Source organism: Kitasatospora sp. A2-31, assembly GCF_022288725.1.
Taxonomy (GTDB): Bacteria; Actinomycetota; Actinomycetes; order Streptomycetales; family Streptomycetaceae; genus Kitasatospora.
The window spans coordinates 1-45,454 of sequence record NZ_JAKNTA010000019.1 but is presented as its reverse complement, the minus strand read 5'-3'; the positions used below and the strand labels follow the sequence as shown (position 1 = coordinate 45,454).

The following is a 45,454-nucleotide window of genomic DNA, read 5'->3' as shown; positions in this document are numbered from 1 at the left end:
CCTGGAGCACGGGACGACGACGACGATGGCCTCCACGGTGACCGGGGAGATCGACGAGGTGGCGCGGCAGGCGGCGGTGCTGTCGGAGCTGGTGGAGGACGGCGTGCTGGCCGGGATCCACTTCGAGGGGCCGTTCATCTCGCACAACCGGTGCGGTGCGCACCGTCCGGATCTGCTGCGGGATCCGGATCCGGCTCTGGTGCGCAAGCTGGTAGACGCGGCGCGGGGGCGGGCGCGGATGGTGACGCTGGCGCCGGAGCTGCCGGGTGGGCTGGAGTCGGTGCGGATGCTGGCGGAGCTGGGGGTGGTGGCGGCGGTGGGGCACACCGATGCGGACTACGGGCGGACGCTGGAGGCGGTGGAGGCGGGGGCGACGGTGGCGACGCACCTGTTCAACGCGATGCCGGGGATCGCGCACCGGGCGCCGGGTCCGATCGTGGCGTTGCTGGAGGACGAGCGGGTCACGGTGGAGCTGATCAACGACGGGGTGCACCTGCATCCGTCGGTGCTCGACCTGGCGTACGGGACGGCGGGGGCGGCGCGGGTCGCGCTGATCACGGACGCGATGGGGGCGGCGGGGATGGGCGACGGGCTCTACCCGCTCGGCCCGCTCCAGGTCGAGGTCAAGGACGGCGTCGCGATGCTCGCCGACGGCAGCTCCATCGCGGGCTCGACGCTCACGCTCGACACCGTCCTGCGCCGCGCCCTGACCGTCAACGGGCTCACCCTCCCGCAGGCGGTCGCCGCCCTCTCGGCCACCCCGGCGCGGCTGCTCGGCCTCGCCGACCGGGTCGGCTCGCTGGAGCCCGGGAAGCAGGCCGACCTGGTCGTGCTCGACTCCGCGGGCTACGACCTGGTGGCCGTGATGCGCCGCGGCGAGTGGGTCGTCGGCGGCGACGCGTTTCCCCGGGTGCGTACCGCCTGACGCACCGACGGCGGACTCGCAGCCCCGCCCGGCCCGGTCCCCCAATCCACCGCCCGTCACACGGACCCCGCTGGTCAGCGCACCCGCACCTCCGGCATAGGGTCGGGTGCATGAAGTTCTTCCGGTCCAAGCCCTCGGCTCCGTACGACCCCCATCTGACCGCGCTGACGGTCGACCAGGCCGACTACCTGCGCGGCCTGGTGCGCCAGTACCACGCCGGCCTCCCGCAGGTCGTCGTCGAGGGCGACGCCCTCCGCGCCCCGCAGGGCAGCAGGCCGCTGCACAACCTCGCCGAGCTCTGCCGCCGCGCCGACCCGCGCGCGTGGCCCGGCCTGGTGGAGCACCACTTCCGGGCCCTGGACGGCGCCGTGGACGCCACGCCGCAGGGCTCCGACGAGATTCTCCGCTCGGTCTACCTCCGCCTGGTGGCCGACGACGCCTTCCCGCCCGCTGCGGCGGCGTCGTTCAGCTATGTCCGCCCGGTGGCCGCCGGGCTGCTGGAGGCCCTGGCACTGGACCTCCCCGAGGCCGTCCGGATGCTCGACGACCCGATGGTCGCCGAGGTGGGGCTGGAGCGGCTGCGTGCCGCCGGCCGCGCCAACCTGCTCCGCGAGCCGGTCGAGTACGACACCGCCCAGGGCCGGAGCGGCGCGGCGATGCACATCGTGACCGGCGAGTCCATGTTCGTGGCCAGCAAGGCGCTCGTCCTCGACGAGCTCGCCCGCACCCTGACCGGGCGCGAACTCCCGCCCGAGGGCGCTCTGTTCACCGTCCCGAGCCGTCACCACCTGGTCTTCCACCCGCTGCTGGACGCCCGCGCCGTGGACGCGGTCAACGACCTCGCCGCCTTCGGCCTCGGCGCGTACCAGGACAACCCCGGCCCGCTCTCGCCCCGCCTCTACTGGTGGCACCAGGGCGTGGTGACCTCGCTGACCGTGATCGACGACGCCACCCGCTCGTTCTCGGTCGCCCCGCCCGAGGAGCTGATGGCGATCCTGCGGCGCCTGCACGCCGCCGGCGCCTGACGCGTCCGCACACCGCGGCCACACCCGAGCACACCCCACCGGCCGGTCGGCGCCCCGGCGCGGGCGCGCCGACCGGTGCCCCCGCGCGGCGGCCGTGAGAGGGTCACCCCATGGAACAGCGTGTACTCGGCCGTACCGGCCGGCCCGTCTCGGTCGTGGGACTCGGCACCTGGCAGCTCGGCGCCGACTGGGGTGATGTTCGGGAGGAGGACGCCCTCGCCGTCCTGGACGCCTCGGTCGAGGCCGGCGTCACCCTCTTCGACACCGCCGACGTCTACGGCGACGGGCGGAGCGAGCAGCTGATCGGCCGCTACCTGAAAGGCAGGCCGGACGCGGAGGTCTTCGTCGCCACCAAGTTCGGCCGCCGCGTCGAGCAGCGCCCGGAGCACTACCACCTGGCCAACTTCCGCGCCTGGGCCGACCGTTCCCGGGCCAACCTGGGCGTGGAGCGGCTGGACCTGGTGCAGCTGCACTGCCCGCCGACGCCCGTCTACTCCTCGGACGAGGTGTTCGACGCGCTGGACACGCTGGTCGCCGAGGAGCGGATCGCCGCGTACGGCGTCAGCGTCGAGACCTGCGCGGAGGCGCTCACCGCGATCGCCCGGCCCGGCGTGGCGAGTGTCCAGATCATCCTGAACGCGTTCCGGCTCAAGCCGCTGGAGCAGGTGCTGCCCGCGGCCGCGGCGGCCGGGGTGGGGATCCTGGCCCGGGTCCCGCTCGCCTCCGGGCTGCTGTCCGGCCGGTACACCGCGCGGACGACGTTCGCCGCCGACGACCACCGCACCTACAACCGGCAGGGCGAGGCCTTCGACCAGGGCGAGACCTTCTCCGGTGTGGACTTCGCCACCGGTGTCGAGGCCGCGGCCGAGTTCGCCGGCTTCGCCCCCGAGGGCGCGACCCCGGCGCAGACCGCGCTGCGCTGGATCATCCAGCAGCCCGGTGTGACCACGGTCATCCCCGGCGCGCGCAACCCCGAGCAGGCCCGTGCCAATGCGGCCGCCGCCGGGTTGCCGCCCCTGTCCGAGGAGACCCTGGCCGCCGTCCGTGACCTCTATGACCGCAGGATCCGCCCCCAGGTGCACGACCGCTGGTGACCCGGCGCCGGCGGAGACGCCGTCGGCGGACCGCTGCACCGCGGAGGTCCGCCGACCGGGCGGACGCCGTGCCCGGCACGGGTTCCGGGCGAACCACCGACCGCGTGCCTGCCCGGGTCCGGGAGCAGCCGGCCCCGGGCTCCGCACCGAGGTGACGGGTGGTCCGGCCGGCGGACCGGGGCCGTGGGCGGAGGGATGACCGTCCGGCCCCGGACGACCGCCCGCCTCCGCCCGCCTCCGCCCGCCTCCGCCGTCAGCGCCGGAACGGGGCGGTCAGCCGGCTCCACCAGCTGCGCCGCTGGCGCGGGAGCGCCACCCGGCCCGCCGGTTCCGTCGCCGAAGCGGCGCCGGGCGACGAGGCGGCAGGCGCCGAGGCGGGGAAGGCGGCCGAGGCGGCCGACGAGGCCGGCACGGCGGCCGGTGCACCGGCCTCGCCGCCGGGAGCGGCCCCCGCGGCCTGCTGCGGCAGGGTGTCGTCCCCGCTGGGGAACCGCGGGCTGAAGCTCACCGGCAGCTCCACCAGGTGCTTCGAGATCCAGGCCGACGTCCACGTCAACTCCGACTCCGGGACGGCCAGTTGGAGGTCCGGGAGGCGGGTGAGCAGGATGTCGATGCCGGCCTCGGCGATGGCCCGGCCGATGTCCTGCCCGGGGCACTCGTGCGGCCCGCTGCCGAAGGCCAGGTGGGAGCGGTTCCCGTAGAGCGGTTTGGAGAGGTCCGGCCGGACGACCGGGTCGACGTTGCCGGCCGCGATGCCGATGAGCAGCATGTCGCCGGCCTTGATCTGCTTGCCGCCGAGCTCGGTGTCGCCGGTGGCCCAGCGGCCCGCGACCAGCGACATCGGCGCGGAGTCCCAGAGGACCTGGTCCAGGGCGTCCGGTACGGTCATGTGGCCGCCGGACAGGTGGGCGCGGAACCGCTCGTCGGTGAGGATCATCTTGAGGGTGTCCGCGATCAGGTTCACGGTGGTCTCGTTCGCGGCCAGCAGCACCACCCGCAGGTGCTCCAGGACCTCGTCGTCGCTGAGCCCGGCCGGGTGCTCCATCAGCCAGGAGACGAGGTCGGCGCCGGGCGAGGTCCGCTTGCGCTCCATCATCCGGCGCAGTGAGGCGACGACGTAGTCGTTGCTGGCGATCGCCGTCTCGGTGCCCTTCATGAGGTCCCGGGCGGCGTCCACCAGCCGTGGCCCGTACTCCTCCGGCATGCCGACCAGCTGGGTCATCACCAGCATCGGCAGGTGCTCGGCGAACTGGCTGACCAGGTCCGCCCGGCCGCTCGGCCCGAAGTCCCGGACCAGCTGGTCGGTGAAGCGGGTGACGTAGCGGCGGATTCCGCGCCGGTCGAAGCGGTTGAGGCTCTCCGTGACGGCGCCGCGCAGCCGTCGGTGCTCCTCGCCGTCGGCGAAGACGCAGAGCGGCTGCCAGGCGATCACGGGCATGAGCGGGGAGTCGGGGGTGACGCGGCCCTCCTGGAAGGCCGTCCAGCGGCGCGAGTCCCGGGAGAAGCGGGAGGGGGTGCGCAGGGCGGTGAGGTTGGCGGAGTGGCCGAGGACGAGCCAGGCCGGCAGGTCGCCGTGCAGCAGCACCGGGGCCACCTCGCCGTGCTCGGCGCGCAGCTTCTCGTACAGGCCCGCCGGGTCGGCCTCGGCTTCCGGTCCGTAGATCCGCCGCAGGCCCGGGGCGTCGAGCCCGAGGCCGGCCGACCCGGTCGGTTCCGGGCCGGCCGCGCCCGGTCCCGCGGTGTCCGGTCCCGCGGTGTCCAGCCCGTGGGCGGGGCAGCCGGGCGGCGGTGAGGCGGGCGTGGCGTCGTCGTCTGCGAAGGGGGTGGTCACTGTCTCTCCGGGGTGAGGGCGATAGCGGGGGTGGAGCGGGCCGGGTCGGGGCGCGCCCGAGGGGAGTGCGCCCCGACGGGCGCCCGGTCACCCCGCCGGGGCCGCGAGGTCGTACAGGTAGCGCATCAGGGTGAGCAGGACGTCCCGGCTGGATTCGCGCCTCCGGGCGTCGCAGGTGACGATCGGCACCTCCGGCGTCAGGTCCAGGGCGGCCCGCAGCTCGTCCACCGGGTGGGCCGGCGACTCGGGGAAGGCGTTGACCGCGACGACGAACGGCACGCCGCGGTCCTCCAGCCGCCCGATCACCTCGAAGCTGACCTCCAGCCGCCGGGTGTCGACCAGCACGACCGCGCCGAGCGCGCCCTCGAACAGCCCGTTCCAGAGGAACCAGAAGCGCTCCTGCCCGGGCGTGCCGAACACGTACAGGACCAGTTCCTCGCTGATGCTGATCCGGCCGAAGTCCATCGCGACCGTGGTGGAGGTCTTGCGCTCGACGCCGGCGAGGTCGTCGACCCCGGCGCCCTCCTGGGTCATCGTCTCCTCGGTGGTCAGCGGGCGGATCTCGCTCACCGAGCCGACCAGGGTCGTCTTGCCGACGCCGAATCCGCCGACGACCACGATCTTGACCGCCATCGTGGCCGTGTCCGGGAGGAGGTCCTCGCTCGCCGGGCCGACCAGCGTGTCAGAGTCTCTGAAGTCCATGCATCACCGCCTCCAACAGGGCACGGTCGGGGAGGATCGCCGCGGGGACGGAGGTGCGGGCCTCGATCCGTTCCTCGGCGAGGAGATCGGTCAGCAGCACGGTGACCGCGCTCACCGGCAGCCGCAGGTACGCGGAGATCTCGGCGACCGAGAGCGGTGCACCGCAGATCCGCAGGATCGCGGCCTGCTCGGGCTGCATCGCGGGCGTCGGTTCGGCGCGCGCGACGATCAGGGTGACCAGGTCGAACGAGGTCTGTTCGGCCGGGCCGCTGCGCCCGCGGGTGATGACGTAGAGACGTTCGGGAGCGCCGTCGTCCCAGTCCCGGTCGGCCTCGCTCATGCGACCTGCCCGCTGCTGCGGGGAGGCGTGCTGAGGTGCTCGCCGATCCGGGCGACCAGGTCGCGCATCCGCTGGCCCATCAGGCCGGCGTCGACGCCCTCGTCGGCGAGCACCGCGAGGAACGCCCGGGCGCCGGCGGCCATCAGGTAGAAGAAGCCGCCGCCCATCTCGATCACGACCAGCCGCATCCGGCCGTCGCCGTGCGGGAACTCGTGCCCGACCGCGGCCGCCAGGCTCTGCAGGCCGGCGCAGGCGGCGGCGAGGCGGTCCGCCGTGTCGGGCTCGGTGCCGTACTGGGCCATCCGCAGGCCGTCGGCGGACAGGACGATGACGTTCCGGACGTTCGGGACGCCCTCCGCCAGGTCCTTGAGCATCCAGTCCATGTTGGTCCGCTGCTGAATCACTGCTCGCCCTTCCCTGCCGACTCTTCGCTGCTGTGGGCGCCAGTGCCGTGGCCGCCGGCGTCGTGCCCCTGGGCGCCGGTGCCCTGAGTGGTGGTGCCCTGCGCACCGGTGGCCCGGGAGCCGTGACCGTTCACGGTCGGGCCGTCCGCCGCCGACGGTGCGGTGCCGTTCACCCCCTCGTGGAACGCCGCCAGCCACAGTCCGGGCTGGACGGGTTCCGGGGCCGGCTCGGGTACCGCCCGGGCCCCGGGGCGGCCCGTCCCGGGAACGGGTCTGCGGACGGGGGCGCCGTGCCGTCGGCGCTGCGGCAGGCCGTTCGCGGTGCGCTCGGTCACCACCGGGAGGTCGTCACCGGCCGTGGACGGCGCCGCGGCGGAGGACCGGAACGGGCCGGGCGTGGATCGCCCCGCCGACGAGCCGGTTCGGGACGGCGAGACCTTGCGGGCGCCCCACGGGGACCGGTCGAAGCCGGCCGCGGACGGGGCGGTGGACGGGTCCGGCCGCGAGGTCGAGGTGACGCCGATGCCGTGGGCCCGCCCGGTCGCCGGGGCGGTGGTGATCAGCTCCTGCGGCACGATCAGCACCGCGCGGACCCCGCCGTAGGCGGAGTGCCGCAGCGACACCTGGAACCCGTACGCCTGGGCGAGCCGGCCCACCACGGCCAGGCCGAGCCGGGGCGTCTCGCCGAGGTCGTTGAGGTCGATGCCGGCCTGCGCCTCGCGGAGCATCCGCTCCGCCCGCGCCCGGCCCTCCTCGCTCAGGCTGAGGCCGCCGTCCTCGATCTCGATCGCGATCCCGGTCTGCACCTCGGCCGCCGTCAGGTGCACGCTGGTGTGCGGCGGCGAGTACCGGGTGGCGTTGTCCAGCAGCTCGGCGACGGCGTGGATCAGCGGCTCGACGGCCGGGCCGACCACGGCGACGTCGGAGACCGGGTGCAGCTCGACCCGCTGGTAGTCCAGGATCCGGGACATGCCGCCGCGCAGCACGCTGTAGAGCGGCACCGACCGGCTCCACTGGCGGCCGGGGCGGGCGCCGCCGAGGACGGCGATGCTGTCCGCGAGGCGGCCGATCAGCGCGTTGCCGTGGTCCAGCCGCAGCAGGTCGCCGAAGACGGCCGGGTCGTTGCCGTGCAGGTGCTCCATCTCGCGCAGCTCGTGGGCCTGGCGGTGGACGATCGCCTGCACCCGGCGGGCGATGTTGACGAACGCCCGCTGGGCGGCCTCGCGCATGCCCTCCTCGTTGTCGACCGCTTCCAGGACGGTGCGCAGCACGGCGTGCCGCGCGGCCTGGAAGTCGGCGCCGACGACGGGGTTGTGGGACTCGTACGCCTTCAGCACGTCCGTGCTGAACTCGCCGCGCTGGAGCCGGGCCACCGCCTCGGGCAGGGCGCTCGTGGCGAGCCGCACCGTCTCGGCCTCCTGCTCGGCCAGCCGGCGGCGCAGCTCTATCTCCTGCCGGGAGCTCTGTTCGCGCAGCGCCTCCAGGGCGCGCCCCCGGCGGACCGTCTCGGCGGCGACCACGGCCACCGCCGTGGTCCCGACCGCTCCGCACCAGGCGACTCCGGCGCGGGCGCCGGCGGAGGCCGCCGATGCGGCGGCGACGGCGACCGCCGCCGTCACGACCGTGGGCAGGAGCCACACCAGGACGGGAGTGGCGCGCCGGCCTCTGGGTGACGATCCAGCACCAAGCATCAGCATCCTCAAGCGACTCGTAGGAATGGGAGGTGGAAGGACAAGGGTCGGATGGTCCGGGCTCCGGGTCGGCGTCCCCCAGTGGGTCGGCGGATGGCTTTCGGCCATGTCCCGGGACTCCGTTCGGGGCGCCTGCCCGGTCTGCCGGGGTGGTGCCGGCACCAGTCCTACCGCGCCCCGGGCTCGCCGTGCCCGTGCCTGCGCCCAGTTCGCCCATGCGAGGGGTATGTACCGGAAGACTCTTCCGGGAAGCGGCAGTTGATGGTATGGAGCACCCCCGGCGCGTGCCCCGCGCGCGCCGGGTCGACGGGGCGGTCGAACGCCGCGGCGGGCCGTGTCCCGGGCTCGCCGAGGCGGGTCGGACACCGCCGAGTCGGACGGGTGGACGGGGCCTCGAATCCCCGTTCGCCGCGGGACGTGGCGTGATTCGCCCCACCGAGGGTCACCCGATCGGCGGGCGCGCGCAGAGTGGGCGCGCCCCGCACGCGCATCAATGCGCCGGGTGATGGTCTGTCAGAACCCTGGGCGGCGGGCGCCGGCTCTGGGACGGTGGCCGCCGACGGATTCGATACGGAGCGGGGGACACCGGATGGCACGGCGTTGGCTGGTGACGGGCTGCTCGTCCGGGCTCGGGAGGGCCCTGGCCGCCGCGGCCGCCGCCGCGGGGGACGTCGTGGTGGCCACGGCGCGCCGGAGCGAGACCCTGGACGGCCTCACCCGCGCCCACCCCGACCGCGTCCTGCCGCTCGCCCTGGACGTCCGCGATCCCGCGCAGTGCGAGGCCGCCGTGGCCGCGGCGGCGGACCGGGTCGGCGGGCTCGACGTCCTGGTCAACAACGCGGGCAACGGCGTGTTCGGCACGGTGGAGGAGGTGGCCGACGACGAACTGCGGGACCAGCTGGAGACCCTGGTGGTCGGCCCGTGGCGGCTGGCCCGGCTGGCCCTGCCGCTGATGCGCGCGCAGGGCGCCGGCGACATCCTCAACGTCTCCTCCCTGGCCGGCCGGATGGCCTTCCCGGGCCTCGCCGCCTACGTCACCGGCAAGTACGCCCTGGAGGGCATGACCCAGGCGCTGGCCGCCGAGGCGGCCCCGTTCGGGATCCGGGTCGCGGCCCTCGAGCCCGGCGGGTACGCCACCCGCTACGGCACCTCGCTCACCGACGCCGCCGGCCGGTCGCCGCTCTACGCCGCGTTCACCGGCCCGATGCGCGGCCTCCTCGGTGCCATGGCGGAAGGGCCGACGGTCGGCAGCGCCGAGGACTTCGCCCGGGCGGTGCTGCGGATCGTCGCGACCCCGGGCCCGCTGCCGGTGCGCATCCCGGTCGGGCCCGGCAGCCACGCGTACGTCGAGGCGGCGGCGGAGGCGGCGGCCGCGGAGCTCACCGCCGCCCGCGCACTGCTGGACGGCACGCCGTCCTGATGCCGGCCGCGCGGCGGCCGCCCCCGGTGTCCACCTCGCCGCCGGAGACGCCCTCGACCCGGTCGCCCGGCCCGTGACCAGGGCGCCGGCGGCCCCGGGGCTGCTCGCGGCGACGACCGGCGCCTCCCTCCGGTGGCACCGGGCCCACCCGACCGGTGGCAGGTGCGCCGGTCAGGTGACGGCCGGGCTGCGGCGCTCGACGAGGACGACGTCGCGCCACCGCCCCCGGTGGCGGCCGAGCCGTTCACGGGTACCCACGGTGCGGAAGCCGGCCCTGGCGTGCAGCGCGAGGCTGGCGGTGTTCTCCGGGAAGATCCCGGACTGCACGGTCCAGATCCCGGCCGCGTCGGTGGAGGCCAGTAGCGCTTCCAGCAGTGCGAGGCCGACGCCCAGTCCGCGGGCGTCGGGGTGGACGTAGACGGAGTGCTCGACGACCCCGGCGTACGCGCACCGGTCGGAGACCGGCACCACGGCCGCCCAGCCCAGCACCCGCCCGCCGCCGTCGAGGGCGACCAGGCGGTGCGCGGCGAGCCGCGAGGCGTCGAACGACTCCCAGGTCGGGGCGGCCTCCTCGAAGGTGGCGTCGCCGCCGTCGATCCCGGCCTGGTGGATCGCCCGGACCTGCTCGGCGTGTTCGGGGAGCATCCCGGTGACGGTCACTCCGGCGGCCGTCATGCGACGGCCTCGACACCGAGGTCGGCGAGCAGAGCGCGGACGCGCTGCTCGATCTCGTCGCGGATCGGGCGGACGGCGTCGACGCCCTGGCCGGCCGGGTCCTCCAGCTTCCAGTCCAGGTACCGCTTGCCGGGGAAGTACGGGCAGGCGTCGCCACAGCCCATCGTGATCACCACGTCGGACGCCTGCACCGTCTCGGCCGTGAGCACCTTGGGCACCTCGGCGGAGATGTCGATCCCGACCTCGGCCAGCGCCTCGACCACGGCCGGGTTCACGGTGTCGGCCGGGGCGGAGCCGGCCGAGCGGACCTCGACCCGGCCGGCGCCGAGTCGGGCGAGGAAGGCGGCGGCCATCTGGGAGCGGCCGGCGTTGTGCACGCAGACGAACAGGACGGACGGGACGGCGGGAGTGCTCACGGGGTTCTCCTCCGAGGCGGGGGCGGGCGGGGTTCAGCGGCCGGTGACGGCGCGGGGGTGCTCGACCGGCGGGACCACGACGTCCTCGTCGGCGACCGCGGCGGGGCGGCCGAACAGCACGGCGACCAGGGCGACGCCGGCGACCAGGCCGGCGAGCTGGGCGGCGACGAACGGCAGCACCGAGGCGGGCGCGATGCCGGCGAAGGTGTCCGTGAAGGTGCGCCCGATCGTCACGGCCGGGTTGGCGAACGACGTGCTGGAGGTGAACCAGTACGCGGCGCCGATGTAGGAGGCGACGGCGACGGGCGCGAAGTGCGCACGGCCGGCGCGGCCCAGGCCGAAGACCAGCAGGACCAGGCCGGCGGTGGCGACGACCTCGCCGAGCCACAGGTGCGGGGCCGAGCGGTCGTGGGTGGACCAGCGCACCAGCGGCTCCGCGAACATCGCGTCCGCGAGCACCGCGCCGCCGATCGCCCCGGCGGTCTGGGCCGGGAGGTAGGCGGCGACCTCACGCCCCGTCGGGCCGTCGCCGCCGCGGCGGCCGGTCCACCAGGCGGCCAGGGTGACCGCGGGGTTGAAGTGCGCGCCGGAGACCGGGCCGAGCAGGGCGATCAGCACGCCGAGGCCGAAGACGGTGGCCAGCGAGTTGGCGAGCAACCGCACGCCGACGTCCTGGGTGAGCCCGGTGGCCTGGATGCCGGAGCCGACCACGACGGCGACCAGGGCGCCGGTGCCGACGAACTCGACCGCCGCGCGGCGTACGAGCGGGGTCGTCCCGGTCATCTCGCGGCCCCCGTCGGGGCGGCGTCGGTGCGGGCAGGGGTCTGGAGCAGGGAGGACAGCTTGGCCAGGGCGGCGGGCAGGACCCAGTAGTAGACCCAGGTACCGCGCCGCTCGGAGCCGACCAGCCCGGCCTCGCGCAGCACCTTCAGGTGGTGGGAGATGGTCGGCTGGGAGACGTCGAAGGGGCCGGTCAGGTCGCAGACGCAGGCTTCGCCGCCCTCGTGGGAGGCGATGAGCGACAGCAGCCGCAGCCGGACCGGGTCCGACAGGGCCTTGAACATCTTCGCCAGGTCGGCGGCGGCCTCTTCACCCAGCGGCTCGCGGACCATCGGCGAGCAGCACGCCACCGCGTCGTCCTGGCCGAGGACCGGCAGTTCGAGATTCGACATGCGTCTATGTTGACAGCCATCTAAGCCACGAGGCAAGCTCGCTGTATCGACAGATGTCGAAACAAGACCCCGGACCCTGGGAGATCACCATGTCCCGCGTTCAGCTCGCCCTGCGCGTCGCCGACCTCGAAGGCTCCATCGCCTTCTACTCCGAGCTCTTCGCCACCGAGCCGGCCAAGCGCCGCCCCGGCTACGCCAACTTCGCCATCACCGAGCCCCCGCTCAAGCTGGTCCTGATCGAGGGCGAGGCCGGTGAGGACACCCGCCTGGACCACCTCGGCGTCGAGGTCGGGTCCACCGAGCAGGTCACCGCGGCCGCCGCTCGGCTGAAGGACGCGGGTCTGGCCACCAGGGAGGAGAACGACACCTCCTGCTGCTACGCCGTCCAGGACAAGGTGTGGGTGACCGGCCCGGGCAAGGAACCGTGGGAGGTGTACGTCGTCAAGGCGGACGCCGAGACCCTCGGCAGCCGCGACGCCGCGCCGGAGGCCTGCTGCGGCACCGCCGCCTGCTGAACCCCGGCGCCGAGCACCCCCTGACCCGCCGGATCTCGGGCGCTACGCGGAAACGCGCCTGATCCGGCGGATGTCTCACCTCCGGATCATCACGGACCGCCGGAGCGGCGAAATGCGCTGGTGGGCAGACGATTCCCACCCGTACGATCCGAGCCCCGGTCCCGTCCGTCACCCCGAAGGGAGCAGCCCCATGTCCGTGGACGCCGGCCTGTACCTGCGCTGGCCCCAGGGCCGGGCGCCGTCTGCCGAGGAGCTGGCCGAGCAGTTCGGCCTCGGCTCCCGCAACGGGTCAGGCATCTGGGGCAGGATCGTCTCGGTCGACGGCCACAGCAGGATGTGGGTCACCGTCTCCACCGATCCGACCGACCTCGTCGACCCCTCCCGCACCTTCGAGCACGGCGCCTACGACCACTGGCTCCACCTCTCCCCCTCCAAGACCGCTCCGTACCCCGAGGACACGTTCGCGGTGCTCCGCGCCCAGTGCCGGGAGATCATCGCCCGGCTGCGCCGCAGCGGGCTGGTGGAGAGCGCCTTCTACGTCGACGCCGACTGTCTGACCAGCTACTGGGCCGACATCCGGTCGGCCCTCGGCCCCGGACCCCTCCCGGCCGTCGAGCTGGATCTCTGGTGGGCAGCCGAGGCCCCCACCGCATCCACGCTCCCAGCCGCCCTCACCCCGAACCTGCACCCGGCCCCGGCCGACCCCGCTCGGACCGCCGGCCTCATCCCCGCTCTCGCCGAGGCCTCCGGGATCCTGTGGGACATCGCCCACCGCGCCGACGAACTGCCCGTCCGGCACACGGCCCGGTTCACCGGCCACCACGTCGGCCCCGAGGAGCTCGACGCCTTCTCCGACCGGCTCGCCGCCGAGCTGGCCAGACCCGGCGAGCAGATCGACGTCGCCCTGTGGGTCAACGACCGCCTGTGCCGCTACGAGGTGGCCAACCAGCCCGTGACCGACCTCCGGGTGTGCTGAGCCCGGTCCGGCGTGGCCGGCGCAGGCGGGCGATGCCGGCACCGTCTGTTCAGGGCGGCCCGGACCCGCCCCCCGCCGCTCCTGCGGACGCTGTTGGTTAATTGCTCCGCCCCGCTGGTCATCCAGCGGGGCGGAGTGCTGCGAACGACGTGATGCGGGTGGGGGCCAGGGGCTGGCCAGTGAGCCAGGCGTCGATGCGGATGAGGTTGATCGCCGCCCCGGTGAACAGGTTCTGCAGGTGGGTCTTGGCGAGTCCGCGATAGCGGGATCGGCGCATGTCGAGGGCGTTGACGGCCTGGGCGATGGTGCCCTCGACGCCGGCGCGAACGTTGTAGCGCTTACGCCACTGCGGGGTGTCCTGCTGCGGCCTCAGCCGCTGGAGGATCTCGTGCTCCGCGCGTGGCCGCAGGGTGATGTAGCGGCCGTTGGGTGAGCTGGTGCAGTCCTGACGGGCCGGGCAGGCGGTGCAGTCGCGGGCCGCGAACTTCGCCCGGACCACGGGCGTGCCCCGGTGGCTGGTGGTCTCCCGCCAGGTCGTGCTGGTCCGGCCGTTCGGGCAGGCGACGTGCCTGTTGTCCCAGTCAACGGTGAAGCGGCTGTTGTCGAAGCCCGCCGACTGCGTCGTCTGCCGGTTGGTGTCCCGGGCGAGCGGGCCCACGAGCTCGACGCGGTGGTCGCGCCAGGCCAGGTGGACCTGTTCGGCATCGACGTAGCCGGCGTCCGCCAGGTGCACATCCGGCAGCAGGCCGCGGTCGGCCAGCAAGGTGTGGATTCGCTCGGTGACCGAGAGATCGGGCACCGGCGCTGGCGTCGTGACGACGTTGGTGACCAGGTGCGGCGTGCCGGGCTCGCAGGTCTCGGTCAGGTGGGCCTTGTAGCCGCTCCAGGCGGTGTCGTTCTTGGCCCCGGTGCGGGCATCCGTCTCGTGCGGGGTCCGCAGCCGGAGCAGACCCGGCGGGACGTTCTTCATCTCCCGCCACCGCACCTGCCCGTCCACGACCTGGAACTGCTGGACCCAGACCTGCCGCATGACCTCCAGCGCGGGCAGACCCCGAAGCCCGGGCGGCGCGTGTGGGCCGCTCACCGCCTCCCACAGGGCGAAGCCGTCCTCGCCGACCTGATCCCCGTGAGCGGCGCGGGCCGCCCACCGGCTGGGGAAGCGGGTCTCCTCCGGCCGGGCCGAGTAGCGGTCGAACCACTCAGGCCGGGCAACCTCCGCCAGCCACTGCCCGCAGGTGTCCGCGACGGCGTTCAACGCCGTCCGCAGCGTCTCGACCACGAACTCCAGCCGGCTCAGGTCCCGGGTGACCGCGAGGACATGCGTGGAGTCGGTGCGCTGACGCCCTCCGCTCTTGAGCAGCCCAGCCCGCTGGGCCGCGTCCAGCAGCGCGTCGAACACCCGCTGACCCGTGTCCGACGCGGCCAGCCGGGCACGGAACTCGCTCAGGACCGAGAAGTCGAACCCGGTGTCCGCCAGTTCCAGCCCCAGCGCGTACTTCCAGTCCAGGCGCGAGCGCACCGCATGGGCGGCCTGCCGGTCCGTCAGCCCCTCGGTGAACTGCAACACGGACACCACCGCCAGCCGGGCCGGCGATACCGCAGGGCGGCCCCGGACCGCGTACAGCCCCGCGAAGTCCGCGTCCGCGATCACCACCTGGAGGTCGTCCCGCAGCCGCATCGCCAGGCACCCCTTCGGGAACACCGCCCGCGCCAGCCGAGCGGTCTCCTCCGGCACCTCGCCCAGCCCCACCCCTCGCAGCGACACCCCAGTCCCTCCCAAAACGCAACGTCGGCCTGCCCAACCCCAACGGGGTCGGACAGGCCGACGTCACGCAGCCCCCGGATTAACCAACAGCGTCCGCTCCTGCGGTCGGGGGCGGTGTCAGTGGAAGACGACGGCGTGGCCCTCGGCGATGCTCGCGACGCAGGCCTGGTGGAGCTGGCGCCAGGCGAAGCGCTCGCTCTCGAACGGTGTGCCGGCGGGGTCCTCGCAGGGTTCGGCGGCCGCTTCGGGATCGATGCCGATCGACGGTGCGATGGACGCGAGCTCGGCGAGCAGCCGTTGGCTGGAGCCCACCATCCCGGCGCCCGCGACCTGCGCCTGCGCGGGCAGGAAGAGCGGGTCCACGAAGTCGACGGGTACGTAGTAGCCGGCGTTGTCGGCGTGGCAGAGCAGGTGGGAGGAGAGCATCGAGGTCTCGTCGTCGATCTTCTCGCAGTCGCGTAGGAACTCGTCGCCGCCGACCGCCGCCGCGGGCCTCACGGCCTCGCCGAGGATGGTGAGCACCAGGATCCGGCGCAGCTGGGTGAGGTAGCCGTAGGGGAAGCCTCCGGAGAAGGCGGCGGCGGGCGGCGGGTCGGTGACCTCGGGCTCGCGCCAGGCGATGCCCTCTGCCTCGAGCGCCCGGCCGAGGCGGGCGAAGGCGTCGCGGTGGTACTCGTACCCCTCGGGGTCGTTGCGGATCTGGTCGTGGAGGAAGCCGACGGAAACGGAGAGTCCCATGGCCGCACAGCGTAGGGGCGTGCACCGACATCGCTCCCCGCCTCTCCTCGGGTTCGGAGGGGCCGGAGGCCGTGGGCCTCGACGGCGGGGGGCGAACGAGGTGCGATCCGCTTCCGGCAGGGAGCCTGGACAGGGGCTCCCTGGCCGGGGGTGGCGGGTGGGTCGGCCACGGGCCGAATGCGTCGAAGGCGTGCTGCGGTCGCCGGCCGGGGATCGGAGGTCGCGGGTTCAATCACGCTGCTGACACCGGGGGCACAGCTCGTGGCGGCCCTCGGGCGTGATCACGGTGCCCCAGCTGCGACATTCTTCGCAGCCGCGGGCCCGGTCGATGTCCGCGCGGACGGGAGGAGCGTGGGGGTGGGCTCCATGTGGCATGGGTGATCTTCCTCTGTAGAGCACTATCACTTATGCCCAGTTTGCCATGTTTCGTATAGATATGCGGCATGGATTGCAGGTGCAGGCGCAGGTGCAGGTGCAGGTACAGGTGAACCGGAACCGGGTCACCGCTCTACTGCTGCTCCCAGGACCGGTCCTCGGCGACGACCTGTTCCACCCACACCGTCTTTCCCGTGGCGGCGAACCGGACGCCCCATCGGTCCGCGAGTTGCGACACGATGTACAGCCCGCGGCCGCCCTCGTCCGTGGTCCGGGCGTGGCGGAGGTGGGGACTGGAGGCCTCGCCGTCGCTGACCTCGACACTCAGGCGGTCGGCGTTGATCAGGCGCAGGCGGCACGGCGGATCGCCGTAGCGGACCACGTTGGTCACCAGCTCGCTCACCACCAGCTCGGTGGCGTACACGGCCTCTTCGCGCACTCCCCAGTGCCCCAGCTGGGCCCGTACGAGCGACCGGGCCCGGGCGGGGGCCCGCTCGTCGGCGTCCAGGACCCAGTCCGCCGTGGCGTCGCGGTCCAGTCCGGCGGCCCGGCCCAGGAGCAGGATCACCGCTCCCGCCCGGCCGGCGTGGCCCGACGAGAGCAGGAGCCGGTCGCACTGCTCGCGCAGTGCGCGCCCCGGGGGGACGAGGCCGGCGTGCAGCCCCCGGGATCCCAGGGCGGTGTACAGGGCCGGTGTGGTGAGCGCCAGCACCGTGCCGTGGGGGACGGGCATCCGCATCGCGGCGAAGGGAGCCGTTTCGGAGGTTCCCAGCGTGGGTCCGTCCGGGAGGTCCACGTCGGCGAGGGCACCGTCGGGGGAGACGAGGACCAGGCCGGGGCTGCCGGCGCGGGCCGCGGCGAGGGTGCCGGAAGCCGGGTCGTAGACCGCGCACAGGCAGCTCGCCGTCAGCGGATGTTCCCGTAGCGGGTCGGCCGCGGGCAGCGCGCGCCGTTCCGCGGCCAGTTGCCGCGTGGTCTCGTCCAGACGGGCCAGCAGCTCGTCGGGTTCGAGGTCGAGCGAGGCGAGGCAGCGCAGCGCGGTGCGCAGCTGGCCCATCGTCGCGGCGGTGTGGATCCCCTGGCCGTCGACCTCGCCGATGACGAGCGCGGTGCGGGAACCCGGCAGGGGGATGACGTCGTACCAGCCGCCGCTGGCCCGATGGGTCGGCAGGTACCCCTGCGCGATCTCCAGGCCGGCCGCGGACTGCGGTGCCCGCGGCAGGAACCTGCGCTGCACCGTGGCGGCGACGGCGTGCTCGCGGGTGTAGCGGCGGGAGTTGTCCAGGCACAGGGCGACGTAGTCCGCGACCGTCGCGGCCAGTGCCCCGTCGTCGTCGGTGAACGCGGGGGAACCCTCCCGCCGGTACATGGTCACCAGGCCCAGGGATGCGCCCCGCAGGACGAAGGGCGCGACCAGCACGGCGACGGGCGTCGCCCCGCCCAGGGCCGCGGCGTGATCGGCGGTGGCGGGCAGCCACGCCTCGCCGCCTGCCGGCCTGACCGTGACCGGCCTGCCCTGCATCAGCGCCAGGCCGAAGGGTGACGCCGCGTCCGGCACGTGCGAGGATCCGAGCGGCCCGGTTGCGGGGCCGGTGCCGCGGAGCCTCACCGCCGTGCCGTGCAGGGCCACGAGGTCCGGCGTCGGGAAGAGCGGGGGATCGTCGCCGGTCATCAGCGCGTCGACGACCTCCACGACCACCGCATCGGCCATGCCACCCGCAAGGACGTCGGCCAGCTCCCGGCAGATGTCGACCGTCTCCAGCGAGCCACCGACCCGTGTCCGGACGGCGCCCAGAACCTGCGAGCCGGCCTCGGCGGCCGCCAGTTCCGTCACGTCCACCACGGCCGCGGCCAGCCCGTGGACCGTCCCCGCCTGCGACCGCAGCCGGAAGAACGACACCGAGTACGTGCGGGCCGGTGCCGGGGGCGGGTCGGTGAACGCCCGGACGCGCCGTTCCAGCACGGGCCGCCCGTCCGCGAGCACCGAGCGCGCCAGGGCCTCCACCGCGTCCGGGTCCTCCAGCGGGAACACGTCCCGGAGCGGGTGACCGACCAGCTCCCGGGCATCGCGGCCCCGCATGGCCGCCGTCGCCGGATTGAGGCGCACCAGCCGCAGGTCGGCGTCGAAGATGTGCAGCCCCAGTGGCGACTGGCTGAGCAGAGCCTCCAGGGTCAGCTCCCCGACCGAATCCTCCGCCGGGCTCATCGGCCGGACCACTCCCTCGTACCCGCCTCTCGGCGGCACGACCGGTTGCCCCGCCGGCGGCCCGGCACGGAGCAGCACCCGACGGCCTCGCGCTCGGTCATGGCCAACATGATTCCCGATCCATGTCCGGCCGGCGACATTTCGGGCTCCAGCGCGCCACCGTCGAAGGAGGCGCTCCAGCGCAAGCCGGTCGGGCACCGGCGGGGCGCGGTCCGCCGGCTGACGCCGGGCGTCCGGTCCCACGAACGCCCGGCGCGGATGGTGCTCCGACCCCCACTCCCCTCGTGGTGGGGGCCGGAGCCGGCCTCGGTCGCGCCGACGAGAGAGAGCATGCCGACGGGGGCGGCCGGACGGCCATGCATTAGCCTCTGGGCCTAATAGTCAACAGCGCGGCAGGTCGGAACGCCGCAGCGAACCGGAGGAAGGTCCGTGATCGAGCTGAGGTTCGGGGTCGCGGACCTCGCGAGGACCCGGTTCGTCATATCCCCGTTGGACCACCTGATGGCGGCCTCGGCCCGGTTGGGCGTCCACCAGGGAAGCGGCTCGCGCAGCGAGCGCTGGTGGCGGGACGTCCGTCGCCACGTGCCCCACCGGGCCGTGCGCTTCCTCGAGGTGGTCAACGCGAGCCCGGTCGGCGTCCCCGACTTCATGGTGGCGGACCTCGACGCCGTCCGCCGGCAGTTGACCGACGAGCTGGACGCGCTCCTCTCCGTCCCGCAGCAGGCCGTGGAGGAGGGCGTCGCGATGTTCGGCAGCGGCCCGGACGTCCCGGCCGCCCTGGCCCGGTTGCGCGAGGACGGCAGCCGGGGCCTGCGTGAGGTCGGCGACGGTGCCTGGGCGCTGTTCCGGTCCTGCCTCGCCCCGGACTGGCCCGACATCCGCCGCGCCCTGGAGGCCGACATCGCCGCCCGGGCCCGCACCGCCGCCCGCTCCGGGATCGGCGCCATGCTCGGCTCGCTCCACCGGAACGCCGTCTGGCGGGACGAGGGAGTGCTGGAGTGCACCCTCGGCGAACTGGAGGGCTCCTTCGAACTCGGCGGCCGGGGGCTGGAACTGCGGCCCAACTACTTCGTCCAGCGGAGCATCAGCCTGCTGGCCGAGCCGGACCGCCAGAGCCTGCTGCTGCACCCGATCGCCGTCCCGACCGCCGAGCCTGCGGCCCGGGCACCGGCCGCCGACGGCCTCGCCGCCGTGCTCGGCCCCGCCCGGGCCCGCGTCCTGCGCGCCATCGCCGGCGGCGCCTGCTCCACCACCGAGCTCGCCCGGCGGCTCGGCGTCACCCCGCCCTCCGCCTCCGCCCATGCCGCAGCCCTGCGTACGGCCGGCCTGATCGCCACCCGCCGCGAGGGCAAGCAGGTCCGCCACACCCTCACCGACGTCGGCCACGACCTCCTCCTCGACAACCCGCCCCCGCCGCCCCCGGCCTGAACCCCGGTCGGTGGCGGCTCGGACGGCCGTGGGTGTGGGCCCTCGCGACGGGGCCCCGGGCCTAGGACGAGGAAGCGGGTGGCAGGACGCGCCGGAGCCCGTCCCACGGGCTCTTCGCGCCCTCCGGCACCACGTGGTGGTCCTGCGCGGCCCGGGCCGCCCTGGGGCGGGCGGACGGACGGGCCGACGGACGGGCGGACGGGCGGACGGGAGCGGGACCGGCCCGGCCGCATTCGGTGCCCTCGTCCAGACCCTCCACGAGGGCAGTGCCACCGCGGGGAAGATCACCAACAGCAGCACGGGGTGCTGCGGGGGTCGGGCCGTCGCGCAGAACACCGCGCTCGGCCCCGGCCCGCGCCGCCGTCAGCGTGTCCGGGCGCGGTGAGGTCGCCCGGGGACGTACGGTCGGGGCCATGTCCACCGGCCTGCTCGCGGCGCTGCTCGCCGCCCTCCTGACCGGATCGGCCACCGTGCTGCAGGCACTCGGCGCGCGCCGGGCCGCCGTCGGCCACCGACCCGGAGAAGCGGCGGCCCTCGCCGGAACGCTGCGCCAGTGGCCCTTCGCCGTCGGCGTCGGGATGGACATGGCCGGCTTCGGCGCCGAGCTGTACGCGCTGGAGCGACTGCCGCTCTACGTGGTCGAGGCCGCGCTGGCGTCCGCCCTCGCGGTGACGGCCGTCGGCGCCTCGCGGGTGCTGCACATCCGGCTCCGCCGCACGGAGTGGGCGGGCGTCGCCGCGGTCTCCGCCGGGCTCTGCCTGCTGGCCGTGACCGCCGGGCGCGACGGCGAGGGTCACGGGAGCGAGGGGCTCCGGCTGGGCACCCTCGTCGTCGCGGTGCTGCTGCTGGCGGCCGGCTGGGCCGCGGGCCGGTTCGGCGGCCGCCGGGCCGCGCCGCTGCTGGGGCTGGTGGCCGGTCTGCAGTTCGGTGTCGTCGGGGTGGCCGTGCGGGTGCTGCCGGCCCTGAGCCCGGCCGAGCTGTGGACCGAACCGTCCGCGTACGCGGTGGCCGTCGCCGGCCTCGGCGGCTTCGCGGCGCTCACCTGGGCGATGCAGTGCGGCTCGGTGACGGCCGCGACCGCGGCGATGGTGCTGGGTGAGACCCTCGGGCCGGCGGTGGTCGGTGTCGCCGTGCTCGGGGACCACACCCGGCACGGCGCCGTCCCGCTGGCCGTCCTCGGCTTCGCTGCGGCGATCGCCGGGGCGCTGGCGCTGGCCCGCTTCGGCGACGCCGAGCAACCCGCCGTCAGTCCTACGGCGGAATCCGGCTCCTGACCGGGTCTCCCGTTCCGGAGGAGCTGCGCCCGGCGGCCCGTAACCCGGTCGGCCCGCCCCACTCGTCCGGGCGGGGGATCTCTGTCACCCGTTCGCACGGCACCGGTTGCCGGGAGCTCGAACCGGCTGTGTTCGTGTGCAAACGTGGCTCGCGCGCCCCTCGCCGGGGCGCCTCCGCGGCCCGCTCCGGGCCCGGCCTGCCCACCCGGGCAGATTCGACGAGCAGCGATGACCTGGAGGTCATGAGATGTCCGTTCGCGGAACGCTCTGCAAGTTCGCCGCGACCGCGGTCCTGGCGGCGGTGGCCACGATCGCCGTCCCGACGGCGGCCATGGCGTACGGCGGCGGGGCTCCCCAGCCGTCGTCGGCGTCCGGTCTGTCGACCGGTGCCGCGTCGGTGGGCCTCTTCGGCCCGAAGCTCAGCTGGCTGGAGGCGTTCTCCCGCTCCAACGGCTGACGGCTGACCGCCGCCGCCACCGGGCGCCCCGGCCGCACCGCGCGGCCGGGGCGCCCGCACGTCCGTGCACCCGCTCCCGCAGGGCCCGGACTCGAATCCCCGTGGAGGCGCGGTGCTGAGCTCCGGAGCACGGCTCGACGGCCGCACCACCTGGGCCGCGCGCTTCCGGACCACCGGTGTCGATCATGACCCCAGCTTCGCGCCGGTGGCCGTCGCGCGCGAGGGCCGCGACCGTCCGTGACACGAGCTGCCCGCCGCCGCGCCGGACACCGGGGGTCGGGCGACGGCCCCGGCCCGGCGGCTCCCGGCGGGACGCGGACGCCAGGATTGGGTGACCACCCCTATTGATCCCCCACTGTTCCGCAGGGCCTGCTGGAGTGGACGGGTTCCCCCCCGCCCGCCCCCACTCTCCGTTCGGAAACGCAGGTGAACGGCATGATCGACCACCTCTCCCGGCAGGGTCGGCCGTCCCGGACCGCGCTGTACCTCCGCTGCTACCCCAGCGACACCGCGGGGCTGGAGTGCCAGCACGCGGCCCTGGAGCGGCTCGCCCTCCAACGCGGGTTGCCGGAGCCGAGCTCCTACGTGGACAACGGGATGCGCTCGGGCGCCCGGTTGCCCGCCTTCGAGCGGCTGCTGCGCCAGGCCGAGCACGGCTGGGTGGACGTGGTCCTGGTGCCGGGACCGTTCGTGTTCTCGCTCGACGACCGGGCCGCCCGCGCGGCCGTCCGCCGGCTGGAGGCGCTGGGCTGTACGGTGCTCGAACTCCCCGGCCGGGCCGCCCGCGCCCGCCCGCCGGCCCCGTGCGGCGCATCCGGGCGGCTCCCGGGTGCTCCGGCGGGCGCGGCCGCTCCCGAGCCCCGCCCGCTCGGGCGACCCGCGCCCCGCCCGCTGCCGGTCGACGCCCGCACCGCGTGACCGCACCCGGGACGCGCCGCGCCACGGGCGCTGCGAGCGCCCCCGCCCCGCGGGCGCCGCACCGGCGCCCGTGCACCCGCCGCCGGTCCCGCACCACCCGGGCCGGGACCGCCGCGACCGCCTCGACCGCCCGCTCGGGCACTGCCGCCGCCCGGGCGACGCGCACGCCGCTCGGTGCCGCCGGGCGGCCGGTCGAACGGCCCCGCCCGTACACGGCGCGGCTCCGCCGCCCGCAGCGGGAACCGGGTACCCCGGGGGGCACGACCGAACGCCCGCACGGCATGATGGCCCCATGCCCTCCGCACCCCTCCTAGGCGAGCGCCGTTCGCACGGACAGGAGGGGCGCCCGTGAACCGACCGCTCGAGCCGGGGGCGCCCGGCGCGGGATTCGACTTCGTCGGGCGCCGGCCGGAACTGGCCCGCCTGACCGAGGCCATGCTCCGCCCGCCCGCCGTGGTCCTGGTCGAGGGCGAGGCCGGACTCGGCAAGTCCCGCCTGGTCGCCGAGGCCGCGGCCGGCGCCACCGCCGCTGGCCGCCGGGTGCTCACCGGCTTCTGCCACCCCCTGCGCGAGCCGCTGGCCTTCGGCCCGGTGGTGGACGCGCTGCGGGCCGTCGGTCCGCTCCTGCCGCCGCCCGACCGCATCCCGGCGAGCGCCGGCGCGCTGCGGCCGCTGCTGCCCGACCTCGCCGACCGGCTCCCGCCCCACCCGGCGAGCGCCGGTGACGGACCGCCCGGCCGGCACCTGCTCGTCCAGGCGGTCCGCGCCCTGCTGGGCGTGCTCGGCGAGGTGGTGCTCGTGATCGAGGACCTGCACTGGGTGGACGACGCCACCCGCGAGCTGCTCCTGCTGCTCGCCCGCGACATGCCGCCGGGGCTGGCACTGGTGCTCACCTACCGGGCCGAGGACCTGCCGCCGGATACCCCCGCCCTCGGCGCCGCCTACCGGCGCCCCGCCGGCGTGGGGGGCGCGCTGATCCGGCTCAACCCGCTGGCCGAGGCCGAGGTCCACGACCTGGCCCGCGCGGCGCTGGGCCCGCGCGCCACCCCGGCGCTCACCCGGGTGCTCTTCGACCGCAGCGAGGGCCTGCCGCTGGTCGCCGAGGAGGACCTGATCACCCTCTGCGAGCAGCGCGGCGGCAGCGGCCTGACCGACGCCGCGGACCTCGCCGCCGACCTTGAGCACTCGGAGGTCCCGCGCGGTCTGCGCGACGCGGTCACCGAACGCCTCGCAGGCCTGTCCGCCGACGCCTCGACGGTCACCGCCGCCGCGGCCGTGCTCGGCGTGCCGGCCGGGGAGGAGTTGCTCGCCGCCGTCTCCGGGCTCGACCGGCAGGCCACCGCCGACGGGCTCACCGAGGCCCTGCGGGCGGCCGTGCTCCACGAGAACCCGATGGCCCGCTACGGCTTCCGGCACGTCCTGGCGCAGCAGGTCGCGTACCGCCGGCTGCCCGGGCCGCAGCGCACCGCGCTGCACCGGAGGGCCGTCGAGGCGCTGGGCGCACGCGAGCCGCGGCCGCTGGTGCAGATCGCCCACCACACCCTGGCGCTGGGCGACCGGGCGGCCTGGCAGGAGGTGGCCGAGGCCGCCGCCGACCAGGCGGTGGCGCTCGGGGACAGCGGCAGCGCCGGCGCGCTGCTGCACCGGTTGCTCGACGAGCCCGACCTGGAACCCAGCCGCCGCGGCCGCGCCGCGCTCGCGCTGGCCCGGATCGCCGCCAACGGCGTCGATTCCGCGGCGAGCGCCGCGACGCTGACCGCGATCATCGCCGACCCGCGGCTGCCCGTTGCCGACCGTGGCGAGATCCGGCTCACCCTCGGCATCCTGACGGCCATCCACGGCGGCGACCGGGCCGGCTTCGCCGGGATCGAGGAGTCGCTGGCGGACCTGGAGGAGCGTCCGGCGCGCGCGGCGCGGGCGATGGTCGCGCTCGCCATGAACGAGCGGGAGGGCGCGGGCGAGCGCGCCCGGGAGTGGTTGGAGCGGGCCGAGCGGACGCTGGCCGCGGACCCCGACGAGGAGGTGGCGGCGGCGCTGCGGGCCACCCGGCTGACCTTCCTGGCCAGGGAGGGCGACCCGGCGGTGTGGGCGCTGCTGGACGAGCTGCCGCGCCGCTCGGATCAGGCCGAGATCGTCCGCCAGACCACCCGGGCGCTGTTCAACGTCGGCGAGATCGCCGTCGAACTGGGCCACGACCGCCGTGCCGCCCGCCTGCTGGAGGAGAGCCGGCGGCTGGCCCGCCAGGCGGCCATCCCGTACCTGGAGTGCTACAGCCGGATCGCCCTCGCCCGGCTGGACGGACTGGCCGGGCGCTGGGAGGGCCTGGAGGAGCGGGTCGCCGCGCTGGGTGCCGAGTTCCCGGACCTCGCGATGGCCAGTGCCGAGCAGGCCCTCCTGCTGGGCCGGCTGGCGGTCGCCCGGGGCCGGCTCGCGGTGGCGCGGCAACGGTTCGCCGAGGCGGGGCCGTACGGCGAGCGGGAGTCCCAAGTCACCGCGGCGATGCGGGCCGCGGCCGGGCCGGCCGCGCTGCAGCTCGCCGAGGGCGACAGCGCGCAGGCGGCGGCCACGCTCAGCCCGGCGCTCTCGGCGCTGCGCCGGGTCGGGGCCTGGCCGCGCGCCGCCGAGCTGCTGCCGGTCGCGGTCGAGGTGTTCCTCGCCGAGGGCGACCGCCCGGCGGCCGTGGAGCTGGTCGGGCAGGCCGAGGTCGGCCTGGAGGGCCGTGACGCCCCCGCCGCGGTCGCGGCGCTCGCCTTCGCGCGCGGCCTGCTCCTGGCGGACGCCGACCGGGCCGGAGACCACGACGGGGCCCGGCGGAGCCAGGCAGGAAGGGGCGGCGCAGCCGAGGAGTTCACCCGCTCCCGCGACCTGTGGCAGGAGATCGGCCGGCCCTACGAGGCGGCCCGGGCCGAGGAGCGGGCCGGCACGGCCCTGGCGGGGCGCGAGCGCAGCGCGGCCGGGGAGCGGATCGCTGCCGCCGAGCAGTCCTACCTGGCCCTCGGCGCGGCCTCGGACGCGGCCCGCTGCCAGCGCCTGCGCCGCGACCTGGGCCTCGGCCGGGCGGCCTCCCCGGGGCGGCGCGGCTACGGGGAGAGGCTCTCCCCGCGGGAGCACCAGGTCGCCGCGCTGGCCGCCCAGGGCGCGGCCAACCAGGACATCGCCCGAGCGCTCTTCCTCTCGCCCCGCACGGTGGAGCACCACGTGGCGAGCGTGCTGCGCAAGCTCGGCGTGGGCCGCTCCGAGTTGCGCGAGGCGCTGGCGGCCGCCGACGGCGGCGACACCGCCGCCCGCACCGGTCCGGACGGCTGAGGGGGACGCCCGCCCGCGCCCTCGGCCGGACGCGGTCCGGTCAGCGGTGGTGGTACGTCGCGCGCTCGGCCAGCCGGGAGAGGCGGGCCAGCCGCGCGAGGCGGGTCCGTCGCACGCCACTGTTGCGGCGGGCCGGATGGACCAGCCCGGGGTCGTCGAGGGCGGTGAAGTGCTCCTGGGCGTAGAGCCGGAAACGCTCGCGGCGGGTCATGTCGGCCTCCGGGGGGTTGGTGGTCGGCGGCTTCGCGGGGGGTGGGAGTCCAGCAAACCGGCCCGGCCGACAGGGGATCAATGCGTACCGCTACCCATCTCCCGCCCCTAATCCTGGGTACCGTCCGATCCCGGTACCGCCCGGACCCCCTCGCCGACCGCCTGCGCATCTGCGCATCTGCGCACCTGCACACCTGCCAGCCGCGCAGCCGGTGACGGCCCCGCAGCCGGTGACAGCCCCGCAGCCGGGGCAGCTCCGCACCCGGTGGCCGGCGCGCCGGGACGGGCGGCGGTTCGTGGCGTCCGACCGGGGGCACCATCAAGCCGCGGTCCCCCGGAGGCCCGCGGTCAGCACGGGAGGTGGGGCGATGTCCGGCGGCGGGACACCCGTGATCGAACTCCGGTCACTCACCAAGCGGTACGGCCGGACCGTCGGCATCGAGGGCCTGGACATCGAGGTCGGCGCCGGCGAGGTGTTCGGCCTGCTCGGCCCGAACGGCGCGGGCAAGACCACCACGCTCCGCTGCCTGGTCGGCCTCCTGCGGCCGAGCGACGGGGCGGTGCGCGTCCTGGGTCTCGACCCGGTGGCCGACCATCGCCGGCTGGCGCCCTCCATCGGCTACCTGCCGGGCGAGCTGCGCCTCTATCCGGAGCTCACCGGTCGCCAGACGCTCGACCTGCTCGCCGCCCTCCAGGGCGCCGCCGTCCCGCGGCAGGCCGAACTCTGCGCCCGCCTGAGCCTCTCGGGGCACGACCTGAACCGCGCGGTCGGGGAGTACTCGCGCGGGATGAAGCAGAAGCTCGGCATCGTCCAGGCCCTCCAGCACCGGCCGGCGCTCACGGTGCTGGACGAGCCGACCGAGGGGCTGGACCCGCTGGTCCAGGAGACCTTCTTCGAACTGCTCGCCGAGGAGACGGCCGCCGGCCGGACCGTCCTGCTCTCCAGCCACGTCCTGCCCGAGGTGCAGCGGGCCTGCGGCCGGGTGGCGATCGTCCGCGCGGGCCGGCTGGTGACCGTCGAGTCGGTGGCCGGGCTGCGCCGGGCCCGCGCGCGGCGGATCCGGCTCGTCCTCGGCGACGGGCGGGGCGCCCGGCCGCTGGGCGCGGCCGAGCGCTGGTCGCCGCGGTGGGACGGTCCGCGGGTGGAGTTGCTGGTGCCCCCGGACGAGGTGGTGGCGGCGGTGCGCGGACTGCTCGCCGAGCAGCCCGTCGCCGATCTCACGGTCGAGGAGGCGGGCCTGGACGAGGCCTTCCTCGACCTCTACCGGGCCCCGGGCGCCACCCCGGGCGCCACCCCGGGTGACGCACCGGGCCGGGCCTCCGCCCCGCCCGGTCCTGCCGGACCGCCTCACATTCTCGGGGACCCGTCATGAGCCGGGGGACGGTCAACCGCCGCCTGCCGCTGGTCTGGCTGGCCCTGCACCGCCGCCGCCGGATGCTGCTGGCGCTCCTGATCGGCATGGTCGTCTTCGAGGCGCTGATCGTCGTGATCACCAGCACCGTGCCGCCCACCGACCTGTTCGGCGGCGGCCGCACCCCGCCGAGCGCCTTCAAGGCGTTCAGCGGCTCCAACGGGGACGTGTCGATCGCCAGCTACCCCGGTCTGCTCGGCGCAGGTCTGACCCACCCGTTCTGGATCGCCCTCCAACTCACCGCGATCGGCGCGCTGGGCGCGGCGGCCGTCGCCGCCGACGCCGAGTCCGGCACGATCGAGCTGCTGATGACCCGGCCGGTCTCCCGCCGCCGGCTGCTGGCCGAGCGGGCGGCCGCCCTGCTCGCCGCCTCCGTCCTGCTCAACGCCGCCGCCGGCGCCACCGTCGCCGTGGGCGTGGCGCTCTCACCGGACCTGCGGGACGCCGTCCCGCTCGCCGGGGTGTTCGCCGCGGGACTGCTGGGCTGTGCCTTCGCGCTCTGCCTGGCCGGTCCGGTGCTCGCCGTCTCGGCGGTGAGCCGGCGCCGGGCGTACGTCATCGGCGCGACGGTCGCCTTCGGCGCGGTCGGCTTCGCACTCAACTTCGTGGCCCTGGCCTGGTCCCCGGCCGCGCCCCTGCGCTACCTCAGCCCGTTCCACTACTACACCCCCGGCGACGCGCTGGCCCGCGGTGCCGTCCCGTGGACGTCGGTCGCCGTCCTCGCCGCGGTGGGCGTGGCCGGGTTGGCCGCCGCCTTCCGGCTGCTGGAGCGGCGGGACCTCGCGTCCTGAGTCCTGGCCGGCCGCGGGCCGGCCCGGTGGCCGGCTCAGTCGGCGCCCCCGCGGACCGCCGTCACCACCACGGCCGTGAACCGCATGGTGAAGCGCCCGCCGAGGGCGTCGACCGCGTCCCCGGTGCCCTCCGACAGCTCCGCCATCCGGGCCGGCGGGATCCTGGCGGCGTCGCCGCCGGTGCGCAGCTGGTCCAGCCATTCCTCCCGGGTGTACGGCCGCTCCCAGTCGAAGGCCCACTGCTCGGGCTCGTCGAAGGCGCCGGACCGCCGGATGCCGTCGGCGGCCTTCGCGTAGAGCGCCGCATACCCGTCCAGGGCGGAGGCGGTCCAGGGGTTGAGCGGCGATTCGGGCAGGACGCGGCGGTGGACGGCGGCGAAGGCCTCGGCCACCTCGGGGGAGGGGCGGAAGGCGTTCCAGAACACGGCCAGCCGCCCGCCGGGGCGCAGCACTGCGGCCGCCTTCACCGCCCCTGCGACCGGGTCGACCCAGTGCCAGGTCTGTCCGGCCACCACTGCGTCGAAGGTCCGGCCCGCAGGTTCCCAGCTCTCGAAGGCCGCGACCTCGACGTCGAAGCCGTCGCGGCGGGCGTACGCGGCCATCCGGGGGTCGGGGTCGACTCCGAGCACCGTGCCGCCGGCCGCGCGGAACGGCCGGGCCGAGATGCCGGTGCCGATGCCGACGTCCAGGACCTCGGGCCCCGGGGAGGAGCCGACGATCGCCTCCACCAGCGCGTCGGGGTAGCGGGGCCGGGCCCGGTCGTAGCGTTCGGCGTCGCCGCCGAACGACTCCGCCGCCAGGCGGTGCCGATGGGACTCGTCCTGCGGGAGCGGTAAAGTGGGCATGTGCCCACTATGAGTGGGCACATGCCCACTCGTCAACGCCGCGCGTCGTCCGGCGTGCCCGAGTGGCGAGGGAGTGGCAGGCGCGGCCGGTGACGGTGACGACGAGGAACGCGAGACGGAGGCGGTGCACGGTGCCCACGGGAGTGGCCATCCGCGACGTGCGGGAGCAGCTGTTCGAGGCGGCGGAGCAGGTCCTGCTCCGCAACGGACCCAGTGCGCTCACCAGCCGGGCCGTCACCACCGAGGCCGGCTGCGCGAAGGGCGTCCTGCACCGGCACTTCGCCGACTTCGACGCCTTCCTCACCGAGCTCGTCCTCGACCGCGTCGCCCGGATCGAGGCCCGGGCCGAAGCCCTCCGCGCCCGGGCCGGCACCGGTGCCGTCGCCGACCACCTCACCGAGGCGCTGACCGAGCTCTTCGGCGCGGTCGCGGTCGCCGTCATCGGTCTCGTCACCTCCCGCGACGAGCTGCGCGCCCGGCTGCGCGAGGCGCGGCCGACCGGCGTTCCCGTTCTGACCGACGCCGCGAACGCCATCGCCGCCTACCTCGCGGCCGAGCGGTCCCTCGGCCGGCTCGCCCCCCGTGCGGACGTCGACGTGCTGGCGCCTACCCTGATCGGCGCGGCCCACCTCCTCTTCGCCGACCGCACCGGCACCCCACCCGAGCCGGCCGCCGTCCACAAGGTGGTCACGACGGTCCTCGCCGGGGCGGTCGCCGGGTAGCGCGTGCGTCCGCTGCGCGTCCGGACGGCAACGTCCGGACGGCATCGGAGCGCGGTGGTGCCGTGCCGCCCCTGACTACGCGTCGCCGCCGATGGACACGATCTCGGCGGTCGTCCTGCCCTCGGGTGCTTCGTAGCCGACGGTCTCGCCGGCGCGGTGGCCGAGCAGCGCACGCCCGAGCGGGCTGTCGGCGGTCACCAGCGTCTCGTCCAGCCGATCGGCCACCTCGCCGATCTGGACGGTCTCCAGCGTGCCGTCGGCGAAGCGCAGGGTGGCGGTGCTGCCCAGGCCGACCGCGTCCGTGCGCGGCGGTCCGGCCGCGTCCGCCACGCGGAACCGGTCGGTGATCTCGGTGATCCGGTCGTCCAGCCGGACGAGCAGGTCGGCGCGCTGCAGTCCGTCCGCCTGGTCGGCCCGGTCGCCCACCGCATCGGTGACCTTCAGGGTCGCGGCGACCTTGGCCCGCTCGGTGCGGAGCTCGACGAGCTCCTCTTCGAGCGCCTGGCGGGCTTGGAGACTGATCGGCCCGGGTTCGGCGGCCATACCTGCTCCCGTGAGGTCGGCGGCACAGCTGGACAAACATCTATAAAACGGACATGAGCAGCCTAGCAGCGGGACCTTCGCGGGGGCGAGGCGGCACCGTCGCCGCCGCCTCGACGGCGACGGCGCCGGCCCGGAGCGGTGCCGCCCGGAGCCGCACGGTCCCCGGGGCGGGCCGCCTCGCCTTGTTGGAGTCCGCGGTGCACTGCGATGGTTGATGAAGGACCGCAGCCCCGAACGTGCGTGCCGCCTCCGCTCGAGTCGTCGCCGCGGACAGGGCTCCAACCGATCGCGATCCAGGTGATCACCGCCGGGAGGACGCGCCATGCGGACGACGCACAACGCCCCAGACCAGCAACCGGGCGAGCACCCCGCGGGGAGGGCGTGGCCGGGCAGGGTGGTCTCGGACCGGACGAGCGCGCGACGGGCCCGGCGCGCGGCCGCGTGGGGGCGGGGGAAGTACGCGGGGTCCTGGGCGGAGTGTCTGCGGCGTCGGCTGAACGCGGTGGACTTCGTCAACCAGGCCCTGCTGCTGGCCGCCACGCTGCTGATGTTCGCCGTCCCGTTCATGCTCGTCGCCTCCGCCCTGGGCGGGCGCTCGGCCGTGCCGACGCTGACGCTCCGGCTGGGCCTGAGCCATGAGGCGGCCGCCGACCTCGGCCATCTGTTCGCCTCCTCCGCGGCGACCTCCGCGGCGATCAGCGGCCTCTCGTGGGTCTTCTTCGTCCTGGCCGGCGTCGTCGTGGCCGGCTCGCTCCAGCAGCTCTACCAGCAGGTGTTCCAACTGCCGTCACGCGGGCGGCGGGACCGGCTGCGGGCGCTGATCTGGCTCGTCCTCTGCGTGGCCCTGCTCGGCGGGGGCAGCACCCTGGGCTACGAGATCCACAAGAGCGTGCCGATCCTCTGGTGGTTCCTCAACGTGCTCGTGTTCGTCGGGTTCTTCTGGTTCTCGATGTGGTTCCTGCTGGCGGGCCGGATCGGCTGGCGCACCCTGCTCCCGTGCGCCGTCGCCACCGGCACGTTCTGGATCGGCATGGTGGCGTTCTTCAACGTCGCCCTCTCCCGGATGGTCGTCAACTCCAACCGTGAGTACGGGCCGATCGGCGCGGTGTTCTCCCTCATGTCGTTCTTCATCGCGATCGGTGTGGTGATCATCCTGGGTGCGGCCACGGGCATGACCTGGCAGGACCGCGGCATGTCCGTCCGGGCCGCCGCCAACCGGCTGCGGCGGACGGCATGACCGCCGGCACGGACGCCGGCCCCCGCGACCGGCCCGGGCCCGGGCGGCCCTCCACCGGGCGGCTCGTCTGGACCGTGCTGCGCGTGGCGGGCTCGGTCGCCGCCCTGGGGGCGCTGTACTACGTGCTGCCCCTCGACAACACCTCCACGGCTGCGGCGCTCACCATGCTGCTCACCGGGCTGGCGGGATTCGTCGCCCTGGTCGCCCTCCAGGTCCGCTCGATCCTGCACTCCCGGTACCCGGGGCTGCGGGCCGTGGAGGCGCTGGCCGTCAGCATCCCGTTCTTCCTGCTGCTGTTCGCGGGCACCTACGTCACCATGGCCGGGGAGTCGCCCGGCAGCTTCGGACAGCACATGTCCCACACCGATGCGCTCTACTTCACCGTCACCGTGTTCTCCACGGTGGGGTTCGGCGACATCACGGCCAAGTCCCAGGAGGCGCGGCTGGTGGTGACCGGGCAGATGCTCGCCGACCTGGTGGTCTTCGGCCTGGCCCTCAAGGTCGTGGTGGGTGCGGTCCGTCGCGGCCAGCGACGCAGGAGCAGCGCGAAGGCCGCCCCGGGCGGGCGCGAGGAAGGCTGAGCGGGCCACCGGCGGGAGCGGCCGCCGGTGCGGGCGGCCCCACCGGTGCGGGGTCGGTCCCACCGTGCGGTCGATGCCGGTAGACGGGTCGCGGTTGGCGGGGTCCGGGCGTGCCGCAGGCGGGGGAGGGGCCTGCGCCCGCGATGATGCCAGGGACGGAGGCGCAGCGGCCTCGGGGGGGTCGCGCCGGCCGGACCCCGCCACCGCCGACGACTGCCACCGCCACCAGTGCCACCGCCACCAGTGCCACCGCCAGACCCGGGCCCGGGCAACCGCGTGTTCCCGTCGGGCCGGATGCCGAGGAGAGGATACGTATGCCGGCCGGACCGCCCGCCGAGCCCACCGGGGCCGCCACAGCGCCGCAGAACCCGTTGGCGATCGTCCGCTCCCGCGGCTACGTGTCGATCCTGGTGATCTCGGCACTGCTCGGCGTCCCGATCTCGGCCGGCGCGTTCGGCTTCCTCGCGCTGGTCTCCGAGCTCCAGTCGCTGGTCTACGACGACCTGCCGAAGGGACTCGGCTTCCACGACACCCCCGACTGGTGGGCCATCCCGTGGCTCGCGGTGGCCGGCGTGCTGGTCGCCCTGACGATCCGCTACCTGCCCGGGGGCGGCGGCCACAAGCCGGCCGAAGGGCTCAAGACCGGCGGCACGCCCTCGGTCGCCGCGGTGCCCGGTGTGGCGCTCGCCGCGATCGCCTCGCTCTGCCTGGGCGTCGTCCTCGGCCCGGAGGCCCCGCTGATCGCGCTCGGCGGTGGCCTCGCGGTCGGCGCGATCAAGCTGTTGAAGCGCGACTCCCCGCCCAGCGCCGTCGGCGTGATCGGCGCGGCCGGCAGCTTCGCGGCCATCAGTGAACTGCTGGGCAGCCCGCTGGTCGGCGCCTTCCTGCTGATGGAGGCCTCCGGGCTGGGCGGGCCGATGATGGGAGTGGTGCTGGTGCCCGGCCTGCTCTCCGCGGGCGTCGGATCGCTGATCTTCACCGGCCTCGGCAGCTGGACCGGCCTCGGCACCTACTCCCTGGTGCTGAGCCAGCCCCCGGCCGCAGGCCGGCCCACGCTCGGCGAGTTCCTCTGGGCGGTCGTCGCGGGCGTCGTCGCCGCACTGCTCGGCGAGGCGATCCGCCGCTCCGCGCTCGCCCTGCAGAACCTGGTCGACCGCCACCGACTGCCGCTCACCGTCCTGATGGGCGTCGCCGTCGGCGTGATCGCCCTGCTGTACGCGGAGATCACCGACCGGCCGATCACCGGGGTGCTCTTCTCCGGCCAGGACGCGCTCGGGCCGCTGCTGGCGGACAGCGCCGGCTACACGGCGGCCACCCTCGTCGTCCTGGTGGTGTGCAAGTCACTGGCGTACTGCGCCTCGATGAGCGCCTTCCGCGGCGGCCCGGTCTTCCCCGCCATCTTCGTGGGCGCCGCCGGCGGTCTCGCCCTCTCCCACCTGCCCGGGCTGGGAACCACCGCCGGGTTCGCCGTGGGCATCGGCGCGATGGCGGTGGCGATGCTGAAACTGCCCATGACCGCCGTGATGCTGGCCACCCTGCTGCTCGGCACGGACGGTCTGACCGTGATGCCGCTGGTGATCGTGGCCGTCGTGGTCTCCTACGTCGGCACGATGCGGCTCGCCCGGCTCCCCGGAGGCCCGCTGCCGGAGCCCCGACCGCAGCCGGCCGCGCCCGCCGGATGACCGCGTTCGGCCGGGGCACGCCCTGCGCGGCCGACCTCGCCGCAGGCACGTGCGCAGCCGCCGGTCCGCTGACGACCCCGCCACCGTAGGCACGGGCGACCGGACAGGACCTGGCCGGCCCTCCGCGTCCGCGCAGACGGTGGGCTCGGCGGCGGCCCGGACGAGGCTCGCTCCAGGAGATCCAGGCTGTCCAGGGCTGCGGTGCACTCGTCGGCGACATGCCCGCCGTCACGAGCTCCTCCAGCCGGCTCCAGCTCTGCTCGACCTCGCGGCGCAGGGCGAGGCGGGCCGCGGTCGGTTCGATGAGCGAGGCGCGCCTGTCGGTGGGGCAGGGGGCGGCGGCGGACGAAGCCGGCCTGCTCGATGCGCTGCACGGCACGGGTCATGGTGGCGGCGTCCTCCACGGCGGGACCACCGCGGCTGCACCGACCACCCCACCCGGCCCCGGGCGGCGAGCCCCTGTCCCCGACGGGGCGCGCCGCCGGCCGGGCCCACGCCGACCCGGAGGCCCACCGCGACCAGGGGGCCGTCCTGCCGGCCTGACGCCGTGCAGCCCCGGTGTTCCGCCGAGCCCAAGGGCCCGGCGGAACACCGGGCCGGGGGTGTCTGCCGCCGCCCGGCATGCCGTCCCGTCATACCCCCGATCGCACCGGCGGACTGCTAGCGTCGGGCTCCATGAACCGTTGGCTGCCGCTCTCGGCGGTTCCCCGACTCGCCGGCGCCGTGGTGGCCGGGGCGCTGGTGGGCGCGGTCGCCGGGGCGCTGACCAACGCTCCGCTGGGCATCATCCTGGGCGTGGCGGTGACCGAGACGGTCTTCGTCGCGGCCGGCTGGATCGTCCTGTGGCCGATGGACGCCGCGACCACCCGCCACAACGTCCGGCGCGAGGACTTCAGGCCCCTCGTCGAGGAGCTCGCCGTCCTCGCGGCGGCCCTGTGCGGGATGGTCGGCATCGTGGTGATGCTCCTGCTCGGCGACACCGGCACCGGCCACGCTGCGGCCGTGGCCGCCTTCGCCGGCGTGTTCATGGCCTGGGCGGCACTCCACCTGATGTACGCGACGCGCTACGCGTACCTGTACTACACGGAGTCCCGGCCCGGGATCGACTTCAACGCGGACCAGCCACCGGCCTACACCGACTTCCTGTACTTCAGCTACAACCTCGGCATGACCTACCAGGTCTCCGACACCGGAGTCTCCAGCCGGACGATTCGCGCGATCGTCCTCCGGCACTGCCTCCTCTCCTACGTCTTCGGCGTCAGCATTCTGGCCACCACGATCAATCTCGTCGCCGGAATCGTCATCGGCGGACCTGCCAACGGGTAGGGGCGATCTTCTTTTGGACGTCGGTGGGTCGAGCCCGGGGCGCGGCGGCTTCCCGTCCGAGGGGTTCGGAGTGGAGGGGGTGGCGGCCGATCGCCGTCAGCGGTGCCGGTGGACGCGCGGGGCGCCCGTCACGGAGAGGACCAGCGAGTACAGGGACGTCGTGGCGGTGATGAAGAGACGGTTGTTCTTCGGGCCGCCGAACGCGATGTTCGAGACGTGCTCGGGGACCAGCAGACGGCCGACCAGGGTGCCGTCCGACGCGTAGCAGTGGACGCCGTCGCCCATGGCCGCCGCCCAGAGCCGTCCGTCGTCGTCGAAGCGGATGTTGTCGAAACGGGCGGTACTGGCGGTGGCGCCGGCACGGGTGCGGGTGGCGGGGACGCCTGCGGCGTCGGCGAAGACCTGGCCGCCGGCGAGGGTGCTGTCCTCGCGGACGTCGAAGACGCGGATGTGCCCGGCCCGGCTGTCCGACACGAACAGCCGCTGCTCGTCGGGGGAGAGGACCAGCCCGTTGGGACCGGCGAAGCCGTCGGCGGCGAGGTGGACCCCGCCGTCCACCGGATCGATACGGTAGATGTGACAGGCGCCGATCTCGCCGTCGGCGCGGTGCCCCTCGTAGTCGCTGGTGATGCCGAAGTCGGGGTCGGAGAACCAGATCGTGCCGTCGGAGCGGACGACCGCGTCGTTGGGTGAGTTGAGCCGCTTGCCCTGGTAGCGGTCGGCGAGGACGGTGATCGTGCCGTCGTGCTCGGTGCGGGTGACGCGGCGGTTGCCCTGTTCGCAGGTGATCAGGCGGCCCCGGTGGTCGAGGGTGTTGCCGTTGCTGTGCCCGGCCGGGGAACGGAAGACGGCGATCGTGCCGGTGGCCTCGTCCCAGCGCAGGATCCGGTCGTTGGGGATGTCGCTCCAGAGGAGTTGGCGCCAGGCGGGCAGGTAGAGCGGTCCCTCGGCCCAGCGGCAGTCCCCGTGCAGCCGCTCCAGCCGGGTGTCCCCGTTCACGCAGGGCCGGAAGCGGTCGTCCAGAATCTCGTACAGTCCGAACTCGATCGAACCAGACATCATCCATATCCCATCGCTGATCGCCGAATGTCATTCCGTTGAGTTGGAGTATGCCAGAACGCGGTATGGTGCCACCATGGCGACCGAGAACCTGGACGACACCGACCGCGCCCTGCTGACGCTGCTTCAGGATGACGCCGGACGGGCGTATGCGAGCCTCGGCAAGGCCGTGGGCCTCTCCACCGCTGCTGCCCACGAGCGGGTGCGCAAGCTCCGGGAGCGCGGCGTCGTCCGCCGCACGACCGTCGAGGTGGACCCGAGGAGCCTCGGGCTCGGCGTGCTCGCCTTCGTGATGGTCGAGTCCTCCGCCTGGATGGGGGACTCGGCGGAGGCCTTCGCCGCGATCCCCGAGATCGAGGAGGCGCACATCATCGCCGGCAGCGCGTCGGTCCTGGTCAAGGTTCGTACGGCCACCACCGAACAACTCCAGGACGTCCTCCGCCGCCTCTACGCGATCGACGGCGTGAGCGGCACCCAGGCCACCGTCGCGCTGGAAACATTCTTCGAACGCCCCCCGTCCCCGACCGCCTGAGCCCCCGACGGCCCGCCGCCTCGACAGCCCGCTACCCCGCGGTGCCCGCGTCGGATCAGAGGGTCCGCCCGCAGCGCAGGTTCCAGCGGCCGGCGCGCCCGGTGAGCTCGGTGAGGGTCAGCGGTGCGACGTCGATCCGCCAGAAGGCCTGGGCGGGCAGGCCCAGGCCTTGGACCACGGCGGTCCGGACCACGGCCGCCTCCACCACGGCCAGCACCGGGCCGCCGGCCTCCGGCCCGTCCAGCCCGTCCAGCCCGTCCAGCCAGCCTCGGATCCGCGAGCCCAGGGCCGCGACCGACTCACCGCCGTGGGGGGCTGCGTCCGGATCGGCCAGCCAGGCCGCGATCGCCTCGGGTTCGGCGGCGGCGAGGTCGGCGAGGCGGTGGCCCTCCCAGCGCCCCCAGTCGCAGTCGGCGAGTTCGGGGGCGACGACGGCCTCCAGGCCCAGGGCGGCAGCGGTCCCGGTGCAGCGCACGGACGGCCCGGTGAGGACGCGCGCGGCGGCCGGAACGGAGGCGGCCGCTGCCCGCGCACGGCGTACGGCAGCGCTGTCGAGGGGCGCGTGCCCTCCGAACCGCGCCATTCGGCCGTCGTCGGTCAAGGCCGGTGAGACAAGCATCACCCGTACCGTCATTCCCGCTGTCCTCCCTGGTTCCCGCTCCCGCCCGGCGGCCGGGGTGGTCCGTATGCGTAGTCCGTGCGGGGCGCGTTGCGGATGGACTGCGCCGCAGCACGGTTTCTCCCGGCCCCTTGGCCGGGCCCGGCGGCACACGCTACCGTCTGGCCGTTATGACGACGGCGTGACGGAAGCCCGGTGCAACTCCGGCACGGTCGCGCCACTGTGAGACCGGTGTCCGATGCCCTGTCAGGGGATCGGGTGCCGGTGAGTCAGACCCGCCGCTGTCGTCTTCTGCTCCATCGAACGGGACGCGTAGTTCCCCAAAGGAGGTCTGGTCATGGCTCACCCCATCGCCCCCGCCGTCGTCACGCCGGCCATCACTCCCATCTCGCTGAAGGCGATCGCCCCGTGGGCGCTCTTCGTCGGCATCCTGGCGCTCGTGCTCCTCTACTTCGTCGGCGCCGAACAGGGCGCCTTCTCGGTCATCGCCGGCGAGGACGTGCACGAGTGGGTGCACGACGGCCGGCACCTGCTCGGCTTCCCCTGCCACTGATCGCGCAGGGAGTCCCCATCGTGAACATCTCCGTCGGATCCCTGCTCGGCCGCGGCATGCTCGCCGGCCTGCTGGCAGGTCTGCCCACCCTGGCCGTCGCCTACCTGCTCGGTGAGGGCCCCATCGACTCCGCCATCGCCTACGAGGACGGCCACATGGCCGGCCACGGCATGGAGGAGGAGCTCGTCAGCCGTACGCTCCAGTCCACCGCCGGGCTGGCCACCGGCATCGTGGTCACCAGCGTCGCGCTCGGCGGAATCGCGGCACTCGTGTTCGCCTTCGCGCTCGGGCGCATCGGCCGGTTCGGTCCGCGGGCCACCGCGCTGCTGCTGTCCGGTGCGGCCTTCACGGTGGTGGGTCTGGTGCCGTTCCTGAAGTACCCGGCCAACCCCCCGGCCAGCAGCGATCCGGAGACCCTCGACTCCAGGACCGCGCTGTTCTTCCTGATGATCGCGCTCAGCGTGTTGCTGGCGGTCGCAGCCGTGATTCTCGGCCGGCGACTGGCACCCGCGCTGGGCAACTGGAACGCCACGGTGGCGGCCGGCGCCGCGTTCGTGCTCGCCGTCGGCGTGGCGTACGCACTCCTTCCGTCCGTCAGCGAGACCCCGGAGGACTTCCCGGCCACCGTGCTGTGGGAGTTCCGGGTGGCGGCCCTGGCGATCCAGGCCACCCTCTGGGTCTCCTTCGGTCTGGTGTTCGGCCACCTCGCCGAGCGTCTGATCCATCCGGTGACCCGCGCCGTGCGGGCCGCGGAGGGTTCGGCGTCGACGGTGTGAGACCGCCTTCCTGATCCGTGCGGGCCTGTCGTCCTCCGCGGACGACGGGCCCGCACGGTCTTTCCAGGCACGGGCTTTCCGCGCACGGTCTTCCGCGCACGGGCCGGGTGACCGCCGGCTGCCACCGACCCGCCCCGCGGCCGCCCCGGCCGGGCCCGGCAGCGGGCGCTCACGCGCCCGGGGCGGCCTCCTCCACGGCGGCGAGCAGCCGGGCGTGGACGGCCACCGCCGCCTGGCGGGTGACCGGGTCGGCGTCCTCCAGGTGAGGGGCGATCAGCTCGGCCGCCGCCGCGAGCACCGGGACCGGAACCGATGCCTCCCGGAGGTGGAGCAGCTGCGAGGCGGCCCGCTCACCCGGGGTGGCCCCGGTTTGGCCGGTGGGGATCAGGGCGTACAGGCCGCGTGGCTGGGTGCTGGTCACCGACCCATTGTCCCGCCCTCCGTGCCGCCTCCTCACCAGGCGTTGCAGTGGCCGGAGGCCTCGATCCTCCGGAGGTTCGCCCGGTACGCGTCGTCGACCGCCGTCGTCGTCGATCTCTGCGGTGTCCCATAGGCGACGGCCTTGCGGTGGGCCGATCCCCGCCGGGTCGTCGGGGATCGGGCCAGAGCCACCGCTCGTCCGCAGCGGCCCTCGCACCCGTCACCGTCGACCGTGTCGTCACCGCGTGCTTCGCCGGCACTCCGAGCAGCGCGGCGCCCGGCACCAGGGGCGCCACCCCTGACGGACCATGAACCTTCATCGAGTGCCCCCTCCGGACATCGGTAGTCAGTACCCGGACCCTACGTGCCCCGTGGGCGCCGCGGACCTGCCGGTCGGCACGGTCCGAACGGCAGGGAGGCGCACCGCCGCAGCGACCGCACCGCCTGAGCGGGCCGGCCGGCCGTCGGAGTTCACGGCCCGGCCGCGGCCCGCGGCTGCCGAGCCCCGCAGCGAGGACGCGGCGGCCGGGCCCGGCGCGGCGCGGTCGGGGCGAGTGGCCCCGCACCAGGCCGTACGGTCGGCGCGGGTCCGGACGGAGCCCGTCACCGCTCGGGAGGAGGCCGCCCGTCGTCGAGGCCGTCGTGGCCCAGGTGCTCGCCCGGGGCCGCCAGCTCCTCGACCGCGTCGGCGGTGACCACCGCGCCGGTGGACCGCTTGCCGCGCCGCAGCCGGCCCTCCAGCCAGGCGGCGAAGGAGGTCAGCGCGATGTTCAGCACCACGAACAGCACCGCCACCACGGTGAAGCAGGCGATGGTGTTCGCCCCGTAGTTGGCGCTCATCGGGCGCACCGACGCCAGCAGCTCGGAGAAGCCGAGCAGTGCGCCGCCGAGCGCGGTGTCCTTCACGATGACCACCAGCTGGCTGACGATCGCCGGCAGCATCGCGGTGACCGACTGCGGCAGCAGCACGTAGCGCATGACCTGGTTCCTGCGCATGCCGATCGCCTTGGCCGCGTCGGTCTGGCCCTGGGGGAGGGCGAGGATCCCGGCCCGGACGATCTCGGCCAGCACGGCGGCGTTGTAGAGGACGAGGCCGGTGACCACGGCGTACAGCGGCCGGCTGTCGGGACCGACCCCGGTGAACTCGGCGTAGGCCGCGTTCGCGAAGAGCATCAGGATCAGGACCGGGATGGCGCGGAAGAACTCCACGACGGTGCCGGCCGTCCAGCGCACCGACCGGTGGTCGGAGAGCCGGGCGATGCCGAACAGCGCGCCGAGCGGCAGCGCGATCACCATGGCGAGCGCGGCGGCGATGAGCGTGTTCCTCAGCGCCGGCAGGAGGTACGTCTCCCAGACCCGGGGGTCCGTGAAGAAGGGCTGCCACTTCGCCCAGGCGAGCTGGCCCTTGTCGGCGAGGCTCCCCATCACCCACCCGAGCAGCGCGCCGAGGGCGACCAGGAACACCGCCGTGAGCAGCAGGTTGTTCCGTCTGGCCCGCGGCCCTGGGACGTCGTAGAGCGTGGTCGGGGAAGACGTCACCGGCGCACCGCGACCTTCTTGCCCACCCAGCCGAGGAAGAGCCCGGTCGGGAGGGTCAGGCAGATGAACCCGAACGCGAAGATGGCGGCGATGAGGATGAGCTGGGCCTCGTTCTCGATCATCACCCGCATCAGCGCCGCGGCTTCGGCGACGCCGATCGCGGCCGCCACGGTGGTGTTCTTGGTGAGGGCGATCAGCACGTTCGCCAGCGGACCGACCACCGAACGGAAGGCCTGCGGGAGCACGATGAGGGTCAGCACCTGGGTGAACCGCAGGCCGATGGCCCGGGCGGCCTCGGTCTGGCCGAGGGGCACGGTGTTGATGCCGGCCCGCAGCGCCTCGCAGACGAACGCGGAGGTGTAGGCGGTCAGGCCGAGCACGGCCAGCCGGAAGTCGATCGTCTTGAAGCTGTCGGCGCCGAGCGTGACGCCGAGCGTCTGGAACAGGCCCAGTGAGGTGAAGACGATGATCACGGTGAGCGGGATGTTCCGGACCACGTTGACGTAGACGGTGCCGAAACCCCGCATCAGGGGCACCGGGCTGACGCGCATGGCGGCGAGCAGGGTGCCCCAGACCAGGGAGCCGACGGCCGCGTAGAAGGTCAGCTGAACCGTCACCCAGAAGGCGCCCAGCAGGTCGTAGCCCTCAAGAAAGTCGAACACGGTCTCCCGGCCTTCCGCGTAGAGGATGCTCCGGCGTCGGTGGAGGGTGCGGCGCACCGTCGGCGGGCGTGCCGTCGGCGGGCGTGCCGTCGCCGGGCTCACCGCCGTCCGTCGCGCGGCTGTCCGGCGCACCGCCGTCGGAGGCGGTGCGCCGCAACGGGAACGCCCCGGGGGCCCGCCGCGAGGGCGTCACGGCGCGGAGGGCGTCGCCGACGCGGTGACGACGACACCGATCTTCGGAGCGGGCTCGTTCCGGTAGCCGGCCGGCCCGAAGTTCTTCTGCACGGCCGCGTCCCACGAGCCGTCCTGGACCATCTTCTCCAGCGCGGTGTTGATCTTCGCCTTGAGCGCGCTGCCCTCCTGGACGCCGATCCCGTAGTTCTCGTCGCTCATCTTGAAGCCGCCGAGCTTGAACTTGCCCTTGAACTCCGGCTGCGCCGCGTAGCCGGCAAGGATCGAGTCGTCGGTGGTCAGCGCGTCGATGACCTTGTTCTCCAGGCCGGTCAGGCACTCCGAGTAGCCGCCGTACTCCTGCAGCTGCGCGTTGGGCGCGATCTTCGTCTTGACGTTCTGCGCCGAGGTGGAGCCGGTGACCGAGCAGAGCTTCTTGTCGTTGAGGTCCTCGGGCTTCTGGATGGAGGTGTCGTCCGCCCGGATCAGGACGTCCTGGTGCGCCAGCAGGTAGGGGCCGGCGAAGTCCACCTTCTCCTCGCGGGCGGGCGTGATCGAGTACGAGGCGGCGATGAAGTCGACGTCGCCGCGCTGGAGCAGCGTCTCCCGGTCGGCGCTCTTGGCCTCCTTCCAGACGATGTCCTCGGGCCGGTACCCGAGCTGCTTGGCGATGTACGTCGCCACGTCGACGTCGAAGCCGGTGTAGGTGCCGTCCGGGGTCTTCAGCCCGATGCCCGGCTGGTCGAACTTGATGCCGACGGTGATCTTGCCGCCGCTGCTCGGGCCGGCACCCGCGCCCGCGCCGGTCGCCGCGCCGGTCGCCGCCCCGCTTCCCGAGCCGCTGCTCGTACCGCCGCCGTCCGAGCTGCAGCCGGCCGCGGCCAGGGTGAGCATGAGCGCGGCGGCGGCTGCCGCGGTGGCCTTGCGAAGGTTCATCTGATCATCCCTTGATCATCTCTGGTGCACACGGGGCGGTCCGATCAGTGGTGGAGGATCTTCGCGAGGAAGTCCTTGGCCCGCTCGGTGCGGGGGTTGCTGAAGAACTGATCGGGTGTCGTCTCCTCCACGATCCGGCCCTCCGCCATGAACACCACGCGGTTGGCCGCCGAACGGGCGAATCCCATCTCGTGGGTGACCACCACCATGGTCATGCCGTCCCGCGCGAGCCGGCGCATGACCTCCAGCACCTCGTTGATCATCTCGGGGTCGAGGGCGGAGGTCGGCTCGTCGAAGAGCATGATCTTCGGGTCCATGGCCAGGGCCCGGGCGATCGCGACCCGCTGCTGCTGGCCGCCCGAGAGCTGTGCGGGGTACTTGTCCGCCTGGTCGGCGACGCCCACCTGGTCGAGCAGCCGGTGGGCCCGCTCGTCGGCGGCCCGGCGGTCCTTCCCGCGGACCTTGATCTGGCCGAGCGTCACGTTCTGCAGCACCGTCTTGTGCGCGAACAGGTTGAAGGACTGGAAGACCATCCCCACGTCGGCACGGAGCGCGGCCAGCTCGCGGCCCTCGGCGGGCAGCGGCCGGCCGTCGATCGAGATCTCGCCGGAGTCGATGGTCTCCAGGCGGTTGATGGCGCGGCACAGGGTGGACTTGCCGCCGCCGGAGGGACCGATCACCACGACGACCTCGCCGCGCGCGATGGTCAGGTCGATGTCCTGGAGGACGTGGAGCTCGCCGAAGTGCTTGTTGACCCTGGTCAGCACGACCAGGTCCCCGGTGGCCGGGGTGGGGATCTCCGCGCTCACTGTCCGCTCCGCGCTCGCCGTCTACGTCCGTACTCCGCTCGACGGCTACATGCTCCGCCCGCCGGGCCCGCGCCGCACGCCGGGGCCGCAGCCGCACGTCGCGTCCCCTCTCCGCCGGACGGCCCCCGGGCCCGCCGGGCACCGGACGCCGGGCGCCTGCCGCGGCCGAGGGGGAGGGCGGTCGGTGAGCCGATCATGTGCCGATATGCTGCGGCTCCGTCAGGTCCTCGCAGGGGGCACGGGAACGAGGACGGGAGTCCGGATCATGATGGGACCGGCGCATTCGCTGTCGGGAGCGGCGGCGTGGCTGGGCGTCGGCGCGGTGGCGGCAGGGCTCGGTGAACCGATGCCGTGGCCGGTGCTCCTGGCCGGCGCGCTGATCTGCGCGGGGGCGGCGCTGGCGCCGGACCTCGACCACAAGGCGGCGACGATATCCCGGGCCTTCGGGCCGATCTCGCGCACGCTGTGCGAGGTGATCGACAAGCTCTCGTACGCGACGTACAAGGCGACCCGGATGAAGGGCGACCCGCGCCGTTCGGGCGGGCACCGCACGCTGACCCACACCTGGGTGTGGGCCGTGCTCTGCGGCGCCGGGGCGGCCGCGGCGGCGGTGTACGGCGGACGGTGGGGCGTGCTGGCGGTGCTCTTCGTCCACATGGTGCTCGCCATCGAGGGGCTGCTCTGGCGCCACGCCCGGGTCTCCAGCGACGTGCTGGTCTGGCTGCTCGGGGCGACCAGCGCCTGGGTGATCGCCGACGTGCTCGACCGGCCGGGCAACGGCTCGCAGTGGCTGTTCGACCAGCCGGGTCAGCAGTACCTGTGGATCGGCCTGCCGGTCGCGCTCGGCGCCCTGGTGCACTGCCTCGGGGACGCGCTGACCGTCTCCGGCTGCCCGGTGTTCTGGCCGATCCCGATCGGGCGCAAGCGCTGGTACCCGGTCGGCCCGCCGAAGGGCATGCGCTTCCGGGCCGGCAGCTGGGTGGAACTCAAGGTGCTCACGCCGGTGTTCATGGGCGCCGGCGGGGTCTGCGCGTTGGGTGCGCTCGGCTACTTCGGCAGCTGATCGACCGGACCCGGGCGGTCACGCGCCCGGCCGGACGGCGCGCGGACCGGTCACCTCCGCACCGAGGCCGGCGACCCGACCGCGCAGCTCCCGGTCGGCGGTGACGACGAGGCAGCCGCGGTGCGGGCCGGCGGTCAGCGCGGCCCGCACCAGCTCGACGATCCGGTCGTCGCCGCTGCCGGACGCGGCGACCACCCGGACCCCCGGCACCGGTGCCACCGCGCGGGCCGCCCCCTCGACGACGAGGACGACGTCCAGGGGGCCGGTGCGCGACCACTCCGGAGCGCCCGGGTGGTGGCCCAGCCCGCCGCCGGCGATCCCGGTCAGCGCGTCCCGCAGCCGCTCCGTGGCCGCCCGCCGGTCCCGCCACCAGCCGTCGGGGACCGAGCCCACGACGTTGGCGGCGTCCACCACCAGCAGCGGCACCTCCGGCGCGGTCCCTCCCGCGGTGTTGTCACCCATGACCGGCAAGCCTCTCACGAACGCGACCGTCCACGTCCGACGAGCGCCGCCCCGTCGCCGCCCGGCCGCTCAGTCCGTGCGGCGGCGGGTCTGCCGGGCCTCGCGGAGGAGGGCCCAGGTGTCGGCGACGGGGCCGACGTGCCCGAGCTTGTCGGGGTTGAGCACCGTGCGGATGGCCTGGATCCGTCCACCGAGGACGTCGAGCGTCCAGGTGGTGACGACCCTGGCGTTCCGGTCGCGGATGATCGCGCCGGGCTGGCCGTTCACCCGGTGCGGCTCGATGGTGGCGCCGGTCCGGTCCATCGCCGGTGCGAGGGCGGCCAGCAGCCGGGCCACGTTCTCGACGCCGAAGACGCCCCGGCCCCACTGCGGTGCCTTGCCACCGCTGTCGCCGACCATCGCCACGTCGGCGGCGAGCAGGTCGCGCAGGCCGACCACGTCGCCCTCCCGGAGCGCGTCGAAGAACCTGGACGCGAGTTCGTCGCGTTCCTTCCGGTCGGCCTGGAAGCGGGGCCGACCCTCGTCCATGTGGCGGCGGGCGCGTACCGCGAGCTGGCGGCAGGCCGCCTCCGAGCGGCCGACGGCCGCGGCCACGTCGGGGAAGCCGAAGTCGAAGACCTCGCGGAGCACGAAGACCGCCCGCTCCAGCGGGCTGAGCCGTTCCAGCAGGAGCAGGGCCGCCATCGACACCGAGTCGGCCAGCTCCGCCGACCGCGCCGGGTCCTCGTACGGGTCGGCGAGCAGCGGCTCGGGGAACCACGGCCCGACGTAGGCCTCCCGGCGCACGCGGGCCGAACGCAGCACGTCGATCGAGATCCGGGTGACCACCGCCGACAGGAACGCCCTGACCG

47 protein-coding genes and 1 riboswitch are annotated in these 45,454 nt (G+C 74.7%); of the genes, 23 read left to right on the top strand and 24 right to left on the bottom strand.

What is annotated here, in order from left to right; translation table 11 throughout:
- The 3 genes from MCM47_RS34560 to MCM47_RS34550 all read left to right on the top strand — a co-directional run.
- A partial coding sequence (locus MCM47_RS34560; RefSeq protein ID WP_238950857.1) for an N-acetylglucosamine-6-phosphate deacetylase occupies positions 1-925 on the top strand: 925 nt, incomplete at its 5' end.
- 110 nt (positions 926-1,035) lie between these two features.
- On the top strand, positions 1,036-1,950 hold the full coding sequence (locus MCM47_RS34555) for a hypothetical protein (RefSeq protein WP_238950855.1): 915 nt from the start codon (positions 1,036-1,038) through the stop codon (positions 1,948-1,950).
- Positions 1,951-2,060: 110 nt separating this feature from the next.
- The gene (locus tag MCM47_RS34550; RefSeq protein ID WP_238950853.1) at positions 2,061-3,044 is read left to right on the top strand and encodes an aldo/keto reductase; all 984 of its coding nucleotides are present in this window, start codon (positions 2,061-2,063) and stop codon (positions 3,042-3,044) included.
- A 253-nt stretch (positions 3,045-3,297) separates the two neighbouring features.
- On the opposite strand, the gene MCM47_RS34545 is transcribed toward MCM47_RS34550, so the two are convergent.
- From MCM47_RS34545 to MCM47_RS34525, 5 genes are all read right to left on the bottom strand, one after another.
- Positions 3,298-4,875 carry a cytochrome P450 gene (locus MCM47_RS34545; protein WP_238950850.1) on the bottom strand — a complete coding sequence of 526 codons (1,578 nt, stop codon included), beginning with the start codon at positions 4,873-4,875 and terminating at the stop codon, positions 3,298-3,300.
- An 87-nt stretch (positions 4,876-4,962) separates the two neighbouring features.
- A complete protein-coding gene (locus MCM47_RS34540) occupies positions 4,963-5,577 on the bottom strand; it encodes an ATP/GTP-binding protein (RefSeq protein ID WP_238950848.1) in 615 nt (204 codons plus the stop codon).
- Positions 5,558-5,917, bottom strand: coding sequence for a DUF742 domain-containing protein (locus MCM47_RS34535; protein ID WP_238950846.1), 360 nt, complete (start codon positions 5,915-5,917; stop codon positions 5,558-5,560). Before MCM47_RS34535 ends, MCM47_RS34540 begins: the two co-directional genes overlap by 20 nt.
- Positions 5,914-6,321, bottom strand: coding sequence for a roadblock/LC7 domain-containing protein (locus MCM47_RS34530; RefSeq protein WP_238950843.1), 408 nt, complete (start codon positions 6,319-6,321; stop codon positions 5,914-5,916). The genes MCM47_RS34535 and MCM47_RS34530 overlap by 4 nt, the downstream gene beginning before the upstream one ends.
- A complete protein-coding gene (locus MCM47_RS34525; RefSeq protein ID WP_238950841.1) occupies positions 6,318-8,012 on the bottom strand; it encodes an ATP-binding protein in 1,695 nt (564 codons plus the stop codon). The genes MCM47_RS34530 and MCM47_RS34525 overlap by 4 nt, the downstream gene beginning before the upstream one ends.
- A gap of 589 nt (positions 8,013-8,601) precedes the next feature.
- Between MCM47_RS34525 and MCM47_RS34520 the strand changes: the two genes are divergently transcribed.
- Complete coding sequence (locus MCM47_RS34520) at positions 8,602-9,432, top strand: SDR family NAD(P)-dependent oxidoreductase (RefSeq protein ID WP_238950839.1); 831 nt, start codon at positions 8,602-8,604, stop codon at positions 9,430-9,432.
- A 171-nt stretch (positions 9,433-9,603) separates the two neighbouring features.
- Here the strand turns inward: MCM47_RS34520 and MCM47_RS34515 are convergent, their stop codons facing one another.
- From MCM47_RS34515 to MCM47_RS34500, 4 genes are read right to left on the bottom strand one after another with little or no spacing between them, the layout of a single operon-like run.
- On the bottom strand, positions 9,604-10,107 hold the full coding sequence (locus tag MCM47_RS34515; protein ID WP_238950835.1) for a GNAT family N-acetyltransferase: 504 nt from the start codon (positions 10,105-10,107) through the stop codon (positions 9,604-9,606).
- Complete coding sequence (locus MCM47_RS34510; protein WP_238950833.1) at positions 10,104-10,523, bottom strand: arsenate reductase ArsC; 420 nt, start codon at positions 10,521-10,523, stop codon at positions 10,104-10,106. Before MCM47_RS34510 ends, MCM47_RS34515 begins: the two co-directional genes overlap by 4 nt.
- A gap of 33 nt (positions 10,524-10,556) precedes the next feature.
- Positions 10,557-11,306 carry an MIP/aquaporin family protein gene (locus MCM47_RS34505; protein ID WP_238950831.1) on the bottom strand — a complete coding sequence of 250 codons (750 nt, stop codon included), beginning with the start codon at positions 11,304-11,306 and terminating at the stop codon, positions 10,557-10,559.
- The gene (locus MCM47_RS34500) at positions 11,303-11,695 is read right to left on the bottom strand and encodes a helix-turn-helix transcriptional regulator (protein WP_238950829.1); all 393 of its coding nucleotides are present in this window, start codon (positions 11,693-11,695) and stop codon (positions 11,303-11,305) included. The genes MCM47_RS34505 and MCM47_RS34500 overlap by 4 nt, the downstream gene beginning before the upstream one ends.
- Positions 11,696-11,784: 89 nt before the next feature.
- Between MCM47_RS34500 and MCM47_RS34495 the strand changes: the two genes are divergently transcribed.
- Both MCM47_RS34495 and MCM47_RS34490 read left to right on the top strand, forming a co-directional pair.
- Positions 11,785-12,210, top strand: coding sequence for an ArsI/CadI family heavy metal resistance metalloenzyme (locus tag MCM47_RS34495; protein ID WP_238950827.1), 426 nt, complete (start codon positions 11,785-11,787; stop codon positions 12,208-12,210).
- Between the two features lie 190 nt (positions 12,211-12,400).
- Positions 12,401-13,186 (top strand): hypothetical protein, encoded by a 786-nt coding sequence (locus MCM47_RS34490; RefSeq protein ID WP_238950825.1) that lies wholly within the window; start codon positions 12,401-12,403, stop codon positions 13,184-13,186.
- 118 nt (positions 13,187-13,304) lie between these two features.
- Here the strand turns inward: MCM47_RS34490 and MCM47_RS34485 are convergent, their stop codons facing one another.
- The 3 genes from MCM47_RS34485 to MCM47_RS34475 form a co-directional block, all read right to left on the bottom strand.
- Positions 13,305-14,951, bottom strand: coding sequence for an IS1182 family transposase (locus tag MCM47_RS34485; RefSeq protein ID WP_238862937.1), 1,647 nt, complete (start codon positions 14,949-14,951; stop codon positions 13,305-13,307).
- 117 nt (positions 14,952-15,068) lie between these two features.
- Complete coding sequence (locus tag MCM47_RS34480; RefSeq protein WP_238950823.1) at positions 15,069-15,689, bottom strand: hypothetical protein; 621 nt, start codon at positions 15,687-15,689, stop codon at positions 15,069-15,071.
- A gap of 508 nt (positions 15,690-16,197) precedes the next feature.
- Positions 16,198-18,270, bottom strand: coding sequence for a SpoIIE family protein phosphatase (locus MCM47_RS34475; protein WP_238950820.1), 2,073 nt, complete (start codon positions 18,268-18,270; stop codon positions 16,198-16,200).
- A gap of 429 nt (positions 18,271-18,699) precedes the next feature.
- Here MCM47_RS34475 and MCM47_RS42760 point away from each other — a divergent pair, with 429 nt between their 5' ends.
- The 6 genes from MCM47_RS42760 (at position 18,700) to MCM47_RS43550 (ending at position 25,653) form a co-directional block, all read left to right on the top strand.
- Positions 18,700-19,698 (top strand): winged helix-turn-helix domain-containing protein, encoded by a 999-nt coding sequence (locus MCM47_RS42760; protein ID WP_308222573.1) that lies wholly within the window; start codon positions 18,700-18,702, stop codon positions 19,696-19,698.
- Positions 19,699-20,111: 413 nt separating this feature from the next.
- Complete coding sequence (locus tag MCM47_RS34465; protein ID WP_238950818.1) at positions 20,112-20,972, top strand: hypothetical protein; 861 nt, start codon at positions 20,112-20,114, stop codon at positions 20,970-20,972.
- Positions 20,973-21,219: 247 nt separating this feature from the next.
- Positions 21,220-21,429, top strand: coding sequence for a hypothetical protein (locus MCM47_RS34460; protein ID WP_238950815.1), 210 nt, complete (start codon positions 21,220-21,222; stop codon positions 21,427-21,429).
- A gap of 112 nt (positions 21,430-21,541) precedes the next feature.
- Positions 21,542-21,670 (top strand): hypothetical protein, encoded by a 129-nt coding sequence (locus tag MCM47_RS42040; RefSeq protein WP_255753196.1) that lies wholly within the window; start codon positions 21,542-21,544, stop codon positions 21,668-21,670.
- A gap of 194 nt (positions 21,671-21,864) precedes the next feature.
- Entirely contained in the window at positions 21,865-22,347 is a 483-nt protein-coding gene (locus tag MCM47_RS34455) for a recombinase family protein (RefSeq protein WP_238950813.1), read from the top strand.
- Positions 22,348-22,695: 348 nt separating this feature from the next.
- Positions 22,696-25,653, top strand: a complete 2,958-nt coding sequence (locus tag MCM47_RS43550; RefSeq protein ID WP_238950811.1) for an AAA family ATPase — start codon at positions 22,696-22,698, stop codon at positions 25,651-25,653.
- Between the two features lie 40 nt (positions 25,654-25,693).
- Here the strand turns inward: MCM47_RS43550 and MCM47_RS34445 are convergent, their stop codons facing one another.
- Positions 25,694-25,864 carry a hypothetical protein gene (locus MCM47_RS34445; protein WP_238950809.1) on the bottom strand — a complete coding sequence of 57 codons (171 nt, stop codon included), beginning with the start codon at positions 25,862-25,864 and terminating at the stop codon, positions 25,694-25,696.
- A 367-nt stretch (positions 25,865-26,231) separates the two neighbouring features.
- Here MCM47_RS34445 and MCM47_RS34440 point away from each other — a divergent pair, with 367 nt between their 5' ends.
- Positions 26,232-27,236, top strand: a complete 1,005-nt coding sequence (locus tag MCM47_RS34440; RefSeq protein ID WP_238950807.1) for an ABC transporter ATP-binding protein — start codon at positions 26,232-26,234, stop codon at positions 27,234-27,236.
- Positions 27,233-28,066 carry an ABC transporter permease subunit gene (locus MCM47_RS34435; protein ID WP_238950805.1) on the top strand — a complete coding sequence of 278 codons (834 nt, stop codon included), beginning with the start codon at positions 27,233-27,235 and terminating at the stop codon, positions 28,064-28,066. The genes MCM47_RS34440 and MCM47_RS34435 overlap by 4 nt, the downstream gene beginning before the upstream one ends.
- A 35-nt stretch (positions 28,067-28,101) precedes the next feature.
- Here MCM47_RS34435 and MCM47_RS34430 read toward each other — a convergent pair whose 3' ends face one another.
- The gene (locus MCM47_RS34430; protein WP_238950803.1) at positions 28,102-28,911 is read right to left on the bottom strand and encodes a class I SAM-dependent methyltransferase; all 810 of its coding nucleotides are present in this window, start codon (positions 28,909-28,911) and stop codon (positions 28,102-28,104) included.
- 131 nt (positions 28,912-29,042) lie between these two features.
- On the opposite strand from MCM47_RS34430, the gene MCM47_RS34425 reads away from it, so the two are divergent.
- On the top strand, positions 29,043-29,633 hold the full coding sequence (locus tag MCM47_RS34425; protein WP_238950801.1) for a TetR/AcrR family transcriptional regulator: 591 nt from the start codon (positions 29,043-29,045) through the stop codon (positions 29,631-29,633).
- 75 nt (positions 29,634-29,708) lie between these two features.
- Here MCM47_RS34425 and MCM47_RS34420 read toward each other — a convergent pair whose 3' ends face one another.
- Positions 29,709-30,176, bottom strand: a complete 468-nt coding sequence (locus tag MCM47_RS34420; RefSeq protein WP_238950799.1) for a GreA/GreB family elongation factor — start codon at positions 30,174-30,176, stop codon at positions 29,709-29,711.
- Between the two features lie 502 nt (positions 30,177-30,678).
- Here MCM47_RS34420 and MCM47_RS34415 point away from each other — a divergent pair.
- From MCM47_RS34415 to MCM47_RS34400, 4 genes are all read left to right on the top strand, one after another.
- On the top strand, positions 30,679-31,413 hold the full coding sequence (locus MCM47_RS34415; protein WP_238950797.1) for a YihY/virulence factor BrkB family protein: 735 nt from the start codon (positions 30,679-30,681) through the stop codon (positions 31,411-31,413).
- Positions 31,410-31,994 (top strand): potassium channel family protein, encoded by a 585-nt coding sequence (locus MCM47_RS34410; RefSeq protein WP_238950795.1) that lies wholly within the window; start codon positions 31,410-31,412, stop codon positions 31,992-31,994. The genes MCM47_RS34415 and MCM47_RS34410 overlap by 4 nt, the downstream gene beginning before the upstream one ends.
- 314 nt (positions 31,995-32,308) lie before the next feature.
- Positions 32,309-33,676 carry a chloride channel protein gene (locus MCM47_RS34405; protein WP_238950793.1) on the top strand — a complete coding sequence of 456 codons (1,368 nt, stop codon included), beginning with the start codon at positions 32,309-32,311 and terminating at the stop codon, positions 33,674-33,676.
- A 675-nt stretch (positions 33,677-34,351) separates the two neighbouring features.
- Positions 34,352-35,002, top strand: a complete 651-nt coding sequence (locus MCM47_RS34400; protein WP_238950791.1) for a DUF1345 domain-containing protein — start codon at positions 34,352-34,354, stop codon at positions 35,000-35,002.
- A 96-nt stretch (positions 35,003-35,098) separates the two neighbouring features.
- Here MCM47_RS34400 and MCM47_RS34395 read toward each other — a convergent pair whose 3' ends face one another.
- Complete coding sequence (locus MCM47_RS34395) at positions 35,099-36,061, bottom strand: SMP-30/gluconolactonase/LRE family protein (RefSeq protein WP_238950789.1); 963 nt, start codon at positions 36,059-36,061, stop codon at positions 35,099-35,101.
- A gap of 91 nt (positions 36,062-36,152) precedes the next feature.
- On the opposite strand from MCM47_RS34395, the gene MCM47_RS34390 reads away from it, so the two are divergent.
- Positions 36,153-36,593, top strand: coding sequence for an Lrp/AsnC family transcriptional regulator (locus MCM47_RS34390; protein ID WP_238950990.1), 441 nt, complete (start codon positions 36,153-36,155; stop codon positions 36,591-36,593).
- A 55-nt stretch (positions 36,594-36,648) separates the two neighbouring features.
- On the opposite strand, the gene MCM47_RS34385 is transcribed toward MCM47_RS34390, so the two are convergent.
- The gene (locus tag MCM47_RS34385) at positions 36,649-37,176 is read right to left on the bottom strand and encodes a histidine phosphatase family protein (protein WP_308222572.1); all 528 of its coding nucleotides are present in this window, start codon (positions 37,174-37,176) and stop codon (positions 36,649-36,651) included.
- Between the two features lie 184 nt (positions 37,177-37,360).
- Positions 37,361-37,510: riboswitch (cobalamin riboswitch) on the top strand.
- Between the two features lie 39 nt (positions 37,511-37,549).
- Here MCM47_RS34385 and MCM47_RS34380 point away from each other — a divergent pair.
- Entirely contained in the window at positions 37,550-37,765 is a 216-nt protein-coding gene (locus MCM47_RS34380; RefSeq protein WP_238950785.1) for a CbtB-domain containing protein, read from the top strand.
- Positions 37,766-37,782: 17 nt separating this feature from the next.
- Positions 37,783-38,541: a CbtA family protein gene (locus MCM47_RS34375; RefSeq protein WP_238950987.1), complete on the top strand. Its 759-nt coding sequence runs from the start codon at positions 37,783-37,785 to the stop codon at positions 38,539-38,541.
- A gap of 169 nt (positions 38,542-38,710) precedes the next feature.
- Here MCM47_RS34375 and MCM47_RS34370 read toward each other — a convergent pair whose 3' ends face one another.
- The 5 genes from MCM47_RS34370 to MCM47_RS34350 form a co-directional block, all read right to left on the bottom strand.
- The gene (locus tag MCM47_RS34370; RefSeq protein WP_238950782.1) at positions 38,711-38,962 is read right to left on the bottom strand and encodes a hypothetical protein; all 252 of its coding nucleotides are present in this window, start codon (positions 38,960-38,962) and stop codon (positions 38,711-38,713) included.
- 602 nt (positions 38,963-39,564) lie between these two features.
- Complete coding sequence (locus MCM47_RS34365; RefSeq protein WP_238950780.1) at positions 39,565-40,500, bottom strand: amino acid ABC transporter permease; 936 nt, start codon at positions 40,498-40,500, stop codon at positions 39,565-39,567.
- Positions 40,497-41,162, bottom strand: coding sequence for an amino acid ABC transporter permease (locus tag MCM47_RS34360; RefSeq protein WP_238950778.1), 666 nt, complete (start codon positions 41,160-41,162; stop codon positions 40,497-40,499). The genes MCM47_RS34365 and MCM47_RS34360 overlap by 4 nt, the downstream gene beginning before the upstream one ends.
- Positions 41,163-41,351: 189 nt before the next feature.
- A complete protein-coding gene (locus MCM47_RS34355) occupies positions 41,352-42,269 on the bottom strand; it encodes a glutamate ABC transporter substrate-binding protein (protein WP_238950776.1) in 918 nt (305 codons plus the stop codon).
- A 44-nt stretch (positions 42,270-42,313) separates the two neighbouring features.
- The gene (locus MCM47_RS34350) at positions 42,314-43,078 is read right to left on the bottom strand and encodes an amino acid ABC transporter ATP-binding protein (protein ID WP_308222569.1); all 765 of its coding nucleotides are present in this window, start codon (positions 43,076-43,078) and stop codon (positions 42,314-42,316) included.
- A gap of 265 nt (positions 43,079-43,343) precedes the next feature.
- Between MCM47_RS34350 and MCM47_RS34345 the strand changes: the two genes are divergently transcribed.
- Positions 43,344-44,141 carry a metal-dependent hydrolase gene (locus MCM47_RS34345; RefSeq protein ID WP_238950774.1) on the top strand — a complete coding sequence of 266 codons (798 nt, stop codon included), beginning with the start codon at positions 43,344-43,346 and terminating at the stop codon, positions 44,139-44,141.
- Between the two features lie 18 nt (positions 44,142-44,159).
- On the opposite strand, the gene MCM47_RS34340 is transcribed toward MCM47_RS34345, so the two are convergent.
- Both MCM47_RS34340 and MCM47_RS34335 read right to left on the bottom strand, forming a co-directional pair.
- Complete coding sequence (locus tag MCM47_RS34340; protein ID WP_238950771.1) at positions 44,160-44,603, bottom strand: NTP pyrophosphohydrolase; 444 nt, start codon at positions 44,601-44,603, stop codon at positions 44,160-44,162.
- A gap of 69 nt (positions 44,604-44,672) precedes the next feature.
- The coding region (locus MCM47_RS34335; RefSeq protein WP_238950769.1) for a sigma factor-like helix-turn-helix DNA-binding protein at positions 44,673-45,454 on the bottom strand (782 nt) is incomplete at its 5' end.

What these genes read in the sequence shown, in the direction of transcription:
- MCM47_RS34555 (WP_238950855.1), top strand. Translation starts at nt 1,036, where the DNA reads ATGAAGTTCTTCCGGTCCAAGCCCTCGGCTCCGTACGACCCCCATCTG.
- MCM47_RS34550 (WP_238950853.1), top strand. Translation starts at nt 2,061, where the DNA reads ATGGAACAGCGTGTACTCGGCCGTACCGGCCGGCCCGTCTCGGTCGTG.
- MCM47_RS34540 (WP_238950848.1), bottom strand. Translation starts at nt 5,577, where the DNA reads ATGGACTTCAGAGACTCTGACACGCTGGTCGGCCCGGCGAGCGAGGAC.
- MCM47_RS34535 (WP_238950846.1), bottom strand. Translation starts at nt 5,917, where the DNA reads ATGAGCGAGGCCGACCGGGACTGGGACGACGGCGCTCCCGAACGTCTC.
- MCM47_RS34525 (WP_238950841.1), bottom strand. Translation starts at nt 8,012, where the DNA reads ATGCTTGGTGCTGGATCGTCACCCAGAGGCCGGCGCGCCACTCCCGTC.
- MCM47_RS34520 (WP_238950839.1), top strand. Translation starts at nt 8,602, where the DNA reads ATGGCACGGCGTTGGCTGGTGACGGGCTGCTCGTCCGGGCTCGGGAGG.
- MCM47_RS34515 (WP_238950835.1), bottom strand. Translation starts at nt 10,107, where the DNA reads ATGACGGCCGCCGGAGTGACCGTCACCGGGATGCTCCCCGAACACGCC.
- MCM47_RS34505 (WP_238950831.1), bottom strand. Translation starts at nt 11,306, where the DNA reads ATGACCGGGACGACCCCGCTCGTACGCCGCGCGGCGGTCGAGTTCGTC.
- MCM47_RS34500 (WP_238950829.1), bottom strand. Translation starts at nt 11,695, where the DNA reads ATGTCGAATCTCGAACTGCCGGTCCTCGGCCAGGACGACGCGGTGGCG.
- MCM47_RS34495 (WP_238950827.1), top strand. Translation starts at nt 11,785, where the DNA reads ATGTCCCGCGTTCAGCTCGCCCTGCGCGTCGCCGACCTCGAAGGCTCC.
- MCM47_RS34490 (WP_238950825.1), top strand. Translation starts at nt 12,401, where the DNA reads ATGTCCGTGGACGCCGGCCTGTACCTGCGCTGGCCCCAGGGCCGGGCG.
- MCM47_RS34480 (WP_238950823.1), bottom strand. Translation starts at nt 15,689, where the DNA reads ATGGGACTCTCCGTTTCCGTCGGCTTCCTCCACGACCAGATCCGCAAC.
- MCM47_RS34475 (WP_238950820.1), bottom strand. Translation starts at nt 18,270, where the DNA reads ATGAGCCCGGCGGAGGATTCGGTCGGGGAGCTGACCCTGGAGGCTCTG.
- MCM47_RS34465 (WP_238950818.1), top strand. Translation starts at nt 20,112, where the DNA reads ATGTCCACCGGCCTGCTCGCGGCGCTGCTCGCCGCCCTCCTGACCGGA.
- MCM47_RS34460 (WP_238950815.1), top strand. Translation starts at nt 21,220, where the DNA reads ATGTCCGTTCGCGGAACGCTCTGCAAGTTCGCCGCGACCGCGGTCCTG.
- MCM47_RS34455 (WP_238950813.1), top strand. Translation starts at nt 21,865, where the DNA reads ATGATCGACCACCTCTCCCGGCAGGGTCGGCCGTCCCGGACCGCGCTG.
- MCM47_RS34445 (WP_238950809.1), bottom strand. Translation starts at nt 25,864, where the DNA reads ATGACCCGCCGCGAGCGTTTCCGGCTCTACGCCCAGGAGCACTTCACC.
- MCM47_RS34440 (WP_238950807.1), top strand. Translation starts at nt 26,232, where the DNA reads ATGTCCGGCGGCGGGACACCCGTGATCGAACTCCGGTCACTCACCAAG.
- MCM47_RS34435 (WP_238950805.1), top strand. Translation starts at nt 27,233, where the DNA reads ATGAGCCGGGGGACGGTCAACCGCCGCCTGCCGCTGGTCTGGCTGGCC.
- MCM47_RS34430 (WP_238950803.1), bottom strand. Translation starts at nt 28,911, where the DNA reads ATGCCCACTTTACCGCTCCCGCAGGACGAGTCCCATCGGCACCGCCTG.
- MCM47_RS34420 (WP_238950799.1), bottom strand. Translation starts at nt 30,176, where the DNA reads ATGGCCGCCGAACCCGGGCCGATCAGTCTCCAAGCCCGCCAGGCGCTC.
- MCM47_RS34410 (WP_238950795.1), top strand. Translation starts at nt 31,410, where the DNA reads ATGACCGCCGGCACGGACGCCGGCCCCCGCGACCGGCCCGGGCCCGGG.
- MCM47_RS34405 (WP_238950793.1), top strand. Translation starts at nt 32,309, where the DNA reads ATGCCGGCCGGACCGCCCGCCGAGCCCACCGGGGCCGCCACAGCGCCG.
- MCM47_RS34400 (WP_238950791.1), top strand. Translation starts at nt 34,352, where the DNA reads ATGAACCGTTGGCTGCCGCTCTCGGCGGTTCCCCGACTCGCCGGCGCC.
- MCM47_RS34395 (WP_238950789.1), bottom strand. Translation starts at nt 36,061, where the DNA reads ATGTCTGGTTCGATCGAGTTCGGACTGTACGAGATTCTGGACGACCGC.
- MCM47_RS34385 (WP_308222572.1), bottom strand. Translation starts at nt 37,176, where the DNA reads ATGGCGCGGTTCGGAGGGCACGCGCCCCTCGACAGCGCTGCCGTACGC.
- MCM47_RS34380 (WP_238950785.1), top strand. Translation starts at nt 37,550, where the DNA reads ATGGCTCACCCCATCGCCCCCGCCGTCGTCACGCCGGCCATCACTCCC.
- MCM47_RS34355 (WP_238950776.1), bottom strand. Translation starts at nt 42,269, where the DNA reads ATGAACCTTCGCAAGGCCACCGCGGCAGCCGCCGCCGCGCTCATGCTC.
- MCM47_RS34345 (WP_238950774.1), top strand. Translation starts at nt 43,344, where the DNA reads ATGATGGGACCGGCGCATTCGCTGTCGGGAGCGGCGGCGTGGCTGGGC.
- MCM47_RS34340 (WP_238950771.1), bottom strand. Translation starts at nt 44,603, where the DNA reads ATGGGTGACAACACCGCGGGAGGGACCGCGCCGGAGGTGCCGCTGCTG.